Source organism: Streptomyces sp. A5-4, from assembly GCF_051131715.1.
Lineage (GTDB): Bacteria > Actinomycetota > Actinomycetes > Streptomycetales > Streptomycetaceae > Streptomyces.
The window spans coordinates 6,407,724-6,465,394 of the sequence record NZ_CP178591.1 but is presented as its reverse complement, the minus strand read 5'-3'; the positions used below and the strand labels follow the sequence as shown (position 1 = coordinate 6,465,394).

The window sequence follows — 57,671 nt, the reverse complement described above, 5'->3', positions numbered from 1 at the left end:
AGATGCCCCGTCTCCCCGGACACCACCGCCAGGCCGATCTCGGCCCTGCGGTGAAGGTCCTGGTCCCCGACTTCCGCCGCGCTCACTGCGAATTTGCGCTGCAGCTCGGCGACGATCGGGCGGACGATGGAGCGCTTCTCCTTCAACGACCGTACGTCGCCGAGGAGCAGATCGAAGGACAGTGTCCCCACATACATGTGTGTCCGGATGTCCCGCCGGTGCGGGTTCGTGTCCCCGCCAGGGCTTGGCAGGGACACAAGAACCGTACACGCAACGGCCGGGGCCGATCGACGGAAATAACGCTCCGGCGACCGGCCCCGACCGACGCTGTACGGATCAGCTGTGCGGATCAGCCGCGCGGCTTCTCCCGCATCTCATACGTCGCGATGACGTCGTCGATCTTGATGTCGTTGAAGTTGCCGAGGTTGATACCACCCTCGAACCCTTCGCGGATCTCGGTGACGTCGTCCTTGAAGCGGCGCAGACCCTGGATGTTGAGGTCCTCGGCCACGACCTTGCCGTCGCGGACGAGTCGCGCCTTCGTGTTGCGCTTGACCTCGCCCGAGCGGATGAGAACACCGGCGATGTTGCCCAGCTTGGACGAGCGGAAGACCTCTCGGATCTCCGCCGTACCGAGCTCGACCTCTTCGTACTCCGGCTTGAGCATCCCCTTGAGGGCTGCCTCGATCTCCTCGATGGCCTGGTAGATCACCGAGTAGTAGCGAACGTCGACGCCCTCGCGCTCCGCCATCTGCGCGGCGCGACCGGCCGCACGGACGTTGAAGCCGATGACGATGGCGTCGGAGCCCATCGCCAGGTCGATGTCGGACTCGGTGACCGCACCCACACCGCGGTGCAGAACCCGGATCTCGACCTCTTCGCCGACGTCGAGCTGGAGCAGCGAGGCCTCGAGAGCCTCCACCGAACCGGACGCGTCGCCCTTGATGATGATGTTGAGGTCCTGAATGAGACCGGCCTTGAGCACCGAGTCGAGGTCCTCGAGGGACACCCGGCGGGTGCGCTTGGCGAAGGCCGCGTTGCGCTCACGCGCCGCACGCTTCTCGGCGATCTGACGCGCCGTACGGTCCTCTTCGACGACGAGGAAGTTGTCGCCCGCGCCCGGGACGTTGGTGAGACCCAGGACCAGGACGGGGGTCGACGGACCCGCTTCCTCGACGTTGTTGCCGTTGTCGTCGAGCATCGCCCTGACGCGGCCGTACGCGTCACCGGCGACCATCGTGTCACCGACGCGGAGCGTTCCGCGCTGGACGAGGACGGTGGCGACTGCGCCGCGGCCCTTGTCGAGGTGAGCCTCGATGGCAATACCCTGCGCGTCCATCTCCGCGTTCGCACGGAGGTCGAGCGAGGCGTCCGCGGTGAGGACCACGGCCTCCAGCAGGCTCTCGATGTTGAGGCCCTGCCGTGCGGAGATGTCGACGAACATCGTGTCGCCGCCGTACTCCTCCGCCACCAGACCGAACTCGGTGAGCTGACCGCGCACCTTGACCGGGTCGGCACCCTCGACGTCGATCTTGTTGACCGCGACCACGATCGGCACGTTGGCCGCCTTGGCGTGGTTCAGCGCCTCGATCGTCTGCGGCATCACACCGTCGTTCGCCGCGACCACCAGGATCGCGATGTCGGTGGACTTCGCACCACGGGCACGCATGGCGGTGAACGCCTCGTGACCGGGGGTGTCGATGAAGGTGATGGCGCGCTCTTCACCGTTGACCTCGGTGGCGACCTGGTACGCACCGATGTGCTGCGTAATGCCACCGGCCTCGCCCGCGACGACGTTCGTCTTGCGGATGGCGTCGAGGAGGCGGGTCTTACCGTGGTCGACGTGACCCATGACGGTCACGACCGGCGGACGGGAGACGAGCATCTCCTCGCCGCCCTCGTTCTCACCGAACTCGATGGAGAAGGACTCGAGAAGCTCGCGGTCCTCTTCCTCCGGGCTGACGATCTCGAGAACGTAGTTCATCTCGTTCGCGAGGAGCTGCAGGGTGTCGTCGGAGACGGACTGGGTGGCCGTCACCATCTCGCCGACGTTCATCATCACGGCGACGAGCGACGCCGGGTTGGCGTTGATCTTCTCCGCGAAGTCGGTGAGGGAGGCACCACGCGACAGCCGGACCGTCTGGCCCTGGCCACGCGGCAGCATCACGCCGCCCACGGACGGGGCCTGCATGGCCTCGTACTCCTGGCGCCTCTGACGCTTCGACTTGCGGCCACGACGCGCGGGACCACCGGGACGGCCGAAGGCGCCCTGCGTTCCACCACGTGCGTTGGGACCACCGGGACGACCGCCACCGGGGCGACCGGCGAAACCGCCGCCACCACCGGGGCCACCGCCACCGGGACGGCCGGCGAAACCGCCGCCACCACCGGGACGACCGCCACCGGGACCTGCCGGACGACCGGCGAAGCCGCCGCCTGCGGGGCGACCCGCACCAGCGCCGCCACCGGGACGACCCGCGCCACCGGTACCGGGACCACGGCCACCGCCGGGGCCGCCACCGGGACGCGGCGTACCGGCCGCGGGACGCGTCGGCATCATGCCCGGGTTCGGACGGTTGCCCGCGGGGGCACCACCCGGACGCGGGGCGCCGCCCTGCGGACGGGGCATGCCACCGGGGGACGGACGAGCGCCGCCCTGGCCCTGCGGGCGCGGAGCGCCGCCGGGACCACTCTGCGGACGCGGAGCGCCACCGGGAGCCGCCGGAGCACCGGGGCGCGGGGCGCCGCCGGGACGGGGAGCGCCGGGACGCGCCATGCCGGTGGAGCCACCGGACGTGAACGGGTTGTTTCCGGGACGGGGACCCGCGGGGCGTGCACCGCCGGGCCGTCCGGGCTGCGACTGCTGGCCCGCGGGACGGGCCGGACGCTCGCCACCGCGGCGGTCGTCACGCGGGGCGCCGCCGTCACGGCCACCGTCACGCTGACCGGCGGCCGGAGCCGGACGGGCAGGGGACGCGGCGGGACGCGGACCGGGCGTGGCACCGGCGGGACGCGGGGCCTGCTGCGCGGGCGCAGCGGGCTGGGCCGGCTCCGGAGCCGAGAACTCGGCTACGGGCACCGGGGCCGGGGTGGGCTTGACCGGCGCGGGCTTGGGACCCGGACGCGGGCCTGCGGCCGGCGCGGACGTCTCGGGGGCGTTGCCCTGCGGGGCCTCGGCGGCGGCCGGCTTGGGGGCCGGCATGCCGGGCTTGGGACCCGCGGGACGTGCTGCCGCCTGGGCCGGGGCCTCGGCGGAGGGGGCCGTCGGGGACGGCTTGGCGGGCGCTGCCTTGCGGGGCGCGCCAGGCTTCGCGGCGGGCTTGGCGGCGTTGCCGCCGGGGCCCTGCAAAGCGTCAGTCAACTTACGTACTACCGGCGCCTCGATGGTCGAGGAAGCCGAACGGACGAATTCACCAAGTTCTTGGAGCTTGGCCATGACGACCTTGCTCTCAACACCGAACTCCTTGGCGAGTTCGTATACCCGGACCTTAGCCACTTCGCTCCTTTTAGGTCCGGGTTACCGCCGGACCGTCGCTACTTCATGGGCGTACTCATCGCGTACTCATCGAGTGCTCATCGCAATCTCGACCTACTTCCAACTCGCGAGGTACCTGACCGCACGGAGACCCGTGCCGTTCATTTCTTACGGTTCTTGCTGTGTCGCCTGCTCGACGAAACGGCTCAGCGCCGAGGTGTCGAGCGGTGCCCGGCCCCGAAAGGCCCGGACGAACGCCCGGCGGCGGACCGCCAGGGCGATGCAGACAGAGGCGGGGTGAACGTACGCACCCCGGCCGGGCAGCGTACCGCGTTGATCAGGGACACATTCGCCCTCGATCACCACGATGCGCAGCAGATCGCTCTTGGCCGCTCGCTCCCGGCACCCCACACAGGTTCGCTCAGGGCATGCGCGGGTATGCGTCCGGCCAGACACTATGAAGTCTACCTCCCCGTAGCGGCCTCACCCCAATGGGGCAAAAATCGAACGGTTGTTGTCGTGAACTTTGCCTCAGTCCTGGTCCGCTTGGTCCGAGGGCTGCTCGGTGTCGGAACGGATGTCGATCCGCCAGCCGGTCAGCCGGGCGGCCAGACGGGCGTTCTGCCCCTCCTTGCCGATCGCCAGTGACAGCTGGTAGTCGGGCACGATGACGCGGGCGGAACGGGCCGACATGTCCACGACCTCGACCTTGCTGACCCGGGCGGGCGACAGGGCGTTGGCGACCATCTCGGCCGGGTCGTCCGACCAGTCCACGATGTCGATCTTCTCGCCGAGCAGCTCGGCCATGACGTTGCGCACACGAGCGCCCATCGGGCCGATGCAGGCGCCCTTGGCGTTCAGGCCCGACCGCGTCGACCGTACGGCGATCTTGCTGCGGTGGCCGGCCTCGCGGGCGATCGCCTCGATGACGACCGAGCCGTCCGCGATTTCCGGGACCTCCAGCGCGAAGAGCTGACGCACCAGGTTGGGGTGGGTGCGCGACAGCGTCACGGAGGGGCCACGCACTCCCTTGGCCACCCGTACGACGTACGTACGCAGCCGCAGGCCGTGCTTGTAGTCCTCGCCCGGGACCTGCTCCTGGATCGGCAGGATGGCTTCCAGCTTGCCGATGTCGACCAGGACGTTCTTGGGGTCCCTGCCCTGCTGCACCACACCGGCGACAACGTCGCCCTCGCGGCCCGCGTACTCGCCGAAGGTGAGGTCGTCCGCCGCGTCACGCAGACGCTGGAGGATGACCTGCTTGGCGGTGCTCGCGGCGATCCGGCCGAAGTCGGACGGGGTGTCGTCGAAGTCCTTGGGCTCCTGGCCCTCTTCGAGGTCGGCCGGGTCCTCCTTCGCCCAGACCGTCACATGACCGTTCTCCCGGTCGAGCCGCACGCGCGCGTGGCGGCGGCTTCCGTCGGTGCGGTGGTAGGCGATGAGGAGGGCCGACTCGATCGCCTCGACCAGCAGGTCGAAGGAGATCTCCTTTTCTTTCGCCAAGCCCATCAGGAGCTTTACGTCGATATCCATGGCTACGCCTCCTCTTCCTTCTTGTCCTTGCGGTTGAACTCGATCTCGACGCGGGCCTTGGCGATCTCAGCGAAGGCGACCCGACGGGCCTTGGGCTTGCGCCCCTTGACGCCCGGCACTTCGAGGTCGAGTCCCTCGTCGTCCACAGTCAGAACGCGCGCGATCAGCTCTTCGGCCGGGTCGGCCGCAGCGGCCGCATCGGCCTCGGGGGGCCCGTTGAGCTGGAGCTTCACCAGGCGACCGGTGGCGCGTACGTAATGGCGGTGCTCCGTCAGCGGGCGGTCCGCACCCGGCGAGCCGACTTCGAGGACGTACTCGTCCTCACCCATCGCGTCCGTCTCGTCGAGCTTCTCGGAGATGGCGCGGCTCAGCTCGGCACAGGTGTCCAGCTCCACGCCGTCGTCGGAGTCCACAGTGATGCGCAGCATGCGGCGCTTGCCCGCCCGGGACACCTCGATGTCTTCCAGATCGAGGCCCTCTGCGCTGACCAGTGGTTCCAGGAGTCCGCGCAGCCTGTCGCTCTGGGTGGTGCTCATCCGGGTGACTCCTCGGCCGCGTGTGCTGTTGTGTGGATCGTCGCGTGTCAGATCAAAGGGTATCCGGTCCCGGGGGGTGTTGCCGTCCGCCTCCTGCGGACCCGCAGGTACGCTCGCCTGCGGTGATCACCGCAGAGCCCAGAGGGAGACACACGTGCGGCGCACGGGAACGACACGCAGGCGTGCGCTCGGCGTGACCGGGGCCGCGGCGGCCGGACTGCTGACCTCCGCTTGCGCGGAGGACTCCGGTCCGCGCGGCAGGGAGGGCTCGGCCCCGGGCGCCCGCAGCGCCGCGGAATCGGCGGCGGCGGAGAAGGTGCTGCGCCGGAACGCCGCACGGACCCGCCGCGAGCTGCTGGCGCACTACGACGCCGTCATCGCCGCGCATCCCGCCGCGTCGGACCGGCTGAAGCCGCTGCGCGGGGCGGTGGCCGAACAGGCGGACGCGCTGCGGGGCCCGGCAGCCCCCGCGCCCTCATCCCCGTCCCCGTCTCGGTCGAAGGCGACCCCCGCGCCGGCTCCGGCCGTCGCCCCCGAGCGCAGGACGGCGCTCAAGGAGCTGGCCGCGGCGGAGCGCCGCTGCGCCGACACGCACGGTGCGGCGCTCGTGGGCGCCCCGCCCGAGCTGGCCCGGCTGCTGGCCTCCGTCGCGGCGGCCGGCGCCGCCCACGCGTATCTGCTGACCGAGGGGGACCCCAAGTGAGCAGCGGCGCCGCCCCGGACCCGACGCAGGCCGTGCAGGCCGCGCTCGCCGCCGAGCACGCCGCCGTGTACGGGTACGGGGTCGTCGGCGGCCGGGTCGGCGACGACCGTGGGAGCGAGGCCCGGGAGGCGTACGACGCCCACCGCGCCCGGCGTGACGCGCTGGAGCGGACCGTGCGGGACCTGGGCGCGACGCCGGTGGCCGCGGCGGCGGCGTACGCGCTGCCGTTTCCGGTGCCGGACGCGGCGGCGGCGGTACGGCTCGCGGCGGAGCTGGAGGACCGGGTGGCCGGCGTCTACTCCGATCTCGTGCGGGCCGCCGGGGGCGCGCTGCGACGCGAGGCGGCGGGGGCCCTGCGGGAGGCGGCAGTGCGCGCCGTGCGCTGGCGGGGACGCAGCGTAGCCTTTCCTGGGCTCGCCGAGCTGACCACCTCGGCCGTGAGCCGCACGCAGTGAGGCCGGGCCCCGCTTCGGACCGGCTGCGCTGATCGGCTCATGAATCGCCTTCTGAAGGGGACACCACACGTATGGCTTTCGAACCGCCGCAGCGGCTTGTACGGGCGCTCGGCGAGGCGCACGGGGACAGTGCCGCCGCAGACTGGCTCGGGCGGCTGCCCGGGATCGCCGAGGAGGCACTGTCGCGGCGGAAGCTGGACGTCGAGCGGGTGCAGGCACCGGGCGGCCGGAGCAGCCTGGTCATTCTCGTGCGGCAGCAGGACGGCAGCCCCGCGGCGCTGAAGATCGCCCCCGAGCGGACCGGGGCCGACCTGGAGCGGGCCGCCCTGGCGCACTGGAACGGCTGGGGCGTGGTCAAGCTCCTCGACGACGAGGCGGACGACTGCTCGCTGCTCCTGGAGCGGCTGCACCCGGAGGTCTCGCTGCGGTCGTTGCCGGAGGCCAAGGCTTTGCTGGAGGCGGCCGGCACGGTGCGGCGGCTGTGGATCGAGCCGCCCCCGAATCACTCCTTCGAGACCGTCGCCGAGCGCACCGCACGCCAGGCCGAGCCGATGCGTGGCGCCGACCCGGCGTTCGCTCCGCTGGTGGACGCGGCGCTCGCGGCGCGCGACGAGCTGACCGCGTCCGCCGCCGAGTTGCTCCTGCTGCACGGCAACTTCCGGCAGGGCAAAGTGCTCGGCGGCGACCGGGCGCCATGGCTGGCGGTCGGGCCCGAGCCGCTGGTCGGCGAGCGGGCGTACGATCTGGCCCGCCTCGTCCGCGACCGGGTCGAGGACCTGGTCGCCGCGTCCGGCGGCCCCTCGGCCACCCGCCGACGGGTGAACAAGCTCGCCGACTCGCTGGAGGTCGACCGGGCCCGGCTGCACGGCTGGACACTGTTTCGCGCGGTGGAGTCGGGCGTACGGGCGATGGCGGCGGGCCGCGACCAGGACGGCGAGCTCCTGCTGGAGTTCGCGGGCTGGCTGTAGGTGGCGGGCTGCGGGTGGGTGGGCCGACAACCTTGGTCCACCTCAACCCGAAGGGCGTCCCGGGGCTCGCCCCCGGTTTCAGGAAGGGGCGGGTAGGGGACTCGCGCCGCAGGCAACCCGCACCGCACCCCTGCTCGGCCCCCACAGCCCACCACAGACCGCGCGAGGGCCCCACGCAGTCGCGCGGGGCCCTCGCCGTTACCTGTGGACGCGTCAGGCGGTCAGCCGGGCAATCGCCTCGTCCACCGTCAGCTCCTCGCGCTCGCCCGTCCGGCGGTCTTTGAGCTCCACGACGCCCTCGGCGCTCCGGCGGCCCGCCACCAGGATCTTCGGTACGCCGATGAGCTCCGCGTCGGTGAACTTCACACCCGGCGAGACACCCGCCCGCTCGTCGACCAGCACCCGCAGGCCGGCCGCGGCCAGCTTGTCCGCGACCTCGACGGCCAGCTCGGTCTGGAGCGCCTTGCCCGCCGCCACGACGTGCACGTCGGCCGGGGCGATCTCGGCGGGCCAGCACAGGCCCTGCCCGTCGGCGGTCTGCTCGGCGAGCGCCGCGACCGCGCGGGAGACGCCGATGCCGTACGAGCCCATGGTGACGCGGACCGGCTTGCCCTGCTGGCCGAGCACGTCGAGCTGGAAGGTGTCGGCATACTTGCGGCCGAGCTGGAAGATGTGACCGATCTCGATCGCGCGGTCCAGCTTGAGGCCGGTGCCGCAGGAAGGGCAGGGGTCGCCCTCTTCGACGACCACGACGTCGAGGTAGTCGTCGACCTCGAAGTCCCGGCCCGCGACGACGTTCTTCGCGTGCTTGCCGTCCTTGTTCGCGCCGGTGATCCAGGCGGTGCCGGGGGCGACCCGCGGGTCGGCGATGTAGCGGATCTTGCCGAGACCCTGCGGGCCGACGTAACCCCGTACGAGATCGTCGCGGCCCTCGAAGTCCTCGGCCGTCACCAGCTCGACGACGGCGGGCGTCAGGTGCTCGCCCAGCTTGCCCAGGTCGACCTCCCGGTCACCGGGGACGCCGACGGCGACGATCTCGCCGTCGACCTTGACCAGCAGGTTCTTGAGGGTCGCCGACGCCGGTACGCCCAGGTACGCGGCGAGGGTCTCGATCGTCGGGGTGTCCGGGGTGTCCAGCTCCTCGACGGGTGCGTGCGCGGAGCCGTCGACCGCCGGGGTGCTGAAGGTGACGGCCTCGGTGTTGGCCGCGTAGTCGCAGGCCGGGCAGTCCACGAAGGTGTCCTCGCCGGCCGCGGCCGGGGCGAGGAACTCCTCGGACGCCGAGCCGCCCATCGCGCCGGAGACCGCGGACACGATGCGGTAGTCGAGGCCGAGGCGCGCGAAGATCTTCTGGTACGCGGCGCGGTGCAGGGCGTACGACTCGGCGAGACCCTCGTCCGTGGTGTCGAAGGAGTACGAGTCCTTCATCTGGAACTCACGGCCACGCAGCACGCCGGAGCGCGGACGCGCCTCGTCGCGGTACTTCGTCTGGATCTGGTAGAGCATCACCGGCAGGTCCTTGTAGGACGTGCACTGGTCCTTGACGATCTGGGTGAAGATCTCCTCGTGCGTCGGTCCGAGGAGGTAGTCGCCGCCCTTGCGGTCCTTGAGGCGGAACAGCAGGTCGCCGTACTCCTGCCAACGACCGCTCGCCTCGTATGGCTCCTTGGGCAGCAGCGCCGGCAGCAGGACCTCCTGCGCGCCGATGTCGTCCATCTCCTCGCGCACGACGCGCGAGATGTTGTCGAGGACCCGCTTGCCCAGCGGCAGCCAGGACCAGATCCCCGCCGCGTTCCGGCGGACGTACCCGGCGCGCACCAGCAGCTTGTGGCTGAGCGTCTCTGCGTCGGCCGGGTCGTCGCGCAGTGTTTTGACCATGAGACGGGACATGCGCTGGACCTGGGTCATGGTGAACTCCTGCGAAGAAAGTGTGATGGGCAGGAGGTTAGCCGTGCGGCGGGGGCGCCGGGAAATCGGTTATGCGCGGCGGGGCAGTGGGAGAGGCGCTCCCATGACGGCGTACGGCTTGGGCGCGCTGGGAAATAGGACCTGCCGAGCGAGGTCCGCGTACCCCAGCGTCCGGTACAGCCCGCGGGCCGGGCTCTCGGTGTCGATGGCCGAGAGGATGGAGCGCGGCTGGTCGGCGGCGTCCGTGAGCATGGTGATCAGCTGCCGGCCGACGCCCCGCGCCTGGAAGCCGGGATGCACGTGCAGCTCGGTGATGACGAAGGAGTCGTCCAGCCAGCTGTCGCGGCCGGTGTCGCGCAGATAGGGCTGAACGACCGTCGACCACCAGTGCGTACGGTCGTTGGGCATCCCGTACACGAATCCGACGAGCCGCCCGTCGGGCGTCGTCGCGCCGAGGGCGAGCGCACCGGGGTTGAGGAGATGCCGCAGGACGAGGTGACGGCGTACGCCGATCTCGTCCTCGCTGAGCCCGAAGGCGACGGCCTGCACGGCGAGTGCCTCGTCCACACGCACGGCGAGATCGACGGGTCCGACCACGATGTCGGGGGTCCGGGGATCGCCGCCGGGGAGAGGTGCCATGCAGCGCACCCTACTGGGCCGCCGGGTCAGAACAACACGCTCATGAACGCGCCCACCTCGCGGAAGCCGACCCTCCGGTACGACGCGCGGGCCGCGGTGTTGAAGTCGTTGACGTAGAGGCTGACGACGGGCGCGACATCGGCCAGTGCGTGGCGCAGCACCGCGGCCATGCCGGTCTCCGAGAGGCCACGGCCGCGGTATTCGGGGGCCACCCAGACGCCCTGGATCTGGCAGGCCTGGGGGGTCGCGGCGCCGATCTCGGCCTTGAAGACGACCTTGCCGTCGTCGATACGGGCGAAGGACCGCCCGGCGGCGACCAGTTCGGCCACCCTGGCCTGGTAGAGCAGCCCGCCGTCGCCGGCCAGCGGCGAGACGCCGACCTCCTCGGTGAACATCGCCACGCACGCGGGCATGATCACGTCCAGCTGGTCCTTGTGGATGCGCTGGACGCCGGGGTCGGGCTCGACGCCGGGCGGCAGCTGCTCAGTGACCATGAGCGGCTGGTTCGCGCGTACGTCGCGGGCGGGGCCCCAGTTCGGTTCGAGCAGCCGCCACAGCTCGGCGGTCGGCTCGGTGGGGCCGACGATGGACGAGCAGCGGCGGCCGGCCCTGCGGGCTCGCTCGGCGAAGGCGCGTACCGCTTCGGGGGTGGCGCAGATCGGGACGAGGTTGGCGCCGGAGTAGCACAGCGAGCGCAGCCGGCCGTCGGCGTACCAACCCCACATCTCACCGCCGAGCCGCCACGGGTCGAGGCCGGCGACCTGGACGCGGGAGGTCACGAAGGCATTGACGACGGGCTCGCTCTCAAGGATGGCAAGCGCTGCGCCGAGTTCGCCGGGGTCGAGGACCCGGGTTGCGGTCTGAGTCAACACGTGAGGGGCCTCACCGTACGGTCTGCTGATCTCCGCACTGTACCTGGCGCTTCCGCGGAGTGCCTCAAACGGCCCGGAGCCGCGCCATCGGCGGGGCTCCGGGGGTGGTCGATGCGGTGGGGCGGGGTCAGCCGCTGACGGAGACCGCGGGCTCGCCCGACGCGATGCCGTCCTTCTCCATCTGTTCGGCGATCTTCATGGCTTCCTCGATGAGGGTCTCCACGATCTTCGACTCCGGGACCGTCTTGATGATCTCGCCCTTGACGAAGATCTGCCCCTTGCCATTGCCCGAAGCCACCCCCAGATCAGCCTCACGCGCCTCACCCGGACCGTTCACCACACAGCCCATCACCGCGACACGCAGCGGAACCTCCAAACCATCCAGACCCGCCGCAACCTGATCCGCCAGCTTGTACACATCCACCTGCGCCCGCCCACACGACGGACACGACACAATCTCCAGCCGCCGCTGCTTCAGATTCAACGACTCCAGAATCTGCAGCCCGACCTTGACCTCCTCCACCGGAGGCGCCGACAACGACACCCGGATCGTGTCCCCGATGCCCTCGCTCAGCAACGCACCGAAAGCCACCGCCGACTTGATCGTCCCCTGGAACGCGGGACCCGCCTCCGTCACACCCAAATGCAACGGATAATCCGACCTCGCCGCCAGCAACCGGTACGCATTGACCATCACCACCGGATCGTTGTGCTTCACCGAGATCTTGATGTCACCGAACCCGTGCTCCTCGAACAGCGACGCCTCCCACAACGCCGACTCCACCAGAGCCTCCGGCGTCGCCTTCCCGTACTTCGCCATCAACCGCGCGTCCAACGACCCCGCATTGACCCCGATACGGATCGGCGTCCCCGTCGCCGAAGCCGCCTTCGCGATCTCCTTGACCTTGTCGTCGAACTGCTTGATATTGCCCGGATTCACCCGCACCGCCGCACACCCGGCATCAATCGCCGCGAACACATACTTCGGCTGGAAATGAATGTCCGCGATCACCGGAATCTGCGACTTCCCCGCGATCGTCGCCAACGCATCCGCATCATCCTGCGTCGGACACGCCACCCGCACGATCTGACAACCCGAAGCCGTCAACTCGGCGATCTGCTGCAGTGTCGCCCCAATGTCCGACGTCCGCGTCGTCGTCATCGACTGCACCGAAACAGGCGCATCCCCGCCAACGGCGACGGTGCCAACCTGGATCTTGCGGCTGACCCTCCGGTCGGCGAGCTTCGTCGGAACGTCAGGCATTCCGAGAGAAATTGCAGTCATCTGCTGTGCAACCCCAAGGTGTGGATCAAGGTCCCGAGATCGGCGGGCTCCAGTCTTCGAGGTTACGTCACCTCGAATGGCCGGAGCGCACCACGTCGACATATCCACTCGATGGTGGCCCCCGGTTGTCAGGAGATACGTACGGGATTCACCACGTCGGCCACCAGGACGAGCGCGGTGAAGCAGATGAAGATCCCGGCGACGACATAGGCGAGCGGCATCAGCTTGGCGACGTCGAAGGGGCCCGGGTCGGGGCGCCGGAAGACCTTCGCCAGGTTGCGTCGCAGGGACTCCCACAGGGCTCCCGCGATGTGTCCGCCGTCGAGTGGCAGCAGCGGCAGCATGTTGAAGAGGAACAGCGAGAGGTTGAAACCGGCGATGAGGAACAGCATCATCCCCACCATGCTCTCCACGGGCAGGCCGAGCCCGAAGATCTCGCCGCCGACGCGGGCCGCGCCGACCACGCCCATCGGGGAGTCCGCCTTGCGCTCCTCGCCGTTGAACGCCGCGTTCCACAGATCCGGGACCTTGGACGGCAGAGCGATGAGTGAGTCCACTCCGGACTCGATGAAGACGCCCATCCGGTCCACCGACTCGACGAAGGTCAGCGGCACCACGGCCGTGCCGGGGCCGAAGCCGAGATAGCCGGCGTTGACGTACTGGTCGGCGATCGGCTGCCCCTGGTCGTCCTTCTTGGCGACCTTGTTGGCGATCAGCGTCGCCTGCAGCACCTGCTGCGCACCGGCGCGCTCGACCGTGATCGTGGCGGGACCGACGGTGTCGCGGATACGGTCCGACAGCGTGGCCCAGTCGTCGACGGCCCTGCCGTTGAAGGCGACGATCCTGTCGCCCTTCTGCAGGCCGGCCGCCTTGGCGGGCGACGCGGGGTCGCTCTTGCGGCAGCTGCGGTTCTCGCTCTGCGCGACGACGCAGGGCACGACCTCGTTGACCGTGGTCGTCTGCTGGTTGAGGCCGATCGTCATCATCACGCCGCCGAAGATCGCCACGGCGAGGATGAGGTTCATGAAGGGACCGGCGAACATCACGATCACGCGCTTCCACGGCTTGCGCGTGTAGAAGAGCCGGGTCTCGTCACCGGGCTGCAGTTCCTCGTACGCCGCCGAACGGGCGTCCTCGATCATGCCGCGCCAGGGTGACGTCGACCTTGCCTCGATGCGGCCGTCCGCACCGGGCGGGAACATCCCGATCATGCGGATGTAGCCACCGAGCGGGATCGCCTTGATGCCGTACTCCGTGTCGCCCTTTTTCCGCGACCAGACGGTCGGGCCGAAGCCGACCATGTACTGCGGGACCCGGACGCCGAAGAGCTTGGCGGTCGAGAGGTGCCCCAGCTCGTGCCAGCCGATGGAGAAGAGCAGCCCTGCAAAGAAGATGACTATCCCGAGGACCGTCAACAGGATCGTCGTCATGCGCGAGCCTCCGCTGTTGCCTGTACCGCAAGTTCACGTGCCCGGGCTCGTGCCCAGGTCTCCGCTTCCAGGACGTCCGCGACGGTGAGCGAGGTTCCCGTTTCGGGGGTGCCATGCTCTGCCACGACTTCGGCGACCGTATCCACGATTCCGTTGAACGGCAGCCTGCCGGCGAGAAACGCGTCGACGCACTCCTCGTTCGCGGCATTGAACACCGCGGGGGCCGTACCTCCGAGCGTACCGACATGACGGGCGAGTCCCACGGCCGGGAACGCGTCCTGGTCCAGCGGGTAGAACTCCCAGGTCGACGCCTTCGACCAGTCGAAGGCCGGGGCCGCGCCCGGGACCCGCTCGGGCCAGCCGATGCCGATCGCGATCGGACCGCGCATGTCGGGCGGGGTGGCCTGGGCGAGCGTGGACCCGTCGGTGAACTCGACCATGGAGTGCACATAGGACTGCGGGTGGACGACGACCTCGATGCGCTCGAAGGGGATGTCGTACAGAAGGTGGGCCTCGATGACCTCAAGCCCCTTGTTGACCAGCGTGGCCGAGTTGATGGTGATGACCGGGCCCATGGCCCAGGTGGGGTGCGCGAGGGCCGCCTCGGGGGTGACCTCGGCCAGCTCGGCCTTCGTACGGCCGCGGAAGGGCCCGCCGGACGCCGTGACGACGAGCTTGCGCACATCGGCGCGGGTGCCGCCCGCCAGCGCCTGGAAGAGCGCCGCGTGCTCGGAGTCGACCGGGATGATCTGGCCGGGCTTGGCCAGCGCCTTCACCAGGGGGCCGCCGACGATCAGCGACTCCTTGTTCGCGAGGGCCAGGGTGCGGCCCGCTTCGAGGGCGGCGAGGGTCGGCGCGAGGCCGATGGAGCCGGTGATGCCGTTGAGAACGGTGTGGCAGTCGGACGCGGCGAGCCCGCTCGCAGCGTCGGGCCCCGCGAGGATCTCGGGTACCCGCTCCCCCGCGCCGTACTGCGCGCTCAGCGCCTCGCGCAGCGCGGGCACCGCGTCCTCTCGGGCGACCGCCACGGTACGTACCCGCAGCTGCCGCGCCTGTTCGGCGAGCAGCCCGACCCGGCCGCCCGCCGCGGAGAGCGCGGTGACGCGGAAGCGATCGGGGTTGCGCAGGACCAGGTCGATGGCCTGGGTGCCGATGGACCCGGTGGAGCCGAGGACGACGAGGTCCCGGCGGCCTTCGGACGCGTCGAAGGCGATGTGCGGATCGGCGAGGGGGGCTGGGCTGTCGCTCATGCCCCCCATTGTTGCCGCAATGTCTCACCGGGTGGACATCGCGTCCCTGTGGGTTGTCCGGATCATCGGGGACGGGCCGCCGTCTCGAACTTTTCCCACTGGGCGTCCAGGATTTCCCGCGGCACTCCCCCGATGTCCTTGGTCGCGGTGATCTCGCCGCGGAAGGAGAGGGTGGCCGAGCCGGAGCGTACGACCGTCAGGTACTCGTGAAGCTTGAGCTTGCCCTTCACGTCGAGGATCGTGAAGTGGTACGCCCTGGCCTCGTCCCCGAAGGCGGGCGGCTGCACGGGCTCGACCTTGAGGTACTTGCCCTCGGCGACGGCCCGCTCCTCGGTGAACCCGTCGGCGCACTCCTTGCCCGCCCTGCGGACGTCCTCCATGACGCGCGCCGCGTCGCCACCCACGTACGACCGGAGCTGGACGGCGAAGGTGGGGCCGAGCATCTCGCCGGGGAGCTCGACCTCGCGGCCGACCTCTGCCTTCGGCCGGTACGCGGTGACGTCCGCGGCGAGACTGACCAGTGGCTGGCAGACGGCGGGAGCAGCGGTGTAGGTGTCGCTGTGCGGGGCGCCGAGGGTGTACTCGGACGCGGTGTACGTGCCGACGCTCTCGCCGTCGGTGAAGGCCGCGGCCTTGAGCTGCGCCCCGGTGAGCGCGGCGGGCGTGGCCGAGCGGCCGGCTGCCTCAGCGGATCGGACGGCTTCGGCGGAGGCCTTGCCGTCCTGCTCACCGGAGCCTGCGCATGCGACGCCGCCCACACACACGAGCCCGGCCACCACGACGCCCACGGCCTGCCGCCTTGCCTCCCGGAACATCTGTGACCCCTGGTTCTGTCGCCGCGTACGTGAGGCTCGATTGTGCTGCACGGGCGTGTCCGGCGTCACTGGTCACACTCGCACATACGTCGCCCGAGGCCGCTCCACGGCCCCGCGGCCGAGGACGCGCAGGGGGTGTCCGGGCCACGGCTGTGCGGCCGTGGCCCGGCGGGGTGTCAGCGGATCGGACGGTGGACGTTCTCGTGCTGGGACGGGCCCGGGGCGGCTTCGGCGATCCAGGGGCCCTCGCCGCTCGGGTCGACGATGCCCTGCTCCAGCCAGGTGTACGTACCGGACAGGACGCCCTCGACGACCTTGCCGTCCAGGTCGTCGGTGTTGGACCACAGCCGGGTGAAGAGTTCTTCCACCCGGATGCGGGACTGCCGGCAGAAGACGTCCGCCAGCTGATAGGCCTCGCGCCCGTAGTCCTCCGTGGTCCGCAGCAGCTCGGCGCGTACACACGCCGCGCTCATCGCGAACAGCTCCGCGCCGATGTCGACGATCCGGCCGAGGAAGCCCTGCTTGGTCTCCATCCGGCCCTGCCAGCGCGACATCGCGTAGAAGGTCGAACGGGCCAGCTTGCGGGCGGTGCGTTCCGCGTACCGCAGGTGCACCGAGAGATCCGGGTGACCGGCCGGACGGAATTCGGCGTACGAGCGCGGCAGTTGGCCGGGGCCGGTGACCAGCTTCGGGAGCCACTTGGCGTAGAAACCGGCCGCGTTCGCGCCCGCCTTCGCCTTCGCCGAGAACGGCTTGTCGGGGTCGATGATGTCGCCCGCCACCTTCAGGTGGGCGTCGACCGCCTCACGGGCGATCAGCAGGTGCATGATCTCCGTCGAGCCCTCGAAGATCCGGTTGATGCGCAGATCGCGCAGGATCTGCTCGGCGGGGACCGCCCGCTCGCCGCGCGCCGCCAGGGAGTCGGCCGTCTCGAACCCCCGCCCGCCACGGATCTGGACAAGCTCGTCGGCCATCAGCCAGGCCATTTCGCTGCCGTACAGCTTGGCCAGGGCCGCCTCGATGCGGATGTCATTGCGGTCCTCGTCGGCCATCTGCGACGACAGATCGAGGACGGCTTCGAGCGCGAACGTCGTAGCCGCGATGAACGAGATCTTCGAGCCCACCGCCTCGTGCATCGCCACGGGCTTGCCCCACTGCTCGCGCACGGAGGACCATTCGCGGGCGATCTTCAGGCACCACTTTCCCGCGCCCACGCACATCGCGGGCAGCGAGAGGCGGCCCGTGTTGAGCGTGGTGAGGGCGATCTTGAGCCCCGCGCCCTCCGCGCCGATGCGGTTCTCGGCCGGGACCCGGACCTGGTGGAAGCGGGTGACGCCGTTCTCCAGACCGCGCAGGCCCATGAAGGCGTTGCGCTTCTCGACGGTCACACCGGGGGCGTCCGCCTCCACCACGAAGGCGGTGATGCCGCCCTTGTGACCCTCGGACTTCGGCACGCGCGCCATGACGACCAGCAGATCGGCGACGACGCCGTTGGTGGTCCACAGCTTCACGCCGTCCATCACATACGTGTCGCCGTCCGGCACGGCCGTGGTCGCCAGGCGGGCCGGGTCCGAGCCCACGTCGGGCTCGGTGAGCAGGAACGCGGAAATGTCCGTACGGGCCAGCCGCGGCAGGAACGCGGCCTTCTGCTCCGGGGTGCCGAAGATTTTGAGGGGCTGCGGTACGCCGATCGACTGATGGGCGGAGAGCAGCGCGCCCAGGGCTGGGCTGGCCGAGCCGACGAGGGCCAGCGCCTTGTTGTAGTACACCTGGGTGAGGCCCAGGCCGCCGTACTCGGTGTCGATCTTCATGCCGAGAGCGCCGAGTTCCTTGAGGCCGTTGATGACCTCGTCGGGGATCTTCGCCTCGCGCTCGATCTGCGCGCTGTCGATCTTCGTTTCGCAGAAGTCGCGCAGGGTGGCGAGGAATTCCTCGCCGCGCCGGGCGTCTTCGGGGGGCGGCATCGGGTGGGGGTGGATGAGGTCGAGGCGTAGGCGGCCGAGGAAGAGTTCCTTGGCGAAACTCGGCTTTCGCCAGTCCTGTTCGCGTGCGGCCTCGGCCACCCGGCGCGCTTCGCGCTCGGAGACCTTGGGCTGCTGGGACTTGTCGAGTGGTGCGGACATGAGGAGCTCACCTCGCCGCGGAGTCGGGGAAAGGACCCGGCCGACTGCGTACTACCGGCCGGTTCTACTCGTCCGTACTACCCGATGTCCGACGTTCCCACCAGACCTACGACGGCCGGAGCCCCCGCACAGAGGGCTCCGACCGCCGGTTCAGGGGGGTTACTCAGAGGTCGAGGCCGGTGAAGACCATGACCCGCTCGTACGTGTAGTCGTCCATGGCGTAACGCACGCCCTCACGGCCGACGCCGGACTGCTTGACGCCGCCGTACGGCATCTGGTCCGCGCGGTACGAGGGGACGTCGCCGATGATCACGCCGCCGACCTCCAGAGCGCGGTGGGCGCGGAAGGCGGTCCGCAGGTCGTGCGTGAAGACGCCGGCCTGGAGGCCGTACTTGGAGTCGTTGACCGCGGCGAACGCCTCGGCCTCACCGTCGACCTCGCGCACGGTCAGCACCGGGCCGAAGACCTCTTCCTCGGCGAGCGTCACACCGCCCGGCACATCGGCGAGCACGGTGGGCGCGTACGACGCACCCTCGCGCTTACCGCCCGCGAGCAGCCGCGCACCCGCGCCAACGGCCTCGTCGACCCAGCTCTCGACGCGCTTGGCGGCGTCCTCGCTGACCAGCGGACCGACATCGGTGGCGGCGTCGGACGGGTCACCGGCGACCTGCTTGCCCACGGCCGCGACGATCTTCGGCAGAAGCCGCTCGTACACGGACGAGTCGGCAATAACGCGCTGCACCGAGATGCAGGACTGACCGCCCTGGTAGTTGGAGAAGGTGGCGATACGGGTCGCCGCCCAGTCCAGGTCCTTCTCGGAGGCCCAGTCACCCAGCACGACGGCCGCGCCGTTGCCGCCGAGCTCCAGGGTGCAGTGCTTGCGCGGCACCGAATCCATGATCGCGTAACCGACCTTGTCGGACCCGGTAAAGGAAATAACCGGCAGCCGCTCGTCCTGCACCAGGGCAGGCATCCGCTCGTTCGCCACCGGGAGCACGGACCACGATCCGACCGGCAGATCGGTCTCGGCCAGCAGCTCACCGAGGATCAGCCCGGACAGCGGCGTCGCGGGAGCCGGCTTCAGAATGATGGGAGCGCCGACGGCGATCGCCGGGGCGATCTTGTGGGCGCACAGGTTCAGCGGGAAGTTGAACGGCGCGATGCCCAGGACGGTGCCGCGGGGGAAGCGGCGCGTCAGGGCGAGCCGGCCGACGCCGCCCGCGTCGGTGTCGAGGCGCTGGGCCTCGCCGCCGTTGAAGCGGCGGGCCTCCTCGGCGGCGAACCGGAACACGGAGACGGCGCGGCCGACCTCACCGCGGGCCCACTTGATGGGCTTGCCGTTCTCGGCGGAGATCAGCTGGGCGATCTCCTCGGTGCGCTCGACGAGACGCCGGCTGACGTGATCGAGGGCGGCGGCGCGGACGTGCGCCGGGGTCGCCGCGAACTCGCTCTCGACGGCGTACGCAGCGGCGACCGCCTCTTCGACCTGGGCGTCGGTGGGAACGCTCACGGTACCGACGACGCGGCCGTCCCAGGGGGACGTCACCTCGAAGGTGTCCTCGCCGGTGGCCTGGCGGCCGGCGAGCCAGAAGGCGTGGGTGGAAGTCATGGTGGTTCCGGCCCTTCGGTGGGGTGGGTGCTGCGTCCCACCGTAGGGGCGCGGACCCGCCGGGTCGTTTGTCCGACGTGGAGTACGACACCCACGAGAGACGCCGCTTTGTCGGATGCGGGGGCGCGGGCGGGTGCGGCGTGGGGGCGCGGTGTGCGGGGCGCGGGTCGCCGGATGTGCGGGCGGGTGCGGCGTGGGGGCGGGGGTGCGGGTCGCCGGATGTGCGGGTCCGGGGCGCCGGGCGCGGGGACGAGGCCTGGGGGCTCCGGATGTGCGGACGGGTGCGGGGGCGCCGGGGGGTACGAGGTCCGGGGTGCGGGTCCGGGGCGCCGGGGGCGCCGGGGGCGGGGCAGCGTACCCAGGGCGCGGGTCGCCGGATGTGCGGGCGGGTACGAGGACCGGGGCGCCGGGGGCGGGTACGAACCCTGGGGGGCGCCGGGAGCGGCGGGCGACTGGGTCGGGGTCGGGTGGTGCGCGCTCCGTAGGCGCAGGCGCGCGCTTTCCCCTACCCGCCCCTTCCCGAAACTGAGGGGCGTCCCACAGACCCCCGGGCCGGCACCCGGCACCCGGCAGCAGCTGTCGGCCAGGCCCTGAGCGGTCGTACGGACTACCCGCCGGTCGCGGGGTCGCACCCATCGACGGCGAGGGGCATCGGGACACGCATCGACGGCCGGAGCGGATCGCCGCACGAATCGACGGCGCGAGGAGATCGCCCACCCATTCGACGGCGCGAGGGAATCGGGACACCCATCGTCGGCGGGAAGGAGCCGGGACTCGACGGCGGGAGGGGGTCGGGGTCGTAGGGAGTGGTGTTCGGGACGTAAAGCGTGATTTGTGGGCCTCTTCCCCGGCCCACGACCCAATGCCCCGCAGTGCGCCTAAATCATGCAGTCCCGGACGCCGCTCCCGGAGGCCCCGGCCCCCGGCCCCCGGCCCCAGACGCACCCCCGCACCGCCCCCACTCACACCCCCGCAGAAGTCGCCTTCAGCGCCAGCCAAAGCTCCATCCGCACATCCGCATCGTCCAACGAGCGCCCCAGGATCTCCTCCACCCGCCGCATCCGGTAACGCAACGTGTGCCGGTGCACCCCCAGGTCCGCCGCGGCCGCGTCCCACTGCCCGTGCCGCGACAGCCACGCCCGCAGCGAGGCCACCAGATCGCCGCGCCCCGTCGCGTCGTGCTCGTGAAGCGCCCGCAGCATGCTGTCCGCGAAGGACCGCACCGCATCGTCCGCGAGCAGCTGCATGACGGACCCCGCCGCCAGCTCCTCGTGCTCCACCAGCGAACGCCCCCGCCGCTTCGCGACCGACAGCGCCTGCTCCGCCTGCTTGTAAGCGGACACCGCCGCGATCGGCCCGGCGGGCGCCGAAAGGCCGACGACCAGCTCGTCGCCGTCGGCCGGTTCGAGCGGCCGGGCCGACGTACCGCGCCGCACCTCCGTGTGGGCCGTGCACGCAGCCACCGCCTCACCGCCGTCCGCCGCGAGGACAACGAGCCGCTCCCCGTCCGGCACCACGAGCACCGCCTCCCCCGCCCGGGACGCCGCGGACTCCATCGCGTCGGCGAGGCCCTGCAAGGGGTCGGCCCCCGAGGGCTCGCTCTCCGTCTCCGAGACCGCCGGCTCGGCGATCAGCAGGCGAAACGGCGCGTCGAGCAGCCCGCTGTAGAGGTCCCCCGCCACCGCCCGCGCGTGATCGGGCTCGCCCGCGAGCAGCATCCGCAGCACCGCCGCGCCGAGCCGCTGCTCCGCCGCCTGCAGGGACCGCGACCGCTCCGTGGTCAGTGTCAGCAGGGCGATCGCCGAGTGGACGGCGTACCGCTCCGCGATGCCCAGCGGAGCCCCCGTGCCGACCGCCAGAACGCCCCGCACCCGCCGCCCCGCGCCCAACGACTGGAGCTCGACCCGGTCGTCCGCCTCGGGGTCCGAGTCCGCCCCGCCGCCGCCCACCACGGAGCTCGCGGGCGCGGGACGCTCCTGGAGGCGTTCGATGTCGGCGGTGAGCCGGGCGGCGCGGCGCGCGGCCCACTCGGGCGCCGCGACAACCACCGCGCCGGAGACGTCGTACAGCGCGGCCCATCCCTTGACGTGCGCGGCGAGCCTGGCCAGCAGTTCCGCGGGCCCGTCCCCGGCGAGGGCCGCCTTCGTCAGGTCGCGCTGCGCCTCGTACCCGGCGGTCACGGCCCGGTACTGGTCGGCGGCGATGGCCGCGGAGACGGCCTTGCTGATGGCGATGAAGGGGGTGCGTCGCGGCACGGCGAGCAGCGGCAGGTTCCCGTCCTTCGCCGCCTGTACGAGTGCGTCCGGAATGTCCTCGTAGTTGACGCCGATGGCGAAGCCGAGCCCGACGACGCCGGCGCCGGTCAGCCGCTGTACGTACCGGCGCATCGCTTCCGGGTCCTCGGCGTCGAGCTTCATGGCGGTGACGAGAAGGAGCTCGCCGCCCTCCATGTAGGGAACGGGGTCGGCGAGCTCACTCGCGTGGGCCCAGCGCACGGGAGTCTCCAGCAGATCCTCCCCGGCGCGCACGGTGAGCTTGAGCGCCGGGTGGTGAACGAGCGAGGCGAGCGTGGGCGGCATGGACCGGAGAACTTTCGGCAGAGGGGGGAGCGTCTTCGCCGCCCCGTATGAACGGCTACTGCCAATTCTGCCAGGGCGTACGGGTGGGCCGCGCCGGGTCGAGGCCGATCCGGGGCCGTCGTCAGCTCCGCAGGTCCACGAGCAGCGGCGGAGCGTGCTCGCCGCGCACCGTGGTGAGGGAGAGGACGGCGTGCCCGGCGGGCACGGAGTGGGCGAGGTCGGACGCGGACCAACGTTCGCGCTCCACCTTGCGCACGGTCACCGCGTCCGTGGTCACGGCCTTGCCGGTGACGATCCGCCGGAAGACGTGGAAGGCGCGGGTGAGCGGCTGGTCGGCGAAGACCGTGCGGCTGGTGACGTCGCGCGTCTCGACCCACTCGGTGCCCCACGACTCGGCGAAGCGTTTGCCGTCCCAGGTGGTCACCCCGGAGAAGGCCATCCGGCAGCCGACGGCGCCGAGCAGAGCGGAGTGCAGTTTCTCCGGTACGTCGTCGAGGGTGCGCAGGGTGAGCACCGCACCGGCGTTCACGGACCGCAGCCGCTGGATGCCGCGCACCGTTTCGGTGGTGATGGTCCGGGTGGCGTCGTCGAGGACGAGGCAGGCGAAGAGGGACCGGTCGGCGCGGTGTGCGGCGCTCGCCGTGAACTGGGTGAGGACGATGCGGGCGAGCATCCGGGAGGCCTCGGCGTGGCCGCGCTCCGGCAGGTCGATGCGGACGCGCAGCGGGTGTTCCAGGGAGCGCAGCGAGAAGGGGCGGGCCCTGTCGCCGGTGTCGAAGAAGGACGCGAAGGCGGGCCGGTCGAGGAGAGCGACGCGGTCGGCGAGGGCGAGGCCGGGGTCACCGGGGGCGCCCGACTGCCGGGCACGGGCGTCGAGTTCACGCTGGAGGGCGTAGTGCGCGCCGCCGTCGAGCGCCTCGCGCAGGGCGGCGAGCGCGGTCGGGACGCCGTCGAGGAGTTCCCGCAGTTCGGGTACGGAGGGAAAGCGCCCGTGTGCCGCGCGGTACGGGCCGAGGAGCTGGGCCAGGGCGGTGGCGGCGCGGCGGCTGTCGACGTCGGGCAGGTCGCCGACGAAGCCTTCGGCGAGTACGGCGGCGGCCTCGTCGGGGTCGGTGGTCCCGCCGTACAGGTCGAGGTCGTAGGCGGACGTGGTGTCGCCGAGCTTGACGACGACGTCGTACGCCTCGTCGGGGCCGAGCTGCGCGCCGACCGCCCCGACGGCGATGACGGCGGCCTGTCCCGCGAGTGCCTGGAGGGCCAGTGACTCGGCGACGGGCCGCACGAGGTGGCTGGTCTTGCCGGAGCCCGGCGGGCCGACGGCGACCAGCGAGGTGCCGAGCAGGGTCGGGTCGAGGGCGAGGCCGGTGCCGCGCCGGGAGTACGGGTTGCGTTCGCCGGGGTGGACGGTGCCGAGCCTGACCTGACGGGCGCGCAGGTCGTGCGCGGCGGCGCGTACGGGCAGGTCGCGCGCCCCCGAGGGGTGGACGCAGGCGGCGGCGCCGTTGCGCAGGACGGTTTCGGTGAAGGACGTCAGCCGGGACGGGTCGGCCTGGACGGACTGCCAGGCGCGGCGGATGCGGGTGTAGTCGACGTCGTTCATCCGCCCGGAGCGGATCTCCCCCGCGAGCAGCCCGGCGGCCTCGGTCTGTCCAGCGCCGGTCAGCTCGGGCCACTCGGCGGGGTCGGCGGCCGATCCGGCGTCGACGCGGGGGTCGGGGGCCGGTCCGGTGGCGGGCGCCTTGGGCAGCAGATAGCGGCGGACGACCTCGGCCCAGCGGCCGAGCCGCCCGAAGGCGACGGCGAGGAGGAGGGCGAACAGCCCGTAGTAGAGGTACGACACCCAGACGTAGGCCATGTTGCCGCCGTCCTCGCGCCAGGATCCGGGCGTGAACCAGAAGAGCGGCCACAGCCAGAAGGAGATGTAACCGTTCCAGCAGAGCGACCAGATCAGCAGGGCGGTGAGGAGGGAGATCAGCGCGCCGCTGACGAGCTGACGCCCGGGGACGACCTCGGGCTCCTCGGCGGGCCGTGGCACGTGCCCGTAGGCCCAGACCCCCGGCTCGCCGGTGGGCCGCGGGGTGCGCAGCCACTCGCCGAGTGAGGGCCCGCTGTCCGGGGCGTGGGCGGGGGTGGGCGGGACGGGCGGCGTCGAGGGCGGTGGGCCGGCCGGGCGCGGCACGGGGGCGGCTGCCCGGGTGGCGCGTGCGTCGTGTGTGCCCTCGGTGTCCATGTGCTGCCCCTCGTCCCCTGACCAGCTCACTACGTGGCTGCCCGTGTCGCCGCGCGCAGAGCCTCAATCTAGGCGATGTGCGGCCGGTCTCCGTGGCGTCCGGCGGTCCGGCACGCACATCCGCCGCACCGGATGTCGACACGGCGGTCGCTATGTCCGTCGCGGACAACGACGCGCTTCCACTTCTCCCGAACGGAACATGCCCCGGCCGCTCCGCCGCCCCTAGCCTGCAAAAGTAAGGAAGCGTCCGGAATACCCCCAGGAGCCCCGCATGAGCGCAATCCCGCAGGAGCGCCGCATCGTCACCGCCATCCCCGGCCCCAAGTCCCAGGAGCTGCAGGCCCGCCGTCTCGGCGCGGTCGCCGGCGGCGTGGGCTCCGTACTTCCCGTGTTCGCCGCGCGCGCGAACGGCGGGATCATCGAGGACGTCGACGGCAACCGCCTGATCGACTTCGGTTCCGGCATCGCAGTGACGTCGGTCGGCTCGTCCGCCGAGGCCGTCGTGCGCCGCGCGTCCGCGCAGCTCGCCGACTTCACCCACACCTGTTTCATGGTGACGCCGTACGAGGGCTATGTGGAGGTCTGTGAGCAGCTCGCCGAGCTGACCCCGGGCGACCACGCGAAGAAGTCGGCGCTGTTCAACTCCGGCGCCGAGGCCGTCGAGAACGCCGTCAAGATCGCCCGTGCGTACACCAAGCGCCAGGCCGTCGTCGTCTTCGACCACGGCTACCACGGCCGTACGAACCTCACCATGGGCATGACGGCGAAGAACATGCCGTACAAGAACGGCTTCGGCCCGTTCGCCCCGGAGATCTACCGCGTCCCGGTCGCCTACGGCTACCGCTGGCCGACCGGCGAGGAGAACGCCGGCGCCGAGGCGTCCGCCCAGGCCATCGACATGATCGTCAAGCAGATCGGCGCGGAGAACGTCGCCGCGATCATCATCGAGCCGGTGCTCGGCGAGGGCGGCTTCATCGAGCCCGCCAAGGGCTTCCTGCCCGCGATCTCGAAGTTCGCCACGGACAACGGGATCGTGTTCGTCGCGGACGAGATCCAGTCCGGCTTCTGCCGCACCGGCCAGTGGTTCGCGTGCGAGGACGAGAACGTCGTCCCCGACCTGATCACCACCGCCAAGGGCATCGCGGGCGGTCTGCCGCTCGCCGCCGTCACCGGCCGCGCCGAGATGATGGACGCGCCGCACAGCGGTGGCCTGGGTGGCACGTACGGCGGAAACCCGGTGGCCTGTGCCGCCGCGCTGGGCGCCATCGAGACGATGAAGGAGCTCGACCTCAACGCGAGGGCCAAGCGCATCGAGGAGGTCATGAAGGCCCGTCTCGCGGCGATCCAGGAGAAGTACGACATCGTCGGCGACATCCGTGGCCGCGGCGCCATGATCGCGATCGAGCTGGTGAAGTCCGGCACGAAGGACTCCAACCCGGAGGCCACCGGCGCCCTTGCCAAGGCGTGCCACGCGGAGGGCCTGCTGGTCCTCACCTGCGGCACCTACGGCAATGTGCTGCGCTTCCTGCCGCCGCTGGTGATCGGCGAGGACCTGCTGAACGAGGGCATGGACATCATCGAGGCGGCTTTCGCCCGGGTGTGAGCTGTGAAGAAGCTGTGGGGGGCCAATGGCGGGATGGAGTTGCGCCTGTCGGTCCCCCATTCGCTGCCGTACGGTTTCTACAGATGAGAGAAACACCCCGCTCGCAGGGGACTGCGGGTGGATCCAGGTCGGAGCGTCCCCAGCCCCGCCCTGGTCGTGCCTTCGCGCACGCCACTGGAGCCTCTGGCTCCGGAACTCCTCACCGATCGGACGGTCGTCCGCCCCACACCCCCCGGGGTGCACGGCAATCCGGTCCTGGCGGCTGCCTCGGAACTACCCCCCCTGTTCCGGGGCAGCCGGCTTTCCTCTTCCCGGCGCCTGGCGCCTTCCTCACCCTCTTCGGGCTCTTCGGCCTGCTCTTCGCGCTGATCACCTGGCAGGTAGTGGCCGAGGGCCCCTTGCTGCGCGCGGACGAGCGGCTCAGCCGGGCCGTCGAGGGCCGCGGCCCCAACGCCCTCACCGAATTCCTCGCCGATCTCGGCAACATGTCCGTCGCGCTGCCCGCCCTGGCCGCGGCGGTCGGGTACGCCCTGTGGCGCGGCAGCCGCGCCCGCGCGCTCGGCGTCGTCCTCGCCATGGCGGCCGTGCCGGCCCTGGTGGTCCCGCTCAAGTCCTGGATCGCCCGCCCCGGCCCGCTCACCGCGGAGACCGGCTACTACCCGTCGGGGCACGCCGCCGCGTCGATGATGGCCTACTGCGGCGCGGCCGTGCTGCTCTGTGCGTACGTACGGGCGCGCCTGGTACTGCCGGCCGCCCTCGTCCTCACGGCGGCGACCGGCGCCGGCCTGGTGCTGCGCGGCTACCACTGGCCGCTCGACGTACTGGGCAGCTGGTGCCTGTGCGCCCTCCTGCTCCTGCTCCTCAGCCATCGCCCTGCCGGGCGAGACTCGCCGCCGCCTCGTGCATCGCGAGTTCGAGCAGCGCCGGATCGGTGAGGGTGCCCGAGCCGTCCGGCAGGACCAGCCAGCGGACGCCGCCGCCGGACGCCCGGCCCGGGTGGGGCACGACGATCCAGGTGCCGTGTCCCGCGCCCCGTACGCCGGTGCCGACCCAGCGCGCGGCCGTGCCCGGCGGCACGAAGAAGCCCATGCGGGAGTCGCCGAAATCGGCGAGGACGGGGCCCGGCCGGTCGACGAGACGCGCGAGGATGTCGAGCGTGGGACAGCCGAGCTCCCCCGGCAGGATCAGGACGTCCCAGCGCCTGCCGGCGGGAAGGAGAGCGACCCCCAGGGGGTTGCGCTCCCATTCCCACCGGCAGGCGTCGGGATCCCGTGCCACCGATGCGAGCCACTCCACCGCGGTCTTAGCCCCCGAGCCAGTCATCGCTCGGCCTCCATTCCTGCCTGTGCACGGGTAACGCGTTCACAGGAGAGAGGGGGGCCGGACTGGATCATTACGCGGGTTCTGGCACCTCGTGGTGGTGAACCGTGTCACACGGGAACCGTTGGCGGTGCGCCCCCGGCGTACCCGGCGCGCGGGCGGGCACCGCGGCGCTCAGCTGTCGAAGCCGAGGCCGAACCGGTCCATCGTCTTCAGCCACAGGTTGCGGTGCCCGCCGTTGTCGTCGGAGCGGGCCAGCGACCACTTGGTGAGGCCGATCCCCGCCCAGGCCAGCGGCTCGGGCGGAAAAGGCATCGGCTTGCTGCGCACCATCTCCAGCTCGGTGCGCTCGGTGCGCTCCCCCGCCAGCAGGTCGAGCATCACGTCCGCGCCGAAGCGGGTCGCCCCCACCCCGAGTCCGGTGTAGCCGGCGGCGTACGCGACCTTGCCCGCGTGGGCCGTGCCGAAGAAGGCCGAGAAGCGCGAGCAAGTGTCGATCGCGCCGCCCCAGGCGTGGCTGAAGCGCACGCCCTCCAACTGCGGGAAGCAGCGGAAGAAGTGGCCCGCGAGCTTGAGGTACGTCTCCGGACGGTGGTCCATTTCGGCGCTGAGTCTGCCGCCGAAGGGATAGATGGCGTCGTAACCGCCCCACAGGATGCGGTTGTCGGCGCTCAGCCGGAAGTAGTGGAACTGGTTGGCGCTGTCGCCGAGCCCCTGCCTGCCCTGCCAGCCGATCGAGGCGAGCTGCTCGTCGGTGAGCGGTTCGGTCATCAGCGCGTAGTCGTAGACGGGGACGGTGTACGGGCGCACGCGCTTGACCAGCGACGGGAAGATGTTGGTGCCGAGTGCGACGCGGTGGGCGAAGACCCGGCCGTACGGGGTGCGCACGGCCGTGCCCGCGCCCGCGGAGGACAGCTCCAGGCCGCGGGTGTGCTCGTAGATCCGCACGCCGAGCCCGAGGCAGGCCTGCTTGAGGCCCCAGGCGAGAGCGGCCGGGTTGAGCATCGCGACACCGCGCCGGTCCCACAGCCCGCCGAGGAAGGTCGGCGAGTCGACCTGGGCGCGCACGGCGTCGCGGTCGAGGAGTTCGAGCCCTTCGATGCCCAGGCGCCGGGCCTCCTCGTACGCCTCGTGCAGCTCTTCGACCTGGTGCGGTTCGGTCGCGACGTCGATCTCGCCGGTGCGCTCGAAGTCGCAGTCGATGCCGTACGCCTTGACCGCCGCCTCGATGGCGTCGAGGTTGCGCCCGCCGAGCTCCTCCAGCTTCGCCAGCTCCCGCGGCCAGCGGGCGAGCCCGTTGCCGAGGCCGTGGGTGAGGGAGGCGGCGCAGAAGCCGCCGTTGCGGCCGGAGGCGGCCCAGCCCACCTCGTTGCCCTCGATGAGCACGACGTCCCGGGACGGGTCGCGCTCCTTGGCGATGAGCGCGGTCCACAGCCCGCTGTAGCCGCCGCCGATGACGAGGAGGTCGCAGCGCTCGTCACCGGTGAGAGCCGGTTGCGGCGCGGGCTTCCTCGGATCGTCCAGCCAGAAAGAGACCGGCTGTACATCGGCGAGGGACTGTGCGTCGGAAAGGGATTGTTCGGCAGTACGCATGGCAACGGGAGCCATGGTTTCCAACTCCTTCAGGGACTTACCGGGGTGATGCGCTTTTCTTTCGCCGGCCGGCCACGATCTGGCCGCCGAGAACCATCAGTACCGCAATGACGAACATAGCCGTACCAATGACATTGATTTGTACGGGCGTGCCGCGCTGGGCGGATCCCCAGACGAACATGGGGAACGTCACGGTCGAGCCCGCATTGAAATTGGTGATGATGAAATCGTCGAAGGACAGCGCGAAGGCGAGCAGCGCTCCGGCGGCGATTCCGGGTGCGGCGATCGGCAGGGTGACCCGCAGGAAGGTCTGCACCGGACCGGCGTAGAGATCACGCGCGGCCTCTTCGAGGCGGGGGTCCATGGACATCACGCGTGCCTTGACCGCCGTTACGACGAAGCTCAGGCAGAACATGATGTGCGCGATGAGGACGGTCCAGAAGCCCAGCTGGGCGCCCATGTTGAGGAAGAGCGTCAGCAGCGAGGCGGCCATCACGACCTCGGGCATGGCCATCGGCAGGAAGATCAACGAGTTGATCGCGCCGCGCGCCCGGAAGCGGTAGCGGACCAGCGCGAAGGCGATCATCGAGCCGAGGACGGTCGCGCCGACCGTCGCCCAGACCGCGATCTGGAGTGAGAGGGAGAGGGAGCCGCACAGGTCGGCGACGCCGCACGGGTCCTCCCAGGCGTCCAGGGAGAATTTCTGCCACGCGTAATTGAAGCGCCCGTTCGGCTTGTTGAACGAGAACACCATCACGACGACGTTGGGCAGCAGCATGTAGGCGAGCGTCAGCAGGCCCGCGATGACAATGAGGTTGCGTCGGATCCACTTCACTAGACCAGATCCTCCGTACCGGATTTACGGATGTACACGGTGACCATGACCAGCACGATCGCCATGAGAATGAAGGACAGCGCGGCTGCCGTCGGATAGTCGAGGACGCGCAGGAATTGCGACTGGATGACGCTGCCGACCATTTTCGTATCGGTCGAACCGAGCAGTTCCGCGTTGACGTAGTCGCCGCTCGCCGGAATGAAGGTCAGGAGCGTGCCCGAGACGACTCCGGGCATCGACAGCGGGAAGGTCACCTTACGAAACGTGGTGGCCGGGGTGGCGTACAGGTCGCCCGCGGCCTCGTGGAGCCTGCCGTCGATGCGCTCCAGCGAGGTGTAGAGCGGCAGGATCATGAAGGGCAGGAAGTTGTACGTCAGACCGCAGACCACCGCCATCGGCGTGGCCAGCACCCGGCTGCCCTCGGTCCAGCCCAGCCAGCTCGTGACGTCGAGGACGTGCAGGGTGTTCAGCAGGTCCACCACCGGGCCGCCGTCCGCGAGGATCGTCTTCCAGGCGAGCGTGCGGATGAGGAAGCTGGTGAAGAACGGCGCGATGACCAGGACCAGAACCAGATTGCGCCAGCGGCCCGCCTTGAAGGCGATCATGTACGCGAGCGGGTAGCCGAGAAGCAGGCACAGCAGGGTGGCGGTGCCTGCGTACAGCAGCGACCGTACGAACTGCGGGTAGTAGTCCGTCAGCGCGTCCCAGTACGTCTGGAAGTGCCAGGTGACCTCGAAGCCCTTCTCCAGGGACCCGGTCTGCACGGACGTCGAGGCCTGGTAGACCATCGGCAGCGCGAAGAAGACCAGCAGCCACAGGATGCCGGGCAGCAGCAGCCAGTACGGGACGAGCCGCTTGCGGGCGGGGATCTTCCGCAGCGGGAGGTCCTGCGGCGCGAGCGCCTCGGGGGGCGCGTCGGTGAGGGTCACGCGCCCTCCTCCGCCGTCTCCACGCCCGCGTCGCTCACTGTCCCGGCAAGCAGGGACTGGCCCGCGTCGAGCCCGAAAGTGTGCGCCGGGTTCCAGTGCATGACCACCTCGGCGCCGGGGGCGAGGCGGGCGTCGCGCTCTATGTTCTGCGCGTACACCTCGAACTCGGCGCAGGCCGGGCTGTCGACGACGTACTGGGTGGAGACGCCGATGAAGCTGGAGGCGACGATCCGGCCGGTGATCCGGTTGCGCCCGTCGGGGACGGCGCCCGCGTCGTCGGCGTGCGCGAGGGACACCTTCTCCGGGCGTACGCCGACGAGCAGCTTTCCACCGCTGCGGGTCCCCGCCGAACATCGCTCGTCGGGCAGCCGCAGCTTGGAGCCGCCACAGCTGACCACCACGGTGTCGCCCGCGGTCTCGACGACCTCGGCCTCGATGAGGTTGGACGTGCCGAGGAAGTTGGCGACGAACGTCGTCCTCGGGTTCTCGTAGAGGTCGGCGGGTGTGCCGAGCTGCTCGACACGGCCGCCGTTCATCACCGCGACCTGGTCGGCCATGGTCATGGCCTCCTCCTGGTCGTGGGTGACATGGACGAAGGTGATGCCGACCTCGGTCTGGATGCGCTTGAGCTCCAGCTGCATCTGGCGGCGCAGCTTCAGGTCGAGGGCGCCGAGCGGCTCGTCGAGGAGCAGCACCTGCGGGTGGTTGATGAGCGCGCGGGCGACGGCGACGCGCTGCTGCTGGCCGCCGGAGAGCTGATGCGGCTTGCGCTTCGCGAACGGGCCGAGCTCGACGAGGCCGAGCATGTCGTCGACCTGCTTCTTCACCGACTTGATGCCGCGCCGGCGCAGCCCGAAGGCGATGTTCTCGGTGACGTCGAGGTGCGGGAAGAGCGCGTAGCTCTGAAAGACGGTGTTGACCGGGCGCTTGTACGGCTGGAGGTCGGTGACGTCCTTGTCGCCGAGGAAGACGGTGCCGGTCGTCGGTTCCTCAAGCCCCGCGATCATCCGCAGGGTGGTCGTCTTGCCGCAGCCCGAAGCGCCGAGCAGGGCGAAGAAGGAGCCCTGCGGGACGGTCAGGTCGAGGGGGTGCACGGCCGTGAACGAGCCGTAGGTCTTGCTGATCCCGGAGAGGCGGACGTCGCCGCCTTCTGTCTTCTGCGTCATGGGGTGTGGTCCCAGGGTCGTGAGAGGGGGCGGGCTACGGGCTCAGGCGCCGATGAGCTTGGCGAACTTCTCTTCGTACGCCGTCTCTTCCTCGCTGCTGAGCGAGCGGAAGGCGTGGGACTTCGCGGCCATCGCCTTGTCGGGGAGGATCAGCGTGTTGGAGGCCATCGACTTGTCGATCTTTGCCAGTTCCTCGCGCACGCCGTCGACCGGGCACACGTAGTTGATGTACGCGGCGAGTTGGGCGGCGACGGGCGGCTCGTAGTAGTAGTCGATGAGCTTCTCGGCGTTGGCCTTGTGCCGCGCCTTGGCCGGGACCAGCAGGTTGTCGCTGGAGGTGATGTATCCGGCCTCGGGGATCACGTACTTGATGTCCGGGTTGCCGGCCTGCAGCTGGATGATGTCGCCGGCCCAGGCGAGGCAGGCCGCGAGGTCGCCCTTGTCGAGGTCCGAGGTGTAGTCGTTGCCCGTGAAGCGGCGGATCTGCTTCTTGTCGACGGCCTTCTGCAGGCGGGCGATCGCCGCGTCGTAGTCGTCGTCGGTGAATTTCCCCGGATCCTTGCCCAGGTCGAGGAGGGTCATCCCGAGGGAGTCGCGCATCTCGGAGAGGAAACCGACCCGGCCCTTGAGCGCCGGATCGTCGAGCAGCTGCCCGACGGATTCGATCTTGCGCCCGTTCGTCGCCTTGGAGTTGTAGGCGATGACCGTCGAGATGCCGGTCCAGGGGTACGAGTACGAGCGGCCCGGGTCCCAGTCCGGCGAGCGGAACTGGGCGGAGAGGTTGGCGTAGGCGTGCGGCAGGTGCGCCGGGTCGAGCTTCTGCGCCCAGCCGAGCCGGATGAAGCGGGCGGCCAGCCAGTCGGTGACGCAGATGAGGTCGCGCCCGGTGTCCTGACCGGCCGCGAGCTGCGGTTTGATCTTGCCGAAGAACTCGACGTTGTCGTTGATGTCCTCGGTGTACTTGACCTTGATGCCGGTGCGCTTGGTGAAGGCGTCCAGCGTGGGACGGCTCTTGCTGTCCTCGCTGACGTCCATGTACTCGGTCCAGTTGGAGAAGGTGATCCGCTTCTCCTTGGCCGAGTCGTCGTCGGAGGCCGCGGCTTCGCCCTCCCGCTTGGCGGGCGGGATGCCACAGGCGCTCAGCACGCCGAGGCCGCCGACCGCGAGTGCGCCGGCGCTGGAGGCGCGCAGCAGGGACCGGCGGGTGAGGGCTCCTCGGCCGCTGGCCATGCTGCGTCGCACGGCGGCCACTTGGGCCGGGGAAAGGAGGTCGGACTCGTACTGCTCCATGCGCGAATGCCCTTTCGGGTTGTTCGGCCGCTGGTCAGGCGCCGCACGGCGGTAGCCGCACATCAGTGTTTATCGGTCCCCGAAGACGGTGCGGTGCCAGTCCTTCTCGGCCACCGCGGTGTTGTCGAACATCACGTGCTTGACCTGCGTGTACTCCTCGAAGGAGTACGCCGACATGTCCTTGCCGAAGCCGCTGGCCTTGTAGCCGCCGTGCGGCATCTCGCTGAGGATCGGGATGTGGTCGTTGACCCATACGCAGCCCGCCTTGATCTCGCGGGTGGCACGGTTCGCGCGGAACAGGTCGTGTGTCCAGGCGGAGGCCGCGAGGCCGTACGGGGTGTCGTTGGCCAGCGCGATGCCCTCGTCATCGGTGTCGAAGGGCAGCACGACCAGGACCGGGCCGAAGATCTCCTCCTGGACGATCTCGCTGTCCTGGGCGGCGTCGGCGATCAGGGTCGGCCGGTAGTAGGCGCCCTTGGCCAGGTCACCGCCGGGCGCTTCGCCACCGGTGACCACGCGCGCGTAGGCGCGTGCCCGCTCGACCATGCCGGCGACCCGGTCGCGCTGGGTGTGGCTGATCAGCGGGCCGAGGTCGGTCGACGGGTCGAAGGGGTCGCCGAGCCTGACGGTCTCCATCAGCTCGGCGACGCCGCTGACGAAGGCGTCGTAGAGCGGACGCTGGACGTACGCGCGAGTGGCGGCCGTGCAGTCCTGACCGGTGTTGATGAGCGAGCCGGCGACCGCGCCGTGGACCGCCGCCCGCAGGTCGGCGTCGTCGAAGACCACGAAGGGGGCCTTGCCGCCGAGTTCGAGGTGGAGGCGCTTGACCGTGGAGGTGGCGATCTCCGCGACGCGCTTGCCGACCGGGGTGGAACCGGTGAAGGACGTCATCACCACGTCGGGGTGGCCGACGAGGTGCTCGCCCGCGTCCTTGCCCGCGCCGGAGACGATGTTGATGACGCCGTCCGGGATGCCCGCCTCCTTCGCGGCCTGCGCGAACATCAGCGAGGTGAGCGGGGTGATCTCCGCGGGCTTGAGGACGATCGTGTTGCCCGCGGCGATGGCGGGCAGGACCTTCCAGGCGGCCATCTGGAGCGGATAGTTCCAGGGTGCGATGGAGCCGACGACACCGATCGGCTCCCGGCGTACGTACGAGGTGTGGTCCCCGGAGTACTCGCCGGCCGACTTGCCCTCCAGGTGACGGGCGGCGCCCGCGAAGAAGGCCGTGTTGTCGACGCTGCCCGGCACGTCGAACTCGGCGGACAGCTTGATCGGCTTGCCGCACTGGAGTGACTCGACGTACGCGAAGTCCTCCGCCTGCTCGGCGAGCACAAGCGCGAACCGGTGCATCGCCTCGGACCGGCCGGCCGGGGTGGCCGCCGCCCAGCCGGGGTACGCGGCGAGCGCGGCGGCCACCGCGTCGTCGACGTCGGCTGTCCCCGCCAGCTCGTACTGATAGATCTCTTCGCCGGTCGCGGGGTTCACGACAGCGTGTGTACGGCCCGAGGTGCCTGCCCGCAGCTGCCCGCCGATGTACTGCGCGCCGGCCGCGAAACGGTCCTGCACCTGGAAGCGGTTGCCCATGACGCTCTCCTCCGCCGCCCTCCCCGCTCAGCGGGTGTCGGCGTAGCTCCAGCTCGATTTGAGTGCCGATCCTGACAGAGCAGTCCACCTTCAACAAGGGATTCCGTTGTTGCCTTTTGGTTACGCGACGGATTCGGTCGACCATGTGTCGTGTCGCCAGGCAAATACCGTACGGAGTGTCCGTGGCGGATGGGAGGCCCGCGTGTCGTGGGCGGGGCGCGCGAACGACGCCGGCCCGCCACCGGGAGGGAAACACCGGGTGACGGGCTGGATCAGGAACAGAAGGACCGCGCGGCGGCGAAACGGACTAGCGCCTCGCGTCGACGACCGCTGAGGGGGCGTAGGGGGCGGAGGAGGAGTAGCCGCCGTTGTTGTTGTCGTTGTTGCTTTCCTCGACCGCCATGGTGATGCCCCAGACGATGAAGGCGACCACGACCGCGCCGATGGCGATTCCGATGCCTCCCAGGATGATCCCGGCGAGCGCCATGCCGCTGTTGGTCGCCTCGCCGCGCTCGACCCGCTTGCGGCCGAGGATGCCGAAGATCAGGGCGAGGACGCCGAGGATGATGCTCAGCACGCCGTACACGCAGAACAGGCACACGGCGAGGATACCGAGCACCATCGCGGTGGTGCCCATACCGTTCTGCGGCTGTGCCTGCATGCCGGTCCAGCCGCTCTGCGGCGCCGACGGGTAGCCGGGGTAGCCGTAGGACGGCGCGGCCGGCTGGCCGTAGGGCGGCGGCGTGCCCGGTCCGGCCGCCGGGTACGACGGGTAGCCGTACTGGGCGTTCGGGGCGGCGGGCGGCGGGGGCACGGCCCCCGTGTCGTACGGGCCGCCGGGCGCCGCGGTCGAGCCGGTGTCACCGCCCGATATCGGCATCGACGTGACCGTCTGCTGGTCGTGGACCGGCGGCGGACCGTACGTCGGAGGCGCCGCGGGCTGCGGCTTGTCCAGCGGCACCTTGTGCTCCGGCGGCGCCCACGGGTCCCTCGGCTGCTCGGGCGGCGGGCCCGAGGGCTGTTGTGCGTTGTCTGACATCTGCGTCCCCCATCGTGGTCCCGTCATGCTAAGGCCTGCGTTCCTGGGCCGGACCGCCCCGCCTACGATGATCCCCGACCCCGTCCCGCCGCGCCGGGGCCCACACCAGCCGCACTCCGGAGGATCCGATGACCGACCTGCACCCCTTCATCGCGGGGCTGCCCAAGGCCGAACTGCACGTGCACCACGTCGGATCCGCGTCACCCCGCATCGTCGCCGAACTGGCCGCCCACCACCCCGACTCAAAGGTCCCCACCGACCCCGAGGCGCTCGCCGACTACTTCACCTTCACCGACTTCGCGCACTTCATCGACGTCTATCTCTCCGTCGTGGACCTCATCCGCACCCCGGAGGACGTCCGGCTGCTGACGTTCGAGATCGCCCGCGACATGGCACGGCAGAACATCCGGTACGCCGAGCTGACCCTCACGCCCTTCAGCTCGACCCGAAGGGGCATCAACGAGGTCGCCTTCATGGAGGCGATCGAGGACGCTCGCAAGGCGGCGGAGGCCGAGCTGGGAACCGTCCTTCGCTGGTGCTTCGACATCCCCGGCGAGGCCGGTCTCGAAGCGGCGGCGGAGACCGCCAGGCTGGCCGTGGACCTGCGCCCCGAGGGTCTGGTGTCGTTCGGCCTCGGCGGTCCGGAGATCGGCGTACCGCGTCCGCAGTTCAAGCCCTACTTCGACCTGGCCATCGACGCCGGTCTGCACTCCGTCCCGCACGCCGGCGAGACGACCGGGCCCGGGACGGTCTGGGACGCGCTGACCGATCTGCGCGCCGAGCGCATCGGCCACGGCACCACCTCGGTCCAGGACCCCCGCCTGCTGGCCCATCTCGCCGAGCACCGCATCGCGCTGGAGGTCTGCCCCACCTCCAACATCGCGACGCGCGCCGTCGCCACGATGGACGAGCACCCGTTGCGGCAGATGGTCGAGGCCGGCCTGCTGGTCACCATCAACAGCGACGACCCGCCGATGTTCGGCACCGATCTGAACAGCGAGTACGGGGTTGCGGCGCATCTGCTGGACCTCGACGAGCGCGGCGTCGCGGACCTCGCCAAGAACGCCGTGCGGGCCTCCTTCCTCGACGCGGCGGGCAAGGCGCGGATCGCGGACGAGATCGACACGTACACGACGGACTGGCTCGCCCGACGCGCCTGACGACGGACGGCTGACGACAATCGCCCCATGCGCACTGTCACTGCCGTAGGCCACCGCGGCGATCCCTACCGCTTCCGCGAGAACACCCTCGCCTCGCTCCGCTCGGCGGTGGAGCGGGGCGCTGACGCCGTCGAGATCGATGTCCGGCCGACTCGCGACTGCGTACCCGTCCTGCTGCACGACGACTCCCTGAAGCGGCTCTGGGGGCCCGAGCGGCGGCTCGCCGACCTCACCGCGAAGGATCTGCGTGAGCTCACCGCGGGCGGTGTCCCCACACTCAGGGAAGCCATGCAGGCCGTCGGCGACCGGCGCCTCATGATCGATCTGCCGGACGCCACCGAGGCATCGGTACGCACCGCGGTGGGCGTGGTCCGCGAATGCGGGGCGGGCGAGCGCGTGTACTACTGCGCGGGCCCCACCACCGTGCTCGCCGTACGCGCGGCCGATCCCGGCGCCGAGATCGCCATGACCTGGAAGACCTCGGCCCCGCCCCGCCGGACGCTGATCGACGCGGTGCGGCCGCGCTGGCTGAACCTTCGCTTCGGGCTGCTGACCCCCGAACTCGCGGACCGGGTCCACCGGGACGGCATGCTGGTCTCCGTGTGGACGGCCGACACCCGGCGGACCATGCGCCGCCTGATCGGCCTCGGGGCCGACTCGGTGACCACCAACCGCCTCGACGTCCTGGGCGGTCTGCTGGGAGCGCGCGCGGGACGGGGGCCTGGGCCGGGCATTCGCTGACCGCCGCTCGCCGGACCCGCCCCGTATCCGTCCGCGCGAGCAGCGGGCCCCTGGGCGGCTCCCCCGCACCGAGCCGTCGGCGGACAGGCCGTCCCGACCCGCCCACCACCCGTCAGCCGGCCCCGAACGCGCTCTCCAGCGGCGGCACGATCGCCTGCGCGTCCACGCCCGCGAACCACAGCCCGATCACGAACACCGCGGTCGTCTCCAGCTGCCCGGCCCGCGCCAGCCCTCCCCCGTCGACCGGTGTGCACCCCAGGTCCTCGACCAGTCGGCGTACGGCAGCGAGCGCGTCCTCGTCGTCCCCGCACAGCGGTACGGCGAGCGGCCGGCCGCCGAACACCGGTGAAGGCATCCGCCAGACCTCCGCGGCGCACAGGTTGAACGCCTTGACCACTCCGGCGCCCGTGCCGTGCGCGAGGTACTCGGCGGTCGACGTCCCGCCGAGGCCCGCGGGCGTCAGGGTGCCCGGCGCCAGCGGGTTGGTGCAGTCGATCAGCGGCTTTCCGCGCAACGTCCCTTCGGCCGCACCCGCCGCCGCCAGCGCGTCGGGCACACTCGCCGTCGGCAGTGCGAGCAGCACCACCTCACCGAAGTCGGCCGCATCTCGCAGGCTCCCCGACTTCGCCCCCGCGCCGATCCGCTTCGCGAGCGCTCCGGCCTTCGCGGCGTCCCGCGCGCCCACCATGACGTCGTGGCCGGCGCCGGCCCAACGGGTGCCCAGGGCATCCGCCATGCTGCCCGCTCCCAGAATTCCGATACGCATCGCCGCACTCCTCTGCTTGGGTTGGTGAGAACGACACTAGGAAGTCCGGCAGGCACCATCCGGTGCCTACCGGACGCGGTAGAAGGGGGGCCTACGTGGCCAGGGATCCAGCGGCCCGACCGGGCCCGCGTCAGATCGATTTCCTCGCGGACTGCCGAGCCAGGCTCGGCTTCGACCTGCTCGCGAACACCTGGAGTTCGGTGACCCTGTGGGCACTGCGTGACGGCCCGCTGCGCCACGGCCAGTTGAAGGAAAGCCTGGGCGGCATCCGCACCAAGGTGCTCACCGAGACGCTCCGACGGCTGGAGTTCAACGGGCTGCTGCGTCGGGAGGAGAGAGCGGGGCCGACGCGGGTCGACTACGAACTCACCGACCTGGGGCGGTCGTTGCTGGGGCCCATCGAGGCGGTCGGCGTCTGGTCGCAGCAGTACGGCGACGAGGTCCTGGCGGCGCAGGACCGTGCGGAGACCCGGGCCGCCGGCTGATGCGGATACATGAGCGCGGCGAGCGGCTGCGCGGCGCGGGCCCCCGGGTCGTGGACATCGGCATCACCGTGCTCGTCCAGGCGGCGGTGACCATGCCGTTCGTCGTACCTCGGGCCGCCGGCCTGCCCGAGGTGACCTGGGCGTCGTACGGTCTGACGACCCTGGCGGTGCTGCCGTTGATCTGGCGCCGCCGGGCGCCGGTGGCCGTTCTGCTGAGCGCCCTGACGATCTCGGCCCTGTACAAACTGACGCTCGACGGGCCGGGCCAGCCCCTCCCGTACCCCGGTCTGATCGCCGTCTATACGGTCGCGGCGCTGTCGCCGCCGCGCAAACGGGTGGCCGTGACCGTACTGACGTTCGCCACGATCGTCCCCTCGGTCACGCCATCTCGGAGACCGGCCGGGACGCGATGACGCAGCTGCGCCGGATGCTGGGTGTGCTGCGCGAGGACGACGCGCCGGGCGGCCAACCGCGCGAGCCACAGCCCGTCGCCGCCGAACTGCCGGGGCTGATAGGGCGGGTGAGGCAGAGCGGCCTGCACGTCGGTTACCGGACGTCCGGCCGGGTGCGACCGTTGCCGCTCGACACCGAGGCGACCGTCTACCGACCTGCCCCGGCCCCTCGTCCACTCGGTCAACGCGACGGACGCGAAGGCCGAGGGGATGAGCCCGGTGGCCGAACGCATCGTGCGGGCCACCTTCTTCAACCTGGGCTGACTGGTCGGCCCGTCAGCCCAGGAGAGCCGGCGCCTGGGTGCGCGGGAAGACCGGTGCGGTCAGCGCCTCAAGCAGCTTGATCCTGCGCCGCACGATCATCAGCGGAATCACCCCGAGGACCCCGAACGACATGTCGATCACGGACCACCAGAAGGGGATCCCGCGGATCGGCCCGCAGATGAGCGCCAGCGGGATGATCCCGGCGCAGGCCATCATGCCGAACTCGATGACCCAGATGTTGCGTACGGGATCGCGGTAGGGCCCGTAGAAGGCGACCGCGATGACGAGGTGCGCGAAGGCCAGCCAGTCTGTCCCGTACAGGACGAAGGGGTACTTCGCCTCGGTGACGTCCAGACCGGCTCGTACCCGCTCGACCCATTCCAGCAGCGCCGGGAAGTGCTCGGGCACCGGGGAGCCGGAGGACTCCAGCAGGCTTTCGAGCCAGTGGAGTTCGGTGACGAGCGGGAAGGCGGTCAGCCCGCTCAGCACCAGACAGACGATGAAGAAGATCAACCACACTCGAATGCGCCGCAAAAGGACGCCGGCCTCGCTCATACCCGCAGCGTACGCCCGCATTTACCTAGTCTTTACAGCGCCCCCGCAGAACCACCCCAACCCGTCTCGACCCCCTACAACCCCACGATCGAGTTCCACCGCTTCGCGAACTCCAGCCGCTCCTCGGACGTGATGTCGCGCGCGATGGCGAGCCGCTCGCGCATCGCGTCGTCGGGAAAGATCAGCGGGTCCTCGGCGAGCGCGGCGGTCTCCTCGTCCTTGGAGGAGGCGAGGATGTCGCGCGCGGCCGGCACCGGGCAGACGTAGTTGACCCAGGTCGCCAGCTCGGCGGCGACCGCCGGCTCGTAGTAGTGGTCGACGAGCTTCTCGGCGTTGCGCTTGTGGCGGGCGAGGTTGGGGATCATCAGGCTCTCGGCCCACAGCTCCGCGCCCTCGTCGGGAACCACGAACTCGATGTCGGGGTTGTCGGCCTGGAGCTGGATGACATCACCCGAATACGCCTGGCAGGCCAGCACGTCACCGCCGGCCAGGTCCTTGATGTAGTCGTTGCCCGTGAAGCGCCTGATGTGCCCCCGCCGCACCAGCTTCTCCACCTGCTCGCACATCCGGTGGAAGTCATCCGCGTCCCAGCGGGTCACATCGACGCCGTTGCCCTGCATGAGCAGCGCGAAGCTCTCGTCGAGCCCGGAGAAGAGCGTCACCTTGCCGCGCAGCTCGTCGGCCCACAGCTCGGAGGTGTGCCGGATCTCGTGGCCGAGCTTCTTGCGGTTGTACGCGATACCGGTGATCCCGGACTGCCAGGGGACGGAATGCAGCCGCCCCTCGTCGAAGGCGGGGGTGCGCAGCTGCGGATCGAGGTACTTGGCGATGTTGGGCTGCTTGGCCCGGTCCATCTCCTGCACCCACCCGAGGCGTACGAACCGGGCGGCCATCCAGTCGCTCATGACGATCAGGTCGCGGCCGGTCTCCTGGTGATTCATCAGCGCGGGGCTGATCTTCCCGAAGAACTCGTCGTTGTCGTTGATCTCCTCGGTGTACCGGACGGAGATCCCGGTGCGCTTCGCGAAGCTGTCGAGGGTGGGGCGCCGTGACGCGTTCTCGTCGTCGGTGTCGATGTAGAGCGGCCAGTTGGCGAAGTGCAGGCTCTTGTCCCGGCCCGAGATGTCACGCCCCGCCCGGTCGCCCGGTTTCACATAGGCGGCGGGCACCCCGCATCCGGCGAGCGCGCCCAGCGCCCCTGCCGTACCGAATCCGCGGAGCAGCGTACGACGCGACACATGACCAAGATCACCCATGGCTCCCACCCTGGTCCCACGGAGCGGGGGCGGGCAATAGACAGTCTGTCTATTGCCCGCCCCCGTCGAACAGCGTCCTGACCGGACGGTGTTGAGCTCGGCGCTCGACTCCCGGGCTCAGCCGTCGAGCGAGGTCATCACGTGCTTGATGCGCGTGTAGTCCTCGAAGCCGTACGCCGACAGGTCCTTGCCGTAGCCGGACTTCTTGAATCCGCCGTGCGGCATCTCCGCGACCAGCGGGATGTGGGTGTTGATCCACACGCAGCCGAAGTCGAGGTTCTTGGACATCCGCATCGCGCGGCCGTGGTCCTTGGTCCACACCGAGGAGGCGAGGGCGAACTCGACGCCGTTGGCCCACTCCAGGGCCTGCGCCTCGTCCGTGAAGGACTGGACGGTGATGACCGGACCGAAGATCTCGTTCTGGATGATCTCGTCGTCCTGCTGGAGGCCGGAGACGACGGTCGGGGCGTAGAAGTAGCCCTTTTCGCCGACCTGGTGGCCACCCGTCTCGACCTTGGCGTGGGCGGGCAGCCGCTCGATGAAGCCGCTGACCTGCTTCAGCTGGTTGGCGTTGTTGAGCGGGCCGTACAGCACGTCCTCGTCGTCCGGCTGCCCGGTCTTGGTGTCCGCCGCGGCCTTCGCCAGCGCCGTCACGAACTCGTCGTGGATCGACTCCTGTACGAGCACGCGCGTCGCGGCCGTACAGTCCTGGCCCGCGTTGAAGAAGCCCGCGACCGAGATGTCCTCGACGGCCTTGGCGATGTCGGTGTCCTCGAAGACGACGACCGGGGCCTTACCGCCCAGCTCCAGGTGAACGCGCTTGAGGTCCTTGGCCGCGGATTCGGCGACCTGCATGCCGGCCCGTACGGAACCGGTGATCGAGGCCATCGCGGGGGTCTTGTGCTCGACCATCGCGCGGCCCGTGTCACGGTCGCCGCAGACGACGTTGAAGACGCCCTTGGGGACGATCGCGCCGATGATCTCGGCCATCAGGACGGTCGACGCGGGTGTGGTGTCCGACGGCTTCAGGACGACCGTGTTGCCCGCGGCGAGGGCCGGTGCGAACTTCCACACGGCCATCATCATCGGGTAGTTCCACGGTGCGACCTGCGCGCAGACACCGACCGGCTCGCGCCGCACGATGGAGGTCAGACCCTCCATGTACTCGCCGGCCGAGCGGCCTTCGAGCAGCCGGGCCGCGCCCGCGAAGAAGCGGATCTGGTCCACCATCGGCGGGAGCTCTTCGGTGCGGGTGAGCCCGATCGGCTTGCCGCAGTTCTCCGACTCGGCCGCGATCAGGTCCTCGGCGCGCTCCTCGAAGGCGTCCGCGATCTTGAGCAGCGCCCGCTGGCGCTCGGCGGGCGTGCTGTCGCGCCAGCCAGGGAAGGCGGCCGCGGCGGCGGCCATGGCCGCGTCGACGTCGTCCGGGCCGGACAGCGGTGAGGAGGCGTACGCCTCTCCGGTAGCCGGGTTGACCACCTCGATGGTCCGCCCGTCAGCGGCGTCCCGGAACTCTCCGTCGATGTAATTGCGCAGGCGACGCAGTTCGGTGGTCACTGCCACCCCTCCCTCTCGGACGTCCAATGGATGAGACACCATCCTAGTCGCTGAGGTAACGCTTTCGACATACCCGACCGCCAAGAACTTCGGATTCCGCGAGATTCGAGCTCCCGAACAACGAATTTCATCGGTTTGGGGTTGCGGGACAGACGAGACGTCGTGCACAGTGAAGCCGTGGCCAGTCGAAGCGCAGACCCCAGGAACGGGCACGGCACCTCCCCTACGGTGGATGCCGTCTCCCTGGCGATCATCCAGCAGCTCCAGGAGGACGGACGCCGTCCGTACGCCGCGATAGGCAAGGCGGTCGGTCTCTCCGAGGCGGCCGTGCGACAGCGCGTGCAGAAGCTGCAGGACCAGGGCGTGATGCAGATCGTCGCCGTCACCGACCCACTCACCGTGGGATTCCGGCGTCAGGCGATGGTCGGCATCAATGTCGAGGGCGACCTCGACCCTGTCGCCGAGGCACTGACGGCCATGGCCGAGTGCGAGTACGTGGTGATGACCGCGGGCTCCTTCGACCTCATGGTGGAGATCGTCTGCGAGGACGACGACCACTTGCTCGAAGTGATCAACAAACGGATTCGCACGCTCCCCGGTGTGCGCTCCACCGAGAGCTTCGTCTACCTCAAGCTGAAGAAGCAGACCTATATGTGGGGAACCCGATAGTCGTGAGCCAGGACCTCTCCAAAACCGCGTACGACCACCTGTGGATGCACTTCACCCGCATGTCGGACTACGAGAACGCACCCGTGCCCACCATCGTGCGTGGTGAGGGCACCTACATCTTCGACGACCAGGGCAAGCGCTACCTCGACGGCCTCTCCGGCCTGTTCGTGGTCAACGCCGGTCACGGCCGTCACGAGCTCGCCGAGGCGGCGTACAAGCAGGCGCAGGAGCTGGCCTTCTTCCCGATCTGGTCGTACGCCCACCCGCAGGCCGTCAAGCTGGCCGAGCGACTCGCGGACTACGCGCCGGGCGACCTGAACAAGGTCTTCTTCACCACGGGTGGCGGCGAGGCCGTCGAGACCGCGTGGAAGCTGGCCAAGCAGTACTTCAAGCTCACCGGCGAGCCGACCAAGTACAAGGTCATCTCCCGCGCCGTCGCCTACCACGGCACCCCGCAGGGCGCCCTGTCGATCACCGGCCTGCCGGCCCTCAAGGCGCCGTTCGAGCCGCTGGTGCCCGGCGCCCACAAGGTGCCGAACACCAACATCTACCGCGCCTCGATCCACGGCGACGACCCGGTGGCCTTCGGCCGCTGGGCCGCCGACCAGATCGAGCAGGAGATCCTCTTCGAGGGCCCCGAGACGGTCGCGGCCGTCTTCCTGGAGCCCGTACAGAACGCGGGTGGCTGTTTCCCGCCGCCGCCCGGGTACTTCCAGCGGGTCCGCGAGATCTGCGACAAGTACAACGTGCTGCTCGTCTCGGACGAGGTCATCTGCGCCTTCGGCCGCCTCGGCACGATGTTCGCCTGCGACAAGTTCGACTACGTACCGGACATGATCACCTGTGCCAAGGGCATGACCTCGGGTTACTCCCCGATCGGCGCCTGCATAATCTCCGACAAGCTGGCCGAGCCGTTCTACCAGGGTGGCAACACCTTCCTGCACGGCTACACCTTCGGCGGCCACCCGGTCTCCTCGGCCGTCGCCAACGCGAACCTCGACATCTTCGAGCGCGAGGGCCTCAGCCAGCACGTCCTCGACAACGAGGACGCGTTCTTCACAACGCTCAAGAAGCTGCACGACCTGCCGATAGTCGGCGACGTCCGCGGCAACGGCTTCTTCTACGGCATCGAGCTCGTGAAGGACAAGGCCACCAAGGAGACCTTCACCGACGAGGAGACGGAGCGCGTGCTCTACGGCTTCCTCTCCAAGGCGCTGTACGACAACGGCCTGTACTGCCGCGCCGACGACCGCGGGGACCCGGTCGTCCAGCTCGCACCGCCGCTCATCTCCACGCAGGAGACGTTCGACGAGATCGAGGGCATTCTGCGCCAGGTGCTGACGGAGGCCTGGACCAAGCTCTGATCGTCAGGTCCGTCCCGTCGCGGCCCGGATGCGCCCGTTCGAGTGAGAACGGGGGTGTCCGGGCCGCGCGCTTGCCGCACAGCCATGGTCCGAATCCCTACCGTGCCCAGTGACCGATCGGCCCCGTCTTCGTTCCCCCGTACGGGGGACGGGATATCTGATCTGAACGAGGTGTACGCCATGGTGGCCCCGCCGGACAACGATGTGCTCTGGGCACGTTCCCTGCACTACTCCCACAGCGGCTCCCCCGCCCTCACCGGTGTCTCCCTCGGTGTGCGCGAAGGCGAGATCCTCGCCGTCACCGGCCCGCGCGGCAGCGGCAAGACCACCCTGCTGCAGTGCCTTTCCGGTCAACTCGTCCCGGACCAGGGCGAAGTGTGGTTCAACAGCACCCCCGTACACACCATGGGTCCGCTGCTGCGCGAACGGCTGCGCCGCGACCGGTTCGGCTGGATCGATCCCGAGCCGCGCCTCGTACCGGAACTGACCGCCTGGGAGAACGCGGCGCTCCCCCTTCTGCTGCACGGCACTTCGCACCGCACCGCGAAGAAGGCCGCCATGGAGTGGCTGGAGCGGCTCGACATCGGCATGATCGCCCGCAAGCGGCCGGCCGCGCTCCTGCAGTCCCAGCGCCAGCGCATCGCGATCGCCCGCGCCCTGGTCACCACCCCCTCGGTGCTCTTCGCGGACGAGCCGACGGCGCCACTGCACCGCATGGACCGCGCCCAGGTACTGCGCACGCTCACCACAGCGGCCCGCTCGCACCGGATCACCGTCCTGCTCGCCACCCACGACGCGGAGGTGGCGACCCTCGCCGACCGCACGGTGTCGCTGCTCGACGGGCGCCGCGTCAACACCGTGCCGGCGGCCGGTGTGGAAGGCCGGGCCGCGTGCTCGCTCTCCGTCTAGCCCGCGGCGCCCATCCGCTGGTCCTGCTGCGCCGGCTGCTGGTGGCGGCGGCGTCGGCGGGAGTGGGTTTCCTCCTGCTCTGCACCCTGGGCTACGCGGTGGGCCACCCCGCCCACTCCACCGGCTCCGCGCTCCGCCTGCTCTGGTGCCTGGCCCCGCTGGCCGCGACCGTGCACTTCGCGGTCGCGGTGGCCCGTACCGACCCGAGCACCAGCCCGCGCGCCGGCCTGTCCGGCGCCGGCCTCGGACCTGTCCGCCTCACGGCGCTGGCCGCCGTGTCCACGGCGGTCTCCTGCACGCTCGGCAGCGCCGTCGCGCTGCTCTTCTACCTCCACCTCCGCGGCGACCTCACCGGCCTGCCCTTCGACGGCGCCGGGGCCGAGCTCCTGGCCGCCGGGCGGCCCATGCCGGTCGCCGCCGCACTCACCCTGCTGTGCCTGGTTCCGCTGACGGCGGCCGCCGCGAGCGCCCTGGCCCTGCGACCGCGCCCCGTCAAGCCGACCGACGACACGGCCGCCGCCCCGCACCGGGCGCCCACCGGCCTCCCCTGGGGCGTCGCCCTCACGGCGGCGGGCCTCGCCGTCGAGGCCTACGCGAACCGCGGCGCGCCCGGCGCCGCCCTGCCGCTCCCCGGCCGGCTCGACGTGGTCCCGGCGGGCGTGCTGGCCGGCTGGGCCCTCACGGCGCTGGGCCTGGCGCTCGTGGGTCCGGGCCTGACGTACCTGTGCGGCTGGGTGATCCAGTCGATCCGGCCGGGCGCCATGCGCCTGCTCGCGGGCCGCGTCCTGATGGACGAGGCCCATCGCATCGGCCGCCCGCTGGGCGTGGTCTGCGCGGTGGCATCGGGCGCGATCGCGGCCTCGACGCTGTACGGCGGTGACGGCGGCGCACGCCCCTTCGGACCGCTCACGGGCCTGGGCGCGGCCCTGGTCATGAGCTGTACCGTCGCCACCCTGCTGACGGCGGCGCTGGAAGCCAAGCACGCCCGTACCAGCACGACGAAGGCGCTGCTCCGCCTGGGCGCCCCGACCCAGACGCTGCGCGGCGCCGCGACACTGCGAACCATCGCCCTGCTGACGGTCTTCGTCCCCCTGACCTGGGCCGTGGCGGGACTGGCCGCACTGCCCTTCTGACGCGCCCGCCTGTCCAGCACACGCCCGCGCGCCTCACCTCCTGGCCCCGGGCGGCCGCCGCCTCGGCCTCCGAACCGCCGGGGCGTGGGCCGGGACAGGGTCCGCACAGGGCCGGGGCACCCACCCGTTGGACCCCGTCCGGGCGCCGGCGCGCCGCGCGGCAGGTTCCCGCTTCCGCGTCCCCGCCGTACCCCATCCCGTCCGCGCCACCGGCAGGGCCTAGCATGTCCGGGTGCCTCAACACCCGGACCACGACCGCGAAATCGAGACCCTCGCCGAGTTCGACGAAGTCGTCTCGCGCACCAAGTCGCTCGACGGCTACCGCGTCCAGTCCGTGGACCTGACGCCCCGTACCCCCGCTCTGCTCTCCATCGACACCTCGGGCACCGTCTTCCTCGGCTGCCCCATGGGCACCGAGGCGACGGCCAAGGTGCGGGCGGACGGCGCGCTCGTCTTCCCACCGGTCCCCGATCTGCCCTTCAACCCGTACCGCGGACTGCTCTACACCGCGGACGCACTCTTCGAAGGCCTCGAATCCGGCTACGAGTCCACCCCCGACGCCCTGGCCTACGCCTGGTTCCAGCGCACCAAGGCCGACGGCGACATATACGCGTCGATGCTGCGCTCCATCCATGACGACGCCGTCTCGGACGCCCTCGACGAGGCGCTCGTCGGCGCCCGCGTGGTCGGTGTGATGGGCGGGCACGCCATGGCCCGCGGCACGGACGCCTACACCGGCGCCGCCCACCTGGGCCGCACCCTCACCCGCGCCGGCCTGACCGTCGCCACCGGCGGCGGCCCCGGCGCGATGGAGGCCGCCAACCTCGGCGCGTACCTCTCCGCAGCACCCGACGACGCGCTCCGCGAGGCCCTCGAACTCCTCGCCGGGACCCCGTCCTTCGTCCCGTCGATCACCGACTGGGCCAAGGCCGCCTTCGCCGTCCGCGACCGCTGGCCGTCCGGCGGCGACTCGGTCGGCATCCCCACCTGGTTCTACGGGCACGAGCCGCCGAACGCCTTCGCGGGCCACATCGCCAAGTACTTCGCCAACGCCACCCGCGAGGACGGCCTGCTCGCCCGCTGCACCGCGGGCGTCGTCTTCCTCCCGGGCGCCGCGGGCACCGTCCAGGAGATCTTCGACAACGCGACCCCGAACTACTACGAGTCGCGCGGCGAACCGACCCCCATGGTCCTGGTGAACCGCACGCACTGGACCGAACGCCTCCCCACCTGGCCGCTTCTCCAGGCCCTGGCGAAGGAGCGCCCGATGCAGGCCCGTATCGCCCTGGTCGACACTGTCGAAGAGGCCCCGGCGGCCCTCGCCCGGCTGGCCGCGGGCCGGCACGACTGACCGGCAGGTCCGATCCAGCAGCCCGACCCAGCGGTCCACAAGGTCCAGAAGCAACGTTTACGCCGCAACACACGTCTGCCATTCGGGACAGGACAGACGAACCGCGTGAACGGAGTTCTTGGTGCTCATCGGCCTACTGACCGCAATCGCGGCGTCGATCTGCTACGGCACGGGCTCCGTCCTGCAAGCCGTCGGATCCCGCAAGTCCGCCCGCCGCGAGGCAGCCGCTTCAGGGGTGACACAGCACGGCGGACCGAACCTCTCCTCCACCGCGAAGGCCGCGATGACCTGGGAGTTCATCGTCGGTACGATCCTGGACTTCATCGGATTCGGTCTCGGCGCCCTCGCCGCGCGCCTCCTCCCGCTGTTCCTCTCCCAGACGGTGATCAGCGCGAATCTGGTGATCACGGCGGTGCTGAGCGTGAAGATGCTCGGCATCAGACTGACCCGCAAGGAGTGGACGTCCATCGGCGTCGTCTGCTCGGCCCTGATCCTGCTGGCCACCGCCGCCGGTCACGAGGGCGGCGGTCACACTCCGGTCGCCACCCACTGGTGGTTGCTGGTGATCTCGATCGCGCTGATGGCGGGCGGCACGGTCGCGGTACGTCTCCTGGGCGCCCGCGCCGCGATCCTCGCCGGTCTACTGTCCGGCCTCGGCTTCGGCGCGCTGGGCGTGGGCGTCCGCGTACTGAACGGCGTGGACCCGTTCGACCTCTCCGCGCTGCTGTCCGACCCGGCCCTGTACGCGATCCTGGTCGCGGGCATCGGCGGCATGTACCTGCACACCGTCGCCCTCCAGATCGGCTCGGTCAACGGTGCGACGGCGGCCCTGGTGGTCGGCGAAACGGTACTGCCGGGCGCGATCGGCGTGCTGTGGCTGGGCGACGCGTCCCGCGAGGGCTTCGGCTGGATGGCGGTCCTGGGCTTCGTCCTGGCGGTGGCGGGCGCGGTCGCGGTGGCCTGGTTCGGAGCACCGGAGGGCGCACCGACCGATCCCGCCGAGAAACCACAGCTGAGCCCGTCCAACGCCTGAGGACCGGAAAAGCCGACGCCCCCCTCCCGGCCCGTCGGCAGGCTGAGGGCGGGGAGCCGGGGCCGCGCCCGCCCCTACCCCTCCTCCGGAAGCACCACCACATCGTCCGCCGCGAACCGAACCCCCACCGCCACGCCCTCCCCCGGCGCGTCCCGCAACGCACACTCCGCCTCCAACCGCGGCGCCCCCGCCGGCTGCAACAGCAGCGCGACATGGTTGCCACGGAAGGTGCGGGCCGTCACCGTGCACGGCAGCCCGTCCGCCACCGGCACCTGCCGGACACCCGCCGGCCGCACCAGCAGCCGGCACGCGCCCTGCGGCGAACCGGCCGGCACGGGGATCTTGCCCCACACCGTGTCGGCCGCCTCACCGGTCACCGTGGCCGGGACGACATTGTCGAAGCCCAGGAAGCGGGCGACGAATTCGGACGCGGGCCGCTGCCAGACCTCCAGCGGCGTACCGGTCTGGGCGATCCGCCCGTCCCGCATCACCACCACCCGGTCGGCCAGCGCGAACGCCTCGCCCTGATCGTGCGTGACGGCCAGCACGGTCGTACCGAGCAGCCCGAAGAGGCGGCGCAGCTCGACGACCAGGCGCTCGCGCAGCGTCCGGTCGAGCTGGCCCAGCGGCTCGTCGAGCATCAGCAGCTTCGGCTGCGGAGCCAGCGCCCGCGCGAGGGCGACCCGCTGCTGCTCACCGCCGGACAGCGTGGTGATCGCCCGGCGCTGCGCCCCCGGCAGCCCCACCAGATCCAGCAGTTCGTCGACCCGGCGCACCTGCTCGGCCCGCGCCGTCCCGCGCATCCGCAGGCCGAAGGCGACATTGCCGCCGACGTCCCGCTGCGGAAAGAGCTGGTGGTCCTGGAACATCAGGCCGACCCCACGCCGGTGCACGGGCACCCCACCCTGGTCACTCCCGTCGAGCAGCACCCTCCCGGCGTCGGCGGGCTGCAGTCCCGCGACGACCCGCAGCAGCGTGGACTTGCCACTGCCGCTCGGCCCGAGCACACAGACGATCTCTCGGTCGTCGACCTCCAGATCCACCGATTCGAGCGCCGCACGCTTCCCGAACCGCACGCTCACACCGTCCAGCCGCAACATCAGAACTCCCCCGACCGGTCGGTACGGATACGTTCGAGCACCAGCAGGGACACCGCGCACACCACCATCAGAATCGTGCTCAGGGCCATCGCCTGCCCGTAGTTGAGGTCACCGGCCCGTCCGAGGAGCCGCGCCACGGCCACCGGAAGGGTCGGGTTGTCGGGCCGCGCGATGAAAACGGTCGCCCCGAACTCGCCTAGCGACACGGCGAACGCGAACCCGGCGGCGACGAGCAGCGCCCGCCGCACCATCGGCAGGTCGACCTCCCGCCAGGCCCGCAGCGGCGAGGCCCCGAGCACCGCGGCCGCCTCGCGCAGCCGGCCGTCGACGGCCCTCAGGACGGGCAGCATCGTCCGTACGACGAAGGGCACCCCCACCAGCGCCTGGGCGAGCGGCACCAGGATCCAGGTCGTCCGCAGGTCGAGCGGCGGCTTGTTGAGCGTGATCAGGAAGCCGAAGCCGACCGTCACGGCGGAGACGCCGAGCGGCAGCATCAGCAGCGCGTCGAAGCCGCGCACGAGCCGGCCGGCCCGCCGGGTCAGCGCGGCGGCGGCGAGACCGCCGACGAGCAGCGCGATGGCCGTGGCCACCAGGGCGTACTGCAGGGAATTCCACACCGCCTCCAGCGGCGGCACCAGGAACGTCCCGTTGCTGCCCCCCGCCGACTGGAGCGCGCGGTAGTACATGAAGCCGTACCCGTCGGGTCCGTCGAAGGACCGCGCGACGAGCACCCCGATCGGCAGCAGGATCAGCGCCAGCACGGTGACCAGCACCCCGCCGAGCAGCGACCACTGCCCCGCGCCCCGCGGCCCGCGCGAGGTCTGCGCCGCGTCGACCAGCTTCAGGGCGCTCTCCCGGCGGCGTACCGTCCACGCGTGCAGGGCGAGGATCGCACCCACCGCCGCGAACTGCACCAGCGTCAGGACCGCCGCCGTAGGCAGGTCGAGCAGCTGCGCGGTCTGCCGGTAGATCTCCACCTCCAGGGTGGAGTAGGCGGGCCCGCCCAGGATCTGAACGACACCGAACGAGGTGAAGGTGAAGAGGAAGACCATCAGCGCGGCGGCGGCCACGGCGGGCACCAGCGCCGGCAGCGTCACCCGCCGCCAGGCCGCGAGGCGCCCGGCACCGAGTACCCGCGCGGCCTCTTCCTGGCGCGGGTCGAGCTGCGCCCAGAGGCCCCCCACGGTGCGTACCACCACGGCGTAGTTGAAGAAGACGTGCGCGAGGAGAATCGCCCACACCGTGGAGTCGAGCCGTACGCCCCACAGCTCGTCCAGCAGCCCGCCGCGTCCCAGCATCGCCAGGAACGCGGTCCCGACGACCACCGTCGGCAGCACGAACGGCACGGTCACCACCGCGCGCAGCACCTGCTTGCCGGGGAAGTCGAGACGGGCGAAGACGTAGGCCGCGGGAAGCGCGATCAGCAGGGTCAGCACGGTCGAGGCGATCGCCTGCCAGGTGGTGAACCACAGGACATCCAGGATGTCCGGGTCGGTCAGCACCTCACCGATCCGGCCGAACTGCCAACTGCCGTCCGCCTTGAGCCCGCGGCCGACGATCGCGACCACGGGGTACGCGAAGAAGAGCGCGAAGAACACGACAGGTCCGGCCATCAGGCCGAGCCGCACGGCGTTCCCGCGCAGCCCCGGCCCGATGCCCTTCTCGACGCCCTCGCCTGATCCGGGCGTGACGCCCTTGCCTACTTCAGGACGAGCGAGGACCACGACTTGACCCACTGCTCACGGTTGTCGGCGATCTTGTCCGGAGCCACGGTCCGCGGCTTGTCGATCACCGCGCCGAACTTCGTGAACAGCTCGGGCAGCTTCGCGTCCTTCACCACCGGGTTCACGAACATGTTCAGCGGCATGTCCTCCTGGAACTGCTTGCCGACCAGGAAGTCCAGCAGCGCCTTGCCGCCCGCCTCGTTCTTCGCGCCGCTCAGCAGGCCCGCGAACTCGGTCTGCCGGAAGCAGGTGCCGGTCGCGACGCCGGTCGGCGCCTCCTTGGGCTGCGGCTTCGCGTAGAGCACCTCGACGGGCGGGCTGGAGGCGTACGAGACGACGAGCGGCCGGTCGCCCTTGGTCTTCTTGCCGCCGGCCGAGCCGGAGAACTCCTCGTTGTACGCCTGCTCCCAGCTGTCGACGACCTTCACGCCGTTGTCCTTGAGCTGCTTCCAGTAGTCCTGCCAGCCGTCGTCGCCGTACTGCGCGGTCGTACCGAGGAGGAAGCCGAGGCCGGGCGAGGAGTTCTCGGCATTCTCGGTGACCAGCAGGTTCTTGTACGCGGGCTTCGCGAGATCGTCGAAGCTCTTCGGCGGCGCGAGCTTCTTGTCCCCGAAGTACTTCTTGTCGTAGTTGACGCAGATGTCGCCGGTGTCGATGGGCGTGACCCGGTGCTCCGCCTTGTCGAGCTGCAGGCCGTCCGGGACCCTGTCCAGCCCCTTGGCCTCGTACGACGTGAACAGATCGTTGTCCAGGGCCCGCGAGAGGAGGGTGTTGTCGACGCCGAAGAAGACGTCGCCGCGCGGGGAGCCCTTCGTCAGGATCTCCTGGTTGAGGGCCGAGCCCGCGTCACCGCTCTTGAGGACCTGGACCTTGTAGCCGGTCTCTTTGGTGAACGCCTTCAGCACCGACTCGGAGGCGTTGAACGAGTCGTGACTGACGAGCGTCACGGTCTTGGACTTCGAGCCGCCGGACGACTTCGCGGAGTCGTCGGACCCGCCGCCGCAGGCCGCCAGCGTCGAGACGCCCAGCGTTGCGGCCAGGGCGCTGAGTGCGAACTTCTTGATGGTGCTCACTGAATTCCTCCTGGATGACCAGGAAGAGACGCGGCCCTGCCCGCACAGAATGCGGGCAGGACGCTACAGCTCGAGTAGTGACCGAACTTCCTACCTGGAATGACCCGGGCAAGGTTCAGAGGGTCTGCGGCGATGCCGCACTCTCAGCGCTGTGGCGCTCCCCTGTCGGAATATGTAAATGTCCGACCCACGTTACACGGGCCTTATCGCTCCGAAGCCGCCAGCTGTCCGCACGCTCCGTCGATCTCCTGGCCACGAGTGTCCCGCACGGTCACGGGCACGCCGTGGGCCGCGATCGCCGCGACGAAGGCCTTCTCGTCCTCGGGCCTGGACGCGGTCCACTTCGACCCGGGCGTCGGGTTGAGCGGGATCAGGTTGACATGCACCGGCTTGTTCTTGAGGAGCCGACCGAGCAGGTCACCACGCCAGGCCTGGTCGTTGATGTCGCGAATCAGCGCATACTCGATGGAGATACGACGGCCGGACTTCGCCTCGTGCTCCCACGCGGCGTCCAGCACCTCGCGCACGTTCCACTTGGTGTTGACCGGTACCAGGGTGTCGCGCAGCTCGTCGTCCGGGGCGTGCAGCGACACCGCGAGGCGGCACTTGAAGCCCTCGTCGGCGAAGCGCAGCATCGCCGGCACCAGACCCACGGTGGACACGGTGATCCCGCGCTGCGAGAGGCCGAGCCCGTCGGGCTCCGGGTCGGTCAGCCGACGGATCGCGCCCACGACCCGGTTGTAGTTGGCGAGCGGCTCGCCCATGCCCATGAAGACGATGTTGGACAGCCTGGCGGGCCCACCGGGGACCTCGCCGTCGCGCAGCGCGCGCATGCCGTCCACGATCTGGTGCACGATCTCGGCGGTCGACAGGTTGCGGTCGAGACCGGCCTGACCCGTCGCACAGAACGGGCAGTTCATGCCGCACCCGGCCTGCGAGGAGATGCACATGGTCACCCGGTCCGGGTAGCGCATCAACACGGACTCGACGAGCGTGCCGTCGTGCAGCTTCCACAGCGTCTTGCGGGTGGTGTCGTCGTCGCAGCTGACGTGCCGCAACACATTCATCAGGTCGGGCAGCAGAGCCGCCTGAAGCTTCTCGCGCGACCCGGCCGGGATGTCGGTCCACTGCTCCGGGTCGTGCGCGTACCGCGCGAAGTAGTGTTGCGACAGCTGCGTGGCACGAAACGGCTTCTCACCGACCGCGGCCACGGCCTCTCGGCGCTCGGCGGGCGTGAGGTCGGCGAGATGCCGCGGGGGCTTCTTGGCTCCGCGGGGCGCGACAAAAGTAAGTTCTCCGGGTACAGGCATGGTTCATCCAGTGTCGCAGACATACGGAAAGGGGTTCGCCGCCCTGTGGACGACGAACCCCAAGTGCCAACAAGCCACTGAACGCGCAGGTCAGCCCATTCCCACGAAGAGGACGAACAGAAGCCAGACCACCGGAGCGGTCGGCAGCAGCGAGTCGAGGCGGTCCATTATGCCGCCGTGGCCGGGCAGCAGCGTGCCCATGTCCTTGATCCCGAGATCTCTCTTGATCATGGACTCGCCGAGGTCGCCCAACGTCGCGCTCACGGCGACCGCGAAGCCCAGCACCAGACCCTGCCACCACGTCCCGTCGTGGACCACGAACTGCATCAGCAGCGCGCCCGCCCCCATCGCGAAGACGACCGCGCCCAGGAGCCCTTCCCTGGTCTTGCCGGGACTGATGCGCGGCGCGAGCTTGTGCGTGCCGAAGCGCCAGCCCACGGCGTACGCACCGGTGTCACTGACCACCGTGAGGAGCAGGAAGGTGAGTACCCGCTGCGCTCCGTCGTCGGCCGTCAGCATCAGCGCGACGAAAGTGGCCAGGAACGGCACGTAGAACGCGGCGAAGACACCCGCCGTGACGTCCTTGAGGTAGCCGGCGGGCGGTTCGGTCATCCGCCAGACGAGCACCGCGAGTGCGGTGAGCGCCATGGCTACCCACGCACCCTCCGCGCCCCGCACATACCCGGCGACGACCATGGCCGCACCGCCGACCGCGAGAGGCACCAGGGGGGCCTTGATTCCCTTGCGCTCGTCGAGCCGGGAGGTCAGCTCCCACAGCCCGACGACAACGGCGACCACGATGACGCCGACAAAAGCGGCTTTCCAGATGAAGAGGGACGCGATGACCACCGCACCCAGTCCCCCACCCACGCCTATGGCGGCGCGCAGATCACGGCCCGCACGCTTCTTCTGCGCGGGCGGCGGCTGGGGGACGTGCATGGGCTCCTGCGGCTTCTCGTCGCGGAAGGGGGGACCACTCGGCGGAGCGGCCCCCCGGTCGCGGTCGTCGTCGCGACCTTCAGCGTCTCTGCCTGTCTCGGGCACGATGGGCATGGGGCGAGTCTGCTCGGCCTGATGCGCATCGTATGCGGGACCCGCCGGGACGGGTCCCTGCTCGGACGGGTCCCACGCGCCGGCGTAACCGCCTCTCGGCGGGGCCCCCCAGGAAGAGTCGTTCATCAGATTTCGAGCAGCTCGGCTTCCTTGTGCTTGAGCAGCTCGTCGACCTGTGCCGCGTACTTCGCGGTGGTGTCGTCGAGCTCCTTCTCCGCACGGCGGACCTCGTCCTCGCCGGACTCCTTGTCCTTGACGAGCTTGTCGAGGGTCTCCTTGGCCTTGCGACGGATCGCACGGATGGAGATCTTGGAGTCCTCGGCCTTGGTCTTGGCGACCTTGATGTACTCCTTGCGACGGTCCTGGGTCAACTCAGGGAACGTCACTCGGATGATGTTGCCGTCGTTGCTCGGGTTGACGCCCAGGTCGGAGTCCCGGATCGCCTGCTCGATGTTGCGCAGCGCGCTCTTGTCGAACGGGGTCACCACGGCCATCCGCGGCTCGGGCACCGAGAACGAGGCAAGCTGGTTGATCGGCGTCAGCGCACCGTAGTAGTCGGCCACGATCTTGTTGAACATCGCCGGGTGCGCACGACCGGTGCGGATCGCGGCGAAGTCCTCCTTGGCCACCACGACGGCCTTCTCCATTTTCTCCTCGGCCTCGAGGAGGGTTTCTTCGATCACCAGTTGCTCCTGCATGTCTTGAGTGGGCCCCGCACTCGGGCCCGGCGTTAACCCGCGTCTTCTCCTGCACGGTGTCCGACCGGCAGGACATTGTCCATCCCCCGGTCAGGCCCGAGTGCCTTGCGCGTTCACGAGGGTGCCGATCTTCTCGCCCCTGACGGCGCGCGCGATATTGCCTTCCGAGAGCAGCTCGAAGACAAGGATCGGAAGCGCGTTGTCACGGCACAGTGTGACGGCGGTGGCATCCGCGACCTTGAGGTCGCGAGTGATCACCTCGCTGTACTCCAGCGCGTCGAACTTCACCGCGTCGGGGTTCTTCTTGGGGTCCGAGTCGTAGACCCCGTCCACGCCGTTCTTGCCCATGAGCAGCGCCTCGGCATCGATCTCCAGGGCGCGCTGAGCGGCGGTGGTATCGGTGGAGAAGTACGGCATGCCCATACCGGCGCCGAAGATGACGACGCGGCCCTTCTCCAGGTGACGTACGGCGCGCAGCGGAATGTACGGCTCCGCGACCTGTCCCATGGTGATGGCGGTCTGGACCCGGGAGTCGATGCCTTCCTTCTCCAGGAAGTCCTGGAGGGCGAGGCAGTTCATGACCGTACCGAGCATGCCCATGTAGTCGGAGCGCGCCCGGTCCATACCGCGCTGCTGCAGCTCGGCGCCGCGGAAGAAATTGCCACCGCCGATGACGATGGCGATCTCGGCCCCGTCGCGTACGACCGCGGCGATCTCCCGCGCGATGGCGTGCACGACGTCCGGGTCGACACCGAGCCCCCCACCGCCGGCGAACGCCTCACCGGACAGCTTCAGCATGAAGCGGCCGGCCTTCTTGCCGTTCTTGTCGTCGGCCTTGCTGTCGGCAGACTGATTGGCGTCCGCGCCCTGTTTCATGGAGATCTCCTCGTGCACATACGAAGAAGGCCATTGCCGGTGGGTCCTTGCGGGTCCCTGTGCGGCAATGGCCTCCTCGTCAGATCTGCGATCGTCCGGCGCTTCGGCCGAGCGAATGCCGTCAGGCATACGCGGACGACTGCACCAAACCCTATCGGGGTCTTGGGTAGATCGCGGTACGGCTGGGGTTGTCAGCCGCCGACGCGGATGCGCGTGAAGCGCTTCAGCGTGACACCGGCCTCGTCCAGAACCTTCTGGACAGACTTCTTGTTGTCCTTGGCGAACGCCTGCTCCAGCACGACGATGTCCTTGAAGAAGCCGTTGACACGGCCTTCGACGATCTTCGGCAGGGCGGCCTCGGGCTTGCCCTCCT

General features: G+C 70.3%; 50 protein-coding genes and 1 pseudogene (2 of these 51 cut by a window edge). 15 read left to right on the top strand and 36 right to left on the bottom strand.

What is annotated here, in order from left to right; genetic code table 11:
• From ACLLJJ_RS30365 to rimP, 5 genes are all read right to left on the bottom strand, one after another.
• On the bottom strand, positions 1-197 hold the 5' portion of the coding sequence (locus tag ACLLJJ_RS30365) for a DUF503 domain-containing protein (RefSeq protein WP_283515848.1). The gene continues 97 nt to the left of window position 1, outside the view; 197 of the gene's 294 nt are visible here — the first part of the coding sequence; it begins with the start codon at positions 195-197; its stop codon lies beyond the left edge, outside the window.
• A 152-nt stretch (positions 198-349) separates the two neighbouring features.
• Positions 350-3,496 (bottom strand): translation initiation factor IF-2, encoded by a 3,147-nt coding sequence (infB, locus tag ACLLJJ_RS30360; RefSeq protein ID WP_434597254.1) that lies wholly within the window; start codon positions 3,494-3,496, stop codon positions 350-352.
• A gap of 147 nt (positions 3,497-3,643) precedes the next feature.
• Entirely contained in the window at positions 3,644-3,931 is a 288-nt protein-coding gene (locus tag ACLLJJ_RS30355; RefSeq protein WP_434597251.1) for a YlxR family protein, read from the bottom strand.
• Positions 3,932-4,006: 75 nt separating this feature from the next.
• Positions 4,007-5,008 carry a transcription termination factor NusA gene (nusA, locus tag ACLLJJ_RS30350; RefSeq protein ID WP_434597249.1) on the bottom strand — a complete coding sequence of 334 codons (1,002 nt, stop codon included), beginning with the start codon at positions 5,006-5,008 and terminating at the stop codon, positions 4,007-4,009.
• A gap of 2 nt (positions 5,009-5,010) precedes the next feature.
• Positions 5,011-5,544: a ribosome maturation factor RimP gene (rimP, locus tag ACLLJJ_RS30345; RefSeq protein WP_434597247.1), complete on the bottom strand. Its 534-nt coding sequence runs from the start codon at positions 5,542-5,544 to the stop codon at positions 5,011-5,013.
• A gap of 154 nt (positions 5,545-5,698) precedes the next feature.
• Between rimP and ACLLJJ_RS30340 the strand changes: the two genes are divergently transcribed.
• From ACLLJJ_RS30340 to ACLLJJ_RS30330, 3 genes are all read left to right on the top strand, one after another.
• Positions 5,699-6,247, top strand: coding sequence for a hypothetical protein (locus ACLLJJ_RS30340; protein WP_434597244.1), 549 nt, complete (start codon positions 5,699-5,701; stop codon positions 6,245-6,247).
• Complete coding sequence (locus ACLLJJ_RS30335) at positions 6,244-6,702, top strand: ferritin-like domain-containing protein (RefSeq protein WP_434597242.1); 459 nt, start codon at positions 6,244-6,246, stop codon at positions 6,700-6,702. Before ACLLJJ_RS30340 ends, ACLLJJ_RS30335 begins: the two co-directional genes overlap by 4 nt.
• Positions 6,703-6,773: 71 nt before the next feature.
• Entirely contained in the window at positions 6,774-7,670 is an 897-nt protein-coding gene (locus ACLLJJ_RS30330; protein ID WP_434597239.1) for an aminoglycoside phosphotransferase family protein, read from the top strand.
• Positions 7,671-7,883: 213 nt separating this feature from the next.
• On the opposite strand, the gene ACLLJJ_RS30325 is transcribed toward ACLLJJ_RS30330, so the two are convergent.
• From ACLLJJ_RS30325 to ACLLJJ_RS30275, 11 genes are all read right to left on the bottom strand, one after another.
• Positions 7,884-9,578, bottom strand: a complete 1,695-nt coding sequence (locus tag ACLLJJ_RS30325; RefSeq protein ID WP_434597237.1) for a proline--tRNA ligase — start codon at positions 9,576-9,578, stop codon at positions 7,884-7,886.
• Between the two features lie 69 nt (positions 9,579-9,647).
• Positions 9,648-10,217, bottom strand: coding sequence for a GNAT family N-acetyltransferase (locus ACLLJJ_RS30320; RefSeq protein ID WP_434597235.1), 570 nt, complete (start codon positions 10,215-10,217; stop codon positions 9,648-9,650).
• A 26-nt stretch (positions 10,218-10,243) separates the two neighbouring features.
• A complete protein-coding gene (locus tag ACLLJJ_RS30315) occupies positions 10,244-11,086 on the bottom strand; it encodes a GNAT family N-acetyltransferase (RefSeq protein WP_434597233.1) in 843 nt (280 codons plus the stop codon).
• A 130-nt stretch (positions 11,087-11,216) separates the two neighbouring features.
• Positions 11,217-12,374 (bottom strand): flavodoxin-dependent (E)-4-hydroxy-3-methylbut-2-enyl-diphosphate synthase, encoded by a 1,158-nt coding sequence (gene ispG / locus ACLLJJ_RS30310; RefSeq protein WP_434597231.1) that lies wholly within the window; start codon positions 12,372-12,374, stop codon positions 11,217-11,219.
• A 128-nt stretch (positions 12,375-12,502) separates the two neighbouring features.
• Positions 12,503-13,804, bottom strand: coding sequence for a M50 family metallopeptidase (locus ACLLJJ_RS30305; protein ID WP_434597229.1), 1,302 nt, complete (start codon positions 13,802-13,804; stop codon positions 12,503-12,505).
• On the bottom strand, positions 13,801-15,063 hold the full coding sequence (gene dxr / locus ACLLJJ_RS30300; protein WP_434597227.1) for a 1-deoxy-D-xylulose-5-phosphate reductoisomerase: 1,263 nt from the start codon (positions 15,061-15,063) through the stop codon (positions 13,801-13,803). Before dxr ends, ACLLJJ_RS30305 begins: the two co-directional genes overlap by 4 nt.
• A 53-nt stretch (positions 15,064-15,116) precedes the next feature.
• Positions 15,117-15,869 (bottom strand): hypothetical protein, encoded by a 753-nt coding sequence (locus ACLLJJ_RS30295; protein WP_434597225.1) that lies wholly within the window; start codon positions 15,867-15,869, stop codon positions 15,117-15,119.
• Positions 15,870-16,045: 176 nt separating this feature from the next.
• Positions 16,046-17,992, bottom strand: a complete 1,947-nt coding sequence (locus tag ACLLJJ_RS30290; RefSeq protein ID WP_434597223.1) for an acyl-CoA dehydrogenase family protein — start codon at positions 17,990-17,992, stop codon at positions 16,046-16,048.
• A 163-nt stretch (positions 17,993-18,155) separates the two neighbouring features.
• Positions 18,156-19,601, bottom strand: a complete 1,446-nt coding sequence (locus ACLLJJ_RS30285; RefSeq protein WP_434597221.1) for an aldehyde dehydrogenase family protein — start codon at positions 19,599-19,601, stop codon at positions 18,156-18,158.
• Between the two features lie 962 nt (positions 19,602-20,563).
• Positions 20,564-22,180 (bottom strand): PucR family transcriptional regulator, encoded by a 1,617-nt coding sequence (locus ACLLJJ_RS30280; RefSeq protein ID WP_434597219.1) that lies wholly within the window; start codon positions 22,178-22,180, stop codon positions 20,564-20,566.
• A gap of 121 nt (positions 22,181-22,301) precedes the next feature.
• Positions 22,302-24,410, bottom strand: a complete 2,109-nt coding sequence (locus ACLLJJ_RS30275; protein WP_434597217.1) for an ATP-binding protein — start codon at positions 24,408-24,410, stop codon at positions 22,302-22,304.
• 271 nt (positions 24,411-24,681) lie between these two features.
• Here ACLLJJ_RS30275 and gabT point away from each other — a divergent pair, with 271 nt between their 5' ends.
• Together gabT and ACLLJJ_RS30265 are read left to right on the top strand one after the other, a co-directional pair.
• Positions 24,682-26,013 carry a 4-aminobutyrate--2-oxoglutarate transaminase gene (gabT, locus tag ACLLJJ_RS30270; protein ID WP_434597216.1) on the top strand — a complete coding sequence of 444 codons (1,332 nt, stop codon included), beginning with the start codon at positions 24,682-24,684 and terminating at the stop codon, positions 26,011-26,013.
• A gap of 383 nt (positions 26,014-26,396) precedes the next feature.
• Positions 26,397-26,948 (top strand): phosphatase PAP2 family protein, encoded by a 552-nt coding sequence (locus ACLLJJ_RS30265; RefSeq protein WP_434597213.1) that lies wholly within the window; start codon positions 26,397-26,399, stop codon positions 26,946-26,948.
• On the opposite strand, the gene ACLLJJ_RS30260 is transcribed toward ACLLJJ_RS30265, so the two are convergent.
• From ACLLJJ_RS30260 to ACLLJJ_RS30225, 8 genes are all read right to left on the bottom strand, one after another.
• Entirely contained in the window at positions 26,875-27,336 is a 462-nt protein-coding gene (locus tag ACLLJJ_RS30260; RefSeq protein WP_434597210.1) for a hypothetical protein, read from the bottom strand. The genes ACLLJJ_RS30265 and ACLLJJ_RS30260 overlap by 74 nt on opposite strands.
• A gap of 171 nt (positions 27,337-27,507) precedes the next feature.
• Positions 27,508-28,941: an NAD(P)/FAD-dependent oxidoreductase gene (locus ACLLJJ_RS30255; protein WP_434597209.1), complete on the bottom strand. Its 1,434-nt coding sequence runs from the start codon at positions 28,939-28,941 to the stop codon at positions 27,508-27,510.
• 22 nt (positions 28,942-28,963) lie between these two features.
• The gene (locus tag ACLLJJ_RS30250; protein ID WP_434600567.1) at positions 28,964-29,704 is read right to left on the bottom strand and encodes an ABC transporter permease; all 741 of its coding nucleotides are present in this window, start codon (positions 29,702-29,704) and stop codon (positions 28,964-28,966) included.
• Positions 29,705-29,760: 56 nt separating this feature from the next.
• The gene (locus tag ACLLJJ_RS30245; protein ID WP_434597208.1) at positions 29,761-30,690 is read right to left on the bottom strand and encodes an ABC transporter permease; all 930 of its coding nucleotides are present in this window, start codon (positions 30,688-30,690) and stop codon (positions 29,761-29,763) included.
• Positions 30,687-31,856 (bottom strand): ABC transporter ATP-binding protein, encoded by a 1,170-nt coding sequence (locus ACLLJJ_RS30240; protein WP_434597206.1) that lies wholly within the window; start codon positions 31,854-31,856, stop codon positions 30,687-30,689. Before ACLLJJ_RS30240 ends, ACLLJJ_RS30245 begins: the two co-directional genes overlap by 4 nt.
• Positions 31,857-31,898: 42 nt before the next feature.
• The gene (locus ACLLJJ_RS30235; protein WP_434597204.1) at positions 31,899-33,146 is read right to left on the bottom strand and encodes an ABC transporter substrate-binding protein; all 1,248 of its coding nucleotides are present in this window, start codon (positions 33,144-33,146) and stop codon (positions 31,899-31,901) included.
• A gap of 69 nt (positions 33,147-33,215) precedes the next feature.
• A complete protein-coding gene (locus ACLLJJ_RS30230) occupies positions 33,216-34,730 on the bottom strand; it encodes a gamma-aminobutyraldehyde dehydrogenase (RefSeq protein ID WP_434597202.1) in 1,515 nt (504 codons plus the stop codon).
• A gap of 307 nt (positions 34,731-35,037) precedes the next feature.
• On the bottom strand, positions 35,038-35,769 hold the full coding sequence (locus ACLLJJ_RS30225; protein WP_434597201.1) for a DUF4190 domain-containing protein: 732 nt from the start codon (positions 35,767-35,769) through the stop codon (positions 35,038-35,040).
• A 128-nt stretch (positions 35,770-35,897) separates the two neighbouring features.
• Between ACLLJJ_RS30225 and ACLLJJ_RS30220 the strand changes: the two genes are divergently transcribed.
• The gene (locus ACLLJJ_RS30220; protein WP_434597199.1) at positions 35,898-36,929 is read left to right on the top strand and encodes an adenosine deaminase; all 1,032 of its coding nucleotides are present in this window, start codon (positions 35,898-35,900) and stop codon (positions 36,927-36,929) included.
• Positions 36,930-36,956: 27 nt separating this feature from the next.
• Positions 36,957-37,670 (top strand): glycerophosphodiester phosphodiesterase, encoded by a 714-nt coding sequence (locus ACLLJJ_RS30215; RefSeq protein ID WP_434597197.1) that lies wholly within the window; start codon positions 36,957-36,959, stop codon positions 37,668-37,670.
• 112 nt (positions 37,671-37,782) lie between these two features.
• On the opposite strand, the pseudogene ACLLJJ_RS30210 reads toward ACLLJJ_RS30215, so the two are convergent.
• Positions 37,783-38,439: pseudogene (locus ACLLJJ_RS30210) on the bottom strand (NADPH-dependent F420 reductase); the annotation flags it as partial.
• A gap of 92 nt (positions 38,440-38,531) precedes the next feature.
• Between ACLLJJ_RS30210 and ACLLJJ_RS30205 the strand changes: the two are divergent.
• Positions 38,532-38,921 (top strand): winged helix-turn-helix transcriptional regulator, encoded by a 390-nt coding sequence (locus ACLLJJ_RS30205; protein ID WP_434597195.1) that lies wholly within the window; start codon positions 38,532-38,534, stop codon positions 38,919-38,921.
• The gene (locus ACLLJJ_RS30200) at positions 38,921-39,334 is read left to right on the top strand and encodes a DUF7134 domain-containing protein (protein WP_434597193.1); all 414 of its coding nucleotides are present in this window, start codon (positions 38,921-38,923) and stop codon (positions 39,332-39,334) included. The genes ACLLJJ_RS30205 and ACLLJJ_RS30200 overlap by 1 nt, the downstream gene beginning before the upstream one ends.
• Positions 39,335-39,649: 315 nt before the next feature.
• Here the strand turns inward: ACLLJJ_RS30200 and ACLLJJ_RS30195 are convergent, their stop codons facing one another.
• The 3 genes from ACLLJJ_RS30195 to ACLLJJ_RS30185 all read right to left on the bottom strand — a co-directional run bounded on the left by ACLLJJ_RS30195 (position 39,650) and on the right by ACLLJJ_RS30185 (position 43,005).
• Complete coding sequence (locus tag ACLLJJ_RS30195; protein WP_434597191.1) at positions 39,650-40,192, bottom strand: hypothetical protein; 543 nt, start codon at positions 40,190-40,192, stop codon at positions 39,650-39,652.
• 74 nt (positions 40,193-40,266) lie between these two features.
• Positions 40,267-41,430, bottom strand: a complete 1,164-nt coding sequence (locus ACLLJJ_RS30190; protein WP_434600566.1) for an ABC transporter substrate-binding protein — start codon at positions 41,428-41,430, stop codon at positions 40,267-40,269.
• A gap of 135 nt (positions 41,431-41,565) precedes the next feature.
• Entirely contained in the window at positions 41,566-43,005 is a 1,440-nt protein-coding gene (locus tag ACLLJJ_RS30185) for a gamma-aminobutyraldehyde dehydrogenase (RefSeq protein ID WP_434597189.1), read from the bottom strand.
• Positions 43,006-43,182: 177 nt separating this feature from the next.
• Here ACLLJJ_RS30185 and ACLLJJ_RS30180 point away from each other — a divergent pair, with 177 nt between their 5' ends.
• The 6 genes from ACLLJJ_RS30180 (at position 43,183) to ACLLJJ_RS30155 (ending at position 49,464) form a co-directional block, all read left to right on the top strand.
• Complete coding sequence (locus tag ACLLJJ_RS30180) at positions 43,183-43,674, top strand: Lrp/AsnC family transcriptional regulator (protein WP_434597187.1); 492 nt, start codon at positions 43,183-43,185, stop codon at positions 43,672-43,674.
• Positions 43,659-45,038: an aspartate aminotransferase family protein gene (locus ACLLJJ_RS30175; protein ID WP_434597185.1), complete on the top strand. Its 1,380-nt coding sequence runs from the start codon at positions 43,659-43,661 to the stop codon at positions 45,036-45,038. The genes ACLLJJ_RS30180 and ACLLJJ_RS30175 overlap by 16 nt, the downstream gene beginning before the upstream one ends.
• 180 nt (positions 45,039-45,218) lie before the next feature.
• Positions 45,219-45,947: an ABC transporter ATP-binding protein gene (locus tag ACLLJJ_RS30170; protein ID WP_434597184.1), complete on the top strand. Its 729-nt coding sequence runs from the start codon at positions 45,219-45,221 to the stop codon at positions 45,945-45,947.
• Positions 45,929-47,080 (top strand): hypothetical protein, encoded by a 1,152-nt coding sequence (locus ACLLJJ_RS30165; protein WP_434597182.1) that lies wholly within the window; start codon positions 45,929-45,931, stop codon positions 47,078-47,080. The genes ACLLJJ_RS30170 and ACLLJJ_RS30165 overlap by 19 nt, the downstream gene beginning before the upstream one ends.
• Positions 47,081-47,312: 232 nt before the next feature.
• Positions 47,313-48,431, top strand: a complete 1,119-nt coding sequence (locus ACLLJJ_RS30160; RefSeq protein ID WP_434597179.1) for an LOG family protein — start codon at positions 47,313-47,315, stop codon at positions 48,429-48,431.
• 121 nt (positions 48,432-48,552) lie between these two features.
• Positions 48,553-49,464, top strand: a complete 912-nt coding sequence (locus tag ACLLJJ_RS30155) for a hypothetical protein (protein WP_434597176.1) — start codon at positions 48,553-48,555, stop codon at positions 49,462-49,464.
• Positions 49,465-49,538: 74 nt separating this feature from the next.
• Here ACLLJJ_RS30155 and ACLLJJ_RS30150 read toward each other — a convergent pair whose 3' ends face one another.
• The 8 genes from ACLLJJ_RS30150 to tsf form a co-directional block, all read right to left on the bottom strand.
• Positions 49,539-50,564 carry an ABC transporter ATP-binding protein gene (locus ACLLJJ_RS30150; protein ID WP_434597174.1) on the bottom strand — a complete coding sequence of 342 codons (1,026 nt, stop codon included), beginning with the start codon at positions 50,562-50,564 and terminating at the stop codon, positions 49,539-49,541.
• Positions 50,564-52,177 (bottom strand): ABC transporter permease, encoded by a 1,614-nt coding sequence (locus ACLLJJ_RS30145; RefSeq protein WP_434600565.1) that lies wholly within the window; start codon positions 52,175-52,177, stop codon positions 50,564-50,566. Before ACLLJJ_RS30145 ends, ACLLJJ_RS30150 begins: the two co-directional genes overlap by 1 nt.
• Before the next feature lie 86 nt (positions 52,178-52,263).
• Complete coding sequence (locus ACLLJJ_RS30140; protein ID WP_434597172.1) at positions 52,264-53,361, bottom strand: thiamine ABC transporter substrate-binding protein; 1,098 nt, start codon at positions 53,359-53,361, stop codon at positions 52,264-52,266.
• A 203-nt stretch (positions 53,362-53,564) separates the two neighbouring features.
• Positions 53,565-54,671 carry a 23S rRNA (adenine(2503)-C(2))-methyltransferase RlmN gene (gene rlmN / locus ACLLJJ_RS30135; RefSeq protein ID WP_434597170.1) on the bottom strand — a complete coding sequence of 369 codons (1,107 nt, stop codon included), beginning with the start codon at positions 54,669-54,671 and terminating at the stop codon, positions 53,565-53,567.
• A gap of 90 nt (positions 54,672-54,761) precedes the next feature.
• Complete coding sequence (locus ACLLJJ_RS30130) at positions 54,762-55,850, bottom strand: phosphatidate cytidylyltransferase (RefSeq protein WP_434597168.1); 1,089 nt, start codon at positions 55,848-55,850, stop codon at positions 54,762-54,764.
• On the bottom strand, positions 55,850-56,407 hold the full coding sequence (frr, locus tag ACLLJJ_RS30125) for a ribosome recycling factor (protein ID WP_434600564.1): 558 nt from the start codon (positions 56,405-56,407) through the stop codon (positions 55,850-55,852). Before frr ends, ACLLJJ_RS30130 begins: the two co-directional genes overlap by 1 nt.
• Positions 56,408-56,512: 105 nt before the next feature.
• On the bottom strand, positions 56,513-57,298 hold the full coding sequence (pyrH, locus tag ACLLJJ_RS30120) for a UMP kinase (RefSeq protein ID WP_434597165.1): 786 nt from the start codon (positions 57,296-57,298) through the stop codon (positions 56,513-56,515).
• Between the two features lie 191 nt (positions 57,299-57,489).
• Positions 57,490-57,671 carry the 3' end of a translation elongation factor Ts gene (gene tsf, locus ACLLJJ_RS30115; RefSeq protein ID WP_434597162.1) on the bottom strand. 655 nt of this gene lie beyond the right edge of the window, so 182 of the gene's 837 nt are visible here — the last part of the coding sequence; the start codon falls outside the window, past its right edge; its stop codon occupies positions 57,490-57,492.

Bases quoted from the DNA above. Each gene is read 5' to 3' on its own strand.
- ACLLJJ_RS30240 (WP_434597206.1), bottom strand. From the start codon at position 31,856: ATGACGCAGAAGACAGAAGGCGGCGACGTCCGCCTCTCCGGGATCAGC.
- ispG (WP_434597231.1), bottom strand. From the start codon at position 12,374: ATGACTGCAATTTCTCTCGGAATGCCTGACGTTCCGACGAAGCTCGCC.
- ACLLJJ_RS30275 (WP_434597217.1), bottom strand. From the start codon at position 24,410: ATGGACACCGAGGGCACACACGACGCACGCGCCACCCGGGCAGCCGCC.
- ACLLJJ_RS30255 (WP_434597209.1), bottom strand. From the start codon at position 28,941: ATGGCTCCCGTTGCCATGCGTACTGCCGAACAATCCCTTTCCGACGCA.
- ACLLJJ_RS30145 (WP_434600565.1), bottom strand. From the start codon at position 52,177: ATGGCCGGACCTGTCGTGTTCTTCGCGCTCTTCTTCGCGTACCCCGTG.
- ACLLJJ_RS30290 (WP_434597223.1), bottom strand. From the start codon at position 17,992: ATGTCCGCACCACTCGACAAGTCCCAGCAGCCCAAGGTCTCCGAGCGC.
- ACLLJJ_RS30305 (WP_434597229.1), bottom strand. From the start codon at position 13,804: ATGACGACGATCCTGTTGACGGTCCTCGGGATAGTCATCTTCTTTGCA.
- ACLLJJ_RS30195 (WP_434597191.1), bottom strand. From the start codon at position 40,192: ATGAGCGAGGCCGGCGTCCTTTTGCGGCGCATTCGAGTGTGGTTGATC.
- ACLLJJ_RS30295 (WP_434597225.1), bottom strand. From the start codon at position 15,869: ATGTTCCGGGAGGCAAGGCGGCAGGCCGTGGGCGTCGTGGTGGCCGGG.
- nusA (WP_434597249.1), bottom strand. From the start codon at position 5,008: ATGGATATCGACGTAAAGCTCCTGATGGGCTTGGCGAAAGAAAAGGAG.
- ACLLJJ_RS30325 (WP_434597237.1), bottom strand. From the start codon at position 9,578: ATGACCCAGGTCCAGCGCATGTCCCGTCTCATGGTCAAAACACTGCGC.
- ACLLJJ_RS30235 (WP_434597204.1), bottom strand. From the start codon at position 33,146: ATGGAGCAGTACGAGTCCGACCTCCTTTCCCCGGCCCAAGTGGCCGCC.
- ACLLJJ_RS30285 (WP_434597221.1), bottom strand. From the start codon at position 19,601: ATGACTTCCACCCACGCCTTCTGGCTCGCCGGCCGCCAGGCCACCGGC.
- ACLLJJ_RS30150 (WP_434597174.1), bottom strand. From the start codon at position 50,564: ATGTTGCGGCTGGACGGTGTGAGCGTGCGGTTCGGGAAGCGTGCGGCG.
- gabT (WP_434597216.1), top strand. From the start codon at position 24,682: ATGAGCGCAATCCCGCAGGAGCGCCGCATCGTCACCGCCATCCCCGGC.
- ACLLJJ_RS30170 (WP_434597184.1), top strand. From the start codon at position 45,219: ATGGTGGCCCCGCCGGACAACGATGTGCTCTGGGCACGTTCCCTGCAC.
- ACLLJJ_RS30130 (WP_434597168.1), bottom strand. From the start codon at position 55,850: ATGAACGACTCTTCCTGGGGGGCCCCGCCGAGAGGCGGTTACGCCGGC.
- dxr (WP_434597227.1), bottom strand. From the start codon at position 15,063: ATGGGGGGCATGAGCGACAGCCCAGCCCCCCTCGCCGATCCGCACATC.
- ACLLJJ_RS30320 (WP_434597235.1), bottom strand. From the start codon at position 10,217: ATGGCACCTCTCCCCGGCGGCGATCCCCGGACCCCCGACATCGTGGTC.
- ACLLJJ_RS30215 (WP_434597197.1), top strand. From the start codon at position 36,957: ATGCGCACTGTCACTGCCGTAGGCCACCGCGGCGATCCCTACCGCTTC.
- ACLLJJ_RS30230 (WP_434597202.1), bottom strand. From the start codon at position 34,730: ATGGGCAACCGCTTCCAGGTGCAGGACCGTTTCGCGGCCGGCGCGCAG.
- ACLLJJ_RS30200 (WP_434597193.1), top strand. From the start codon at position 38,921: ATGCGGATACATGAGCGCGGCGAGCGGCTGCGCGGCGCGGGCCCCCGG.
- rlmN (WP_434597170.1), bottom strand. From the start codon at position 54,671: ATGCCTGTACCCGGAGAACTTACTTTTGTCGCGCCCCGCGGAGCCAAG.
- ACLLJJ_RS30250 (WP_434600567.1), bottom strand. From the start codon at position 29,704: ATGCTGCTGCCCAACGTCGTCGTGATGGTGTTCTCGTTCAACAAGCCG.
- ACLLJJ_RS30280 (WP_434597219.1), bottom strand. From the start codon at position 22,180: ATGCCGCCCACGCTCGCCTCGCTCGTTCACCACCCGGCGCTCAAGCTC.
- ACLLJJ_RS30330 (WP_434597239.1), top strand. From the start codon at position 6,774: ATGGCTTTCGAACCGCCGCAGCGGCTTGTACGGGCGCTCGGCGAGGCG.
- ACLLJJ_RS30220 (WP_434597199.1), top strand. From the start codon at position 35,898: ATGACCGACCTGCACCCCTTCATCGCGGGGCTGCCCAAGGCCGAACTG.
- rimP (WP_434597247.1), bottom strand. From the start codon at position 5,544: ATGAGCACCACCCAGAGCGACAGGCTGCGCGGACTCCTGGAACCACTG.
- ACLLJJ_RS30260 (WP_434597210.1), bottom strand. From the start codon at position 27,336: ATGACTGGCTCGGGGGCTAAGACCGCGGTGGAGTGGCTCGCATCGGTG.
- ACLLJJ_RS30225 (WP_434597201.1), bottom strand. From the start codon at position 35,769: ATGTCAGACAACGCACAACAGCCCTCGGGCCCGCCGCCCGAGCAGCCG.
- pyrH (WP_434597165.1), bottom strand. From the start codon at position 57,298: ATGAAACAGGGCGCGGACGCCAATCAGTCTGCCGACAGCAAGGCCGAC.